This window comes from Massilia sp. BKSP1R2A-1 (assembly GCF_050586525.1).
Classification (GTDB): Bacteria; Pseudomonadota; Gammaproteobacteria; order Burkholderiales; family Burkholderiaceae_D; genus Telluria.
On record NZ_JBOBRE010000013.1, the window covers coordinates 115,344 to 172,682 of the forward strand.

Here is a 57,339-nt window from a genome sequence, read left to right on the forward strand (position 1 = left end):
CTACCACAAGCCCCGGGCCACCGATCGGAGAAAACGGTGGCGCCGGCGTGCCGGGCCAGCACATACTCTACCAACCCGACGCGGCGACCTGAGAACAGGCTGACCGCCCGCATGCGGGAATCGGCCGTGATACCGGAACCGGCATCGCGCGCCAACATAATTTCATCGGTAAGCCGGTGCGTGTTTACATATGCTGGCCGCGCAGCATACGACAACAACACACCGGAGACGACACCATGAACAAACTTCTGGCCGCCTGCAGCCTGGTCCTGGGCATTGCGTCGGGCCTTGGCACGCTTCCCTGCGCCCGCGCCGTTGAACTCGCGGGCCTGAAGAACGCGCACGACCCTGGCACGATCACGAAGGACGGCGATACCTACTTCAATTTTACGACCGGGACCGGCATCTGGTATTCCACCTCGAAGGACCTGATTACCTGGACCGGCGGCCCCGCGCCGGTCTTCACCACCTACCCGGCCTGGATCAAGAACAAGATCCCGAACTTCGCCGGCTCTTTCTGGGCGCCGGACGTGATCCAGATGAACGGCCAGTACTACCTGTACTACTCGGTATCGACCTTCGGCACCTCGTCCTCGGCGATCGGGGTGGCGCGTTCGCCCTCATTGAAGAACCCCGCCTGGACCGACCTCGGCATCGTGGTCGAGTCCTTCGGCGGCGCGGCCGACATCAACGCGATCGATCCGGCCCTGTTCCGTGACCATGACGGCAAGGTGTATATGTCCTGGGGCTCCTTCTTTGGCGGCATCGGGCTGGCGGAGATCAACCAGTCGACCGGCAAGCTGGCCGGCAGCGTCAGCACCATCTGGGGCGGCGGCCACAGGGACATCGAGGCGCCCTATATCACCCGCAACGGCAATGACTACTACCTGTTCGTCAACCGCGGCAGCTGCTGCAAGGGCAGCGACAGCACGTACTACGTCGAGGTGCAGCGGGCCACGAATATCCGCGGCCCCTATTCCGGCACCCGGACCGTGCTGCCCGTCACCGACGGGAAGTACCGCGGCCCCGGCCACATCGGGCTGCTGAAGCAGGACGGCTGCAACTTCGTCTCCACGCACTATTACGACCTGCAGGACAATGGCAACGCCAAGCTCGACATCCTGCGCATGAGCTACAGCAATGGTTGGCCTGCGTTGACGCGCAATTTCACCAGCTTCGCCGCTTGCGGCGGCATCAGCGACGGCGTCTACAGCTTCCGCTCGCGACTGAGCGGCAAGGACCTGACGGTGGCGAATGCCTCCACCGCGGACGGCGCGCCCGTGCAGCAGTTCACCGGCACCAATGCCCGGCACCAGCAGTGGTACGTGATCGGCCAGGGAGACGGCTACTACAGCATCATCAACGCCCACAGCCTGCGCAGCCTGGACAACTACGGCAATTCGACGACGGCCGGCACGAACATCGCGCAGTGGGCTTACTGGGCGGGCGCCGGTCAGCGCTGGCGCTTCGCCAGCCCGGCCGTCGGCTACCACACCGTGGCGAACCAGCTGAGCGGCATGGTGCTGGACGTGAACGCGCGCAGCACGGCGGATGGCGCGCAGATCATCCAGTGGCCGGCAAGCGGTGCCAGCAATCAGCAGTGGTCGCTGATTCGCCGATGAGGCGTCGGCGCCCCTCCTAGCGCCGGTGGTCGGCCAGGAACTGCTGCGCGCGCGGCGTCTGGGGATGGGTAAAGAAGTCTTCCGGCTTGCCGCGTTCGAGGATCTTCCCTTCGCTCATGAAGACGATGCGGTCGGCGACTTCGCGCGCGAAGCCCATCTCATGGGTCACGCAAACCATGGTCATGCCGTGGTGCGCCAGCGAGCGCATCACCTGCAGCACCTCGCCCACCATTTCCGGGTCGAGGGCGCTGGTCGGCTCGTCGAACAGCATGATCGGCGGACGCATCGCCAGGGCGCGCGCGATGGCGACGCGCTGCTGCTGGCCGCCCGACAGCGCATTCGGATAGGCATCGCGCTTGTGTGCGAGGCCCACCTGCTCCAGCAGCGTCATGGCGTACTCGCGCGCTTCCTTCGGGGTGGCGCGTTTGAGGTTGACGGGCGCCAGCGTGCAGTTCTCCAGCACGGTCAGGTGCGGGAACAGGTTGAAGTGCTGGAAGACGAAGCCGATGCCGGCGCGCAGCCGGTCGACGTCGGTGCCCCTGGCGTGGATGTCGCGGCCGTCGATGGCGATGGACCCGCCGTCGATTTCTTCCAGGCGGTTGAGGGTGCGGATCAGGGTCGACTTGCCCGAGCCGGAGGGGCCGCACACGACCACCACCTCGTTCTTTTCCACCCGTTCGCTGACGTCCACCAGCGCGTGGTAGTCGCCGTAGAACTTGTTGACTTTATCGAGAACGATCATCGTTAGACTTACCGTAAAGTTGATTTTCCTATACCCGCGCCAGGCGGCGCTCGAGCAGGAAGGCCAGGCGGGACAGGCCGAAACAGAGGATGAAATAGCTCAGGGCCAGGATCAGGTAGACCTCGACGGCGTGGGTGAACACCAGGGTGTTGACCTGGGTGGCGATGAAGGACACTTCCGACAGGCCGATGATGTAGCCGAGCGAGGTCGCCTTGATGGTCGAGACCAGCTGGCTGACGATCGAGGGCAGGCCGTTGCGCAAGGTCTGCGGCAGCACCACCAGGCGCAGCGCCTGCGGATAGGACAGGCCCAGCGAACGGGCGCTTTCCAGCTGCCCTTTCGGCAGCGCGCGGATGCCGCTTGCGACGATCTCGGCCAGGTAGACGCCGTCGAACAGCACCAGCACCATCAGCATGGTCGTGGCCTGCCCAGTCTTCACGCCGGTCACGGCCGGCAGGAAGAAGTAGACCCAGAACACCACCAGCAGCAGCGGCACGGCGCGCACCAGCTGCACCAGGGTCGCCACCGGCCAGCGGACCGCGCGATGGCTGCTGACCCGCGCCACGCCGAGCAGGAGGCCCAGCGGCATCGCCAGCAGCAGCGCCCCGAAGGACAGCAGCACGGTCAGCGCCAGGCCGCCCAGCGGCCCCTCGGGATACTGGCCGACGAGGAAGTAGAGCCAGTAAGTATCGATCAGTTCGAGCATGTGAACCGCCTTATGCCGGACGGACCGGGTAGCGCCGCTGGTACAGGTAGGCGGCGAAGGAAATCAGGAGCGAGACCGTGAGGTAAGCGAGGGTGGCGAAGGTAAACGCTTCGACGCTGCGGAAGCTCGCGGTCTCCACGCGCGCGGCCTGGTACATCATCTCGGCCGCGCCGATGACGGTGGCCACGCTGGTGTCCTTCCACAGGTTGACGGTCTGCGACAGCAGCGGCGGCACCGAGGCGCGGAAGGCCTGCGGCAGCAGCACCAGGCGCACGGCGGCAAATCGACCCAGGCCGAGCGAGCGGGCCGCTTCCAGCTGGGAGGCCGGCACCGCGCGGATGCCGCTGCGGATGTCCTCGGCCATGTGCACGCCGCTGTACAGCGACAGGGCAATCACGGCGCAGACGGCTTCCGGATTGTGCGCATACAGGAATTCGCGCGCGCCTTCAGGCAGCAGCTCGGGGAAGGCGAAGTACCAGAACAGCAGGTGCGCCAGCAGCGGCACGTTGCGGATGCCTTCCACGATGGTGGCGCCGATCGCACGCAGCGGCGCAAACGACGACGTGCGCATCAGCGCCACGGCCGCGCCAAACGGCAACGCGACGACGAAGCTGGCAGCGGTCAGCTGCAGGGACAGGACAAGGCCCTGCACCAGCCAGTCATGGTACTGGCCGGATTGCAGGATGCTGGGATCGAAAAACTGCAAAGCACTACCTTAGAAATGCGATCAGATCTTGTCGGTACTGATCTTGAAGCTGCGCTTGGCGATGTTGGCGCGGGTGCCCGGGCCGTACCACTTGTTGAACAGCTGCTCGGCGGCGCCGCTGGCTTCCAGCTCGCGCAGGGTCTGGTCGACCACGGCCTTCAGGCTCTTCTCGCCCTTGCGCAGGCCGAGGGCGATCGACTCGTTGCCGATCGAGGTCGGCAGGATGGTGAAGCCCTTGGCGGCCGGGCCCAGCTTGCCGTAGTCGGCCAGCAGCGAGGATTCGTCGTTGACGTAGGCGACGCCCTTGCCCTGGCGCAGCGCCTGGAAGGCCTGCTGGGTGTTCTCGAAGGTCACCACTTCCGCGGTCGGCACGGCGGCGCGGATATTGGTTTCCTGGGTGCCGCCGCGCACGGTGACGACCTTCTTGCCGGCCAGCTGGGGCAGCGCGGTGATGCCGCTGCCGGCGCGGACCATGACCTTGGAGCCGGTCACGAAGTGGGTCAGCGCGAAGTCGACCTGGGCTTCCCGCTCCTTGTTGTGGGTGAGCGTGGCGGCGAGCGCATCGACGTGGCCCTGCTGCAGCTCCGGGATGCGGGCCGAGACCGACATCTGCTTGAACACCGGCTTGACACCGATCTTCCTGGCCACCGCGGTGGCGATGTCGATTTCGTAACCGACCAGCTGGCGGGTCTTCGGGTCGATGAAGCTGTTCGGCTCGTCCGTGCCCAGCACGCCGAAGACGATCGTGCCCTTCTTCTTGACGTCGGCGAGCTGGTCGGCCTGCGCGGCAGTAGCCAGCAGGCTGGCGGACAGGGCGAACGTGCCGAGGATGAGGGAACGACGGGTGAACATATTCTTCTCCAGGCTACAAAAATTCAATCGGAACAGTATACGGCATGATCTTGCAAGGCCGAACGAACAATTAGCCATAAGAAAATGCGCTCTGGACTATAAAGGCCGCAAAATCTTCGGCCCGTCTCTTGGCATTCCGGCATGCTAGAGTAGGGGGCAATCATGAACGCAAGCGGAGACACTATGCTGCTCGTAACCTACAACGTCAACGGCATCGGCGCACGCATCGGCGCCCTGCTCGAATACCTCGACGAACGCAAGCCGGACGTCGTCTGCCTGCAGGAACTCAAGGCGCCACAGGAAAAATTCCCGGAAAACGCCATCCGCGACGCCGGCTACCACGCGATCTGGCACGGCCAGAAGAGCTGGAACGGCGTCGCCATCCTCACCCGCGACGGTCCGGCGCAAGAGCTGCAGCGCGGGCTGCCGGGCGACCCGACCGACGAGCAAAGCCGCTATATCGAGGCGGTCTACCAGGGCCTGGTGGTGTGCGGCCTCTACCTGCCGAACGGGAATCCGGCGCCCGGTCCGAAATTCGACTACAAGCTGGCCTGGATGGAGCGCCTGATCCAGCGCGGTGCCGAGCTGCTCGCGGCCAAGGCGCCGGTCGTCATGTGCGGCGACTTCAATGTGATCCCGACGGATCTCGACGTCTACAAGCCGGAGCGCTGGGTCGACGACGCCCTGTTCCGCCCCGAAAGCCGGGCCGCCTTCGAGCGCCTGATGTCGCAGGGCTGGACCGACTCCATCCGCGCCCTGTACCCGGACCAGGTGGTGTATACCTTCTGGGACTACTTCCGCAACGCCTTCGGGCGCGACGCGGGAATCCGCATCGACCACCTGCTGCTCAGCCCTGCCCTGGCGCCCGCCCTGCGCGGCGCCGGCGTCGACAAGTTCCAGCGCGCCAAGGAAAAGCCGAGCGACCACGCGCCGACCTGGGTCGAACTGGACATGAGCGCGGCGCTGTAGCCCAGGGCTTGAAGGTGCACGCTTTGCGGTAACATGCCGGTCCGTCCCTAGCCAGCCAGCGCCATGCTCACGCCCGAACAGTTCCTTGGATTCCTGACCGCCGCCATCCTGATCACCCTCTCGCCCGGCCCCGACAACATGATGGTGCTGGGCGCCGGCATCGCCAAGGGACGCGCACGCGGAATCGCCTTCGGACTGGGCTGCGCGCTGGGCTGCCTGAACCACACCCTGCTCGCCGTGATCGGCGTGAGTGCGCTGATTGCCGCCTCGCCGGTGGCCTTCACGGCGCTGAAGGTCGTGGGTGGCCTCTACCTGGTCTGGATGGGCCTCCAGGCCCTGCGCAGCCGCGGCGGCGCAAAGGTCGCGGCGGGCGTGCCGGACGAATCGGCGCGCCAGCTCTTCTTCAAGGGCCTGGTGGCGAATGCGATCAACCCGAAGGTGGTGCTGTTCTTCCTGTCCTTCCTGCCGCAGTTCGTGGTCGCCTCGCGCGGGGATGCGAACTGGCAGATCGCCTGGCTGGGCCTGATCTTCACCGCGCAGGCGGCGCTGCTGTTCGGTTTGCTCGGCTACTTTTCGGGAACCATCGGGCAGTGGCTGAATCGCACGCCGCGCGCGGGGATGTGGCTGGATCGCGTTGCCGGTGCGATCTTCGTAGGCCTCGGCCTGCGCCTGATCGTGGCGCGGTAGGGTGTTCGGCTCTGCCGAACGCGCGTTCAATCCGTACGTGAACAGTCGATGCGCGACGATTCACCGTGTAGTTGAACGCGCGGTCGGCGAAGCCGACCACCCTACAAGGTAACGACCACGGAGCTCGATGGCTGCTTGCGCGCCGCCACCGGCACTTCGAGCAGCTTGTGCTTGTCGTTCCAGACAAAGCGCACCGCCTTCCCGTCGACCGTCACGGCGCGCGGCCTGGCCCCCACATTGTGCACCTTCAGCCCGAAGCCGCGTTCCTGCGGCGCCTGCGCCTTGCCGGTCTCGGTGCTGAAGCGGATCTCCAGCCTGCCGTCCGCATGGCGGCTGGCGAAGCGCACGATCTCGTACTTGCCCTTGCCATACGCGTCGGCGGTCTCGCCGTCATCGTCGTACATCTTGCCCTCGCTGCTGGCCACGCCGGCATCGTGGTAGTAGTGCAGGTCGATGTGGCGGGTCGAATAGTCGCGGGTGCTCTGCACCACCTTCGCCATCGGCACGAAGGCGCCGGCGCGCACGTAGACCGGGATGTTGGCCTCTTCCGGCTTCACGATCTCGGTGATGCCGCCCAGGTGCTTCTCGCCCGTGTGGAAATCGAACCAGCTCGATCCCTTGCCCGGGAAGTGCACTTCCTTGCGCGTGGCGCCCGGCTCCACGATCGGGGCGACCAGGAAGTCGCGGCCCCACAGGTAAGTCGAGGACATCGCGGTCGCTTCCTCTTCCTCGAACAGCACGGGGCGCATCAGCGGCATGCCGGTCGTGCTGTTGTCGAAAGCGAGCGTGTAGTTATACGGCAGCATGGCATAGCGCAGCCACACCGCTTCGCGCGCCAGCACCTTGGTGCGCTCGGCGCGGAACACCGGCTCCGGCGCTACATCGTCCTGGGCGTGCGGGCGGAACACCGGCTGGAACACGCCGTACTGCAGCCAGCGCACGTACAGCTCGTCGTCCAGCACCGCGCCCGCGAAGCCGCCCAGGTCCGAGTGCATATAGGCCAGGCCCTGCATGCCCATCTGGAGCGAGATCTCCATCTGCGACTGCAGTCCGCCCCAGCCGCGGCTGACGTCGCCCGACCAGGGGATCATGCCGAAGCGCTGCGAGCCCGAGTAACCGGCGCGCATCAGGATGAACGGCCGCTCATTGGGGTAATCCTTCCTGTAGCCCTCGGCGATCAGGCGCGCCCAGTCGTGGCCATAGACATTGTGGACCTGGTCGGCGCTCTTGTTCCCGCCGTGGCGCACCCAGAAGGGATGCACCTCCGGCTCGCCCAGGTCGCCCCACCAGCCGCTCACGCCGCCCTGCTTCAGGCCCTTGTAGATGTTCCAGAACCAGTCGCGGCCCTGCTGGGTGTAGAGGTCGACGAGGCCCGTGTTCCCGAAATAGAAATCGTAGGTGGCCGGCTTGCCGTCCTTGTCCGTCGCCAGCACGCCCGGCTGCTGCGACGCTTCCTGCCAGCGCCCCGAGGTGGTCAGGACGAAGGGTTCGGTGATGACGATGGTCTTCACCCCCTTCGCCTTCAGGTCCGCCATCATCTTCTCGGCGTTCGGGAAGGTGTCGCGGTCCCAGGCCAGGTTGCCCATCGTGTCCTTGACGGTCTTGCCAAACCAGTACAGGTCGAGCACCACCGCATCCAGCGGGATCTTCTCGGCGATGAAGCGGTCGACCACCTCGCGCGTCTGGGCTGCGCTCTTGTAGCCGAAGCGGCTCGCGAAGTTGCCGAAGGCCCAGCGCGGCGGCAGCGGCTGGCGGCCGGTCAACGCCGTGTAGTTCGCCATCACGCCGTCCCAGCTGTCGCCGGCCACCACCTGGTAGGTCTTGCGCCCGCCGATCACTTCGTAGCGCAGGGTGCCGTCCCCGCGGCTGTCGAAATCGAGCCAGCCGGTCTGCGGATTGTCGAAGTGGATCGCGTACTTTTTCGACGACAGGGCGAGCGGCATCGTGTAGTTCAACAACGTTGAGGTCGCGCCATAGCCGTAGTCGGCCTTGTTATAGAGCTGGAAGCGCTTGCCGCGGCGGTTCATGCCGGCCGCGCGCGCACCGGCGCCGTACAGCGCCTCGCCATTCTCGAGCGCGAACTCGATGGTTTCCAGGTCGGCGCTGCGGCCATAGCCGCGCTTCTCCGCCACCAGGGGCTTGCCCTTGTAGAGGTAGCTGATGCGGAAGGGCTGCTTCTCGACCACCACCGAGATGCCGCTCGTGGCGTACACCAGGCGCGCGCCCTCGTCCTTGAGCGTCGCGCCCACGCTGACCGGCGCCAGCACCACGGCGTGCGACGCTTCGTCATGCGATTCGCCCTTCGGGATGAAGGTGGTCTCGACCACGTCCGCCGAATAGGGCTTGATCAGGTAGCGGCCGTCGCTGGTCGCGAGTTCCAGCGTGTTCTGGTTCCTGGTGGCGCCCTGCAGCTGGCGGTCAGCGTTCTGGGCAAAGGCGAGCGGGCTGGCCAGCAGGCACAGCACGAGGCGGGCAATCGTCGTATGCGTCATGGAATCCGGTTGTCGTTTTAGCCAAGCGAGAGCATGACAGAAATCGCGCCGGCGAGACAGTATTCTTGTAAGAAAATTACACGGGCTGCCGGGTCAGCGCAAATACGGCATCACATTGTTGGCCACGCGCGCGGCTTCCGCATCGGTCAGCGGCAGGCTGCGGAAGGCGGCCCAGGCGTCGCGCGGCGGCACCTCGAGGCCGACGGCGGTCTCGGAACCGTAGAGCACGCGCTCCATGCCGACCTGGCGCAGGCGCCGCACGACGCGGCGCGCATCGGCCGGCGACAGGCCCGGACGGGCGAAGGAGGAAGCGTCGAGCCAGACCTGGCGCATGCGCGGGTCCTGGCGCGCGGCGGCTTCCGCCAGCACGGCCAGGGCGGCCAGCGGCGTGGCGCCCTCGCCCGCCCTGGCGCCGGCCGGCGGCGGCTCGGCATACGCCACCTGCACCGGCACGTCGGGCGCGAACGGCAGCAGCTGGTCGATCAGGAGGTGCGCGCCCTCGGCGCTGGTGCCGCGCAGCTGCAGCACGATCGCCATGCCGCGCGCGTTCGCCGAGCGGAACACGCGCTGCACGCGCGCCATCTGGGCCGGATCGTCGAGGCGCACGCCGGCGGCCGGGTGCAGCTTGATGCCGCGGCCGAATTCCGGACTTGCCGCGCAGCGCGCCAGTTCGGCCAGGGCGTAGTCCTTCAGCGGATCGACGCTGCACAGCGCCACCAGGCGTCCCGGATATTCGCCGGCCTGGCGCGCCGCCCAGTCGTTCTCGGCGCGCACCCGGTCGTATTCGTCGTCCGGCAGCTGGGCGGGGCGGCCATAGACCCAGGCCACCGACAGCACCGCCGCGCGCTCGATGCCGGCGGCATCGAGCTGGGCGATCAGGTCCTGCGCCGTCACCGGCTGCAAGGGGGCGCTCGACGACAGGAAGGCCGCCACGGCGGGGCTGTAGACGTACTGGTGATGATCGGCGACCGGGGCGCGCATCGGCGTCGAGGGCGCGGCAGGCGCCGCCTGGGCCAGGTTTGACAAGGCCAGCATCACGGCAGCGGACAGCAGGACAGGAACACGCCTCATACATACACCTCGCACTAGAAACCACCCGGCCTGCATGGCCGGGGAACGGTATGTTATCGCATTGGCAGCAACGGCTGTCAAGATTGCACGTTGCATGCTCCTCGCGTAGCATCGCCGGATTGCCGCCTGGGCACACCGACCGTACTGACAAGGGAGACAAATGAAGAACGAGATTCCGCCTGGCGCCGCCCAGGGGGCGAACGACAAGGTGAGCAAAAACCGCTCCTTCCTCACGGTGGCGCTGATCGAGCTGTGGGAACGCTTCGGCTACTACGGCATGCAGGCGCTGATCGTCTACTTCATGGTGCAGCGCCTCGGCTTCGAAGACAGCCGCGCCAACCTGGTATGGGGCGCGGCCGCGGCCCTGATCTACGTGGCCCCGGCCATCGGCGGCTGGATCGGCGACCAGGTGCTGGGCACCCGCCGCTGCATGGTCCTCGGCGGGATCATCCTCTCCCTCGGCTACGCCCTGATGGCGGTGCCCACCACGAATACCTGGATGACCTTCTCGGCGTTGGGCGTGATCGTGGTCGGCAATGGCCTGTTCAAGCCGAATACCGCCAACCTGGTGCGCAAGATCTACGAAGGCGACGATTCCAAGATCGACTCGGCCTTCACCCTGTATTACATGGCGGTGAACGTCGGCTCGACCTTCTCGATGCTGGCCACGCCGTGGATCAAGGACTACGTCAACGCCAGCTACGGCGGTGAGCTGGGCTGGCACGTCGCTTTTGCCGTGTGCAGCGTGGGCCTGTTCGTCGGCCTGCTCACGGTGGGCGTGCTGCGCGCGACCGTGTCGCACGTGGGTTCGCCGCCGGACGCGCGGCCGCTCGAGATGTCCAAGCTCCTGGCCGTGCTGGGCGGCGGCCTGGTGGCAGTCGCCGCCTCGGCCGTCATCCTCGAATACCAAAGCCTGGCGCGTGCCTTCGTCTACGTGGCCGGCTTCGTCGTGCTCGGCATCTTCTTCCACCTGATCCGTTCCAGCGCGCCGAGCGAGCGCGCCGGCCTGATCGCGGCCCTCGTATTGACCTTGCAGACGGTGTTCTTTTTCATCTTCTACCAGCAGATGTCGACCTCGCTGTCCCTGTTCGCGCTGCGTAATGTCGACCTCGGCTTCTACGTCTTCGGCAACCGCCTGTGGACCTGGTCGCCGGCCCAGTTCCAGGCCCTGAACGCGATCTGGATCATGGTGCTGAGCCCGGTGCTGGCCTTCATCTACACCCGCGCCGGGGCGAGCGGACGAGACATCTCGATCGCCGCCAAGTTCGCCCTCGGCTTCGCCGTGGTGGCGGCCGGCTTCTTCACCTACGGCGTGGCCGGCGCCTTCGCCGTCGACGGCCTGACCTCGTCCTGGATCATGATCGCGGGCTACGGCCTGTATTCGCTGGGCGAACTGCTGGTGAGCGGCCTGGGCCTGGCGATGATCGCGCGCTACGTGCCGGCCCGCATGGGCGGCTTCATGATGGGCGCCTATTATGTGGGCGTGGGCATCTCGCAGTACCTGGGCGGCGTGGTGGCGAACCTGGCCAGCGTGCCGCGCGACGTGGTGGACCCGGTGCAGACGCTGCCGATCTATACGAGCCTGTTCAACAAGCTGGGCCTGGCCGCGATCGCCTGCACCTTGATCGCGCTGGCGGCGCTGCCGCTGATGCGCAGGCTCACGGCGACCCACCACGCGCATCAATGATTCCTACGGTGGGCGGCCACGCGGCCGCCCACCGTACGGTAAGATGGCGGATCGGTTTCTTTGGATTCGGCATGAGCATCGATCTTCCCCACAACCTCGCGGTCGCCCAGCGCGTCCACGCCATCGAACCTTTCCGCGTCATGGAAATGGTGAAGGCCGCCGGCGAAATGCGCCGCAACGGCATCGACGTCATCAGCATGAGCGTCGGCGAGCCCGACTTCACCGCGCCCGACGTCGTCGCCCATGCGGCGATGGAAGCCATCAAGGGCGGCATCACCCAGTACACCGATTCGCTCGGCCTGCGCGAGCTGCGCGAGGCGATCTCCGGCCACTATGCGAGCGTGCACGGCCTCGACATCGACCCGCGCCGCATCGTGGTCACCGCCGGCGCCTCGGCCGGCCTGCTGCTGGCCTGCGCGGCCCTGGTGGCCGAGGGCGACGAAGTCCTGATGCCCGACCCCTGCTATCCCTGCAACCGGCATTTCGTATCGAGCTTCGGGGGCAAGCCGGTGCTGGTGCCGGCGCCCGCCGAAGACCGCTACCAGCTGAGCAGCGCCCATGTGGCCGCCAACTGGAACGAGCGCACCCGCGGCGTGCTGGTCGCATCGCCCTCGAACCCGACCGGCACCTCGATGACGCCGGAGCAGCTGCGCGCCATGCTGGCAGCCGTACGCGAGCGCGGCGGCTTCGCCATCATCGACGAGATCTACCAGGGCCTGTCCTATGACCACCAGCCGGTCAGCGCGCTGGCCATCGACGACCAGGTCATCACCGTCAACAGCTTCTCGAAGTATTTCAGCATGACCGGCTGGCGCCTCGGCTGGCTGGTGGTGCCGGAGCTGCTCGCGCCGACCTTCGAGAAGCTGGCCCAGAACCTCTTCATCTGCGCGCCCACCGTGGCCCAGCAGGCGGCGCTTGCCTGCTTCACGCCGGAAGCACTCGGCATCTACGAGGAACGCCGGCGCGAATTCCAGCGCCGCCGCGACTATCTCGTCCCTGCCCTGCGCGAGCTGGGCTTCGGGGTGCCGGTGATGCCGGACGGCGCGTTCTACGTGTACGCCGACATCTCGGCCCTGCCGCACCACCAGGCGAAGGACAGTACGGCCTTCTGCTGGTCGGTGTTGAAGGAAGCCCGCGTGGCGATCGTGCCGGGCGACGATTTCGGTTTCGCGGCGCCCAGCCGGCACGTGCGCTTTTCGTATGCGACGAAGCTGGAGCGGATCGAGGAGGCGCTCGGGCGCCTGCGGCGTTTCCTGGGCCGTTGACGGATCAGGCGAGCAGGCGCAGCTCGCGCGCCTCGCCCACCAGGGCCAGGAGCGCGTCCGGCGCGGCCGGCTTGACCAGGTAGCGGTCGAAGCCGGCGAGAAGTGCGCGTTCGCGGTCTTCATGCTGGCCATAGCCCGACAGCGCGATCGCGAAGGGACGCGCCGCGGCGCCCTCGGAAGCGGCGCGCAGGCGCGCCAGCACTTCCAGCCCGTCGATGCCGGGCAGGCCGATGTCGCAGACGACGATGTCGTAATGGCGCGCCTGCGCTTCGGCCAGGCCCGCATGCCCGTCGTAGGCGACGGTGACTTCGTGGCCCGCCAGTTCGAGCAGGGTGCACAGGGTATCGCAGGCGTCCACATTGTCTTCGATGAGCAGGATGCGACTGGCGCCTTCGGCCGCACTGGGGCCGTGCGGCATCTCTGCCGCCGGCGCCTGCGCCACGGACAGCGGCAGGCGCACCGTGAAGGTGCTGCCCCGTCCTTCCCCGGGGCTGTCGGCCGTCACGGTCCCGCCATGCATGCCGACCAGGTTGCGCACCACGTTCAGGCCGATGCCCAGGCCGCCTTCGGAGCGCGCCAGCGAGCGCGGTCCCTGGATGAAGAGATCGAAGACCTGCGGCAGGATCTCGGCCGTGATGCCGCTGCCGTTGTCGGAAATCTCGACCACCAGCTCTTCCTGCGAGCGCCAGGCACGCAGGGCGATGCGGCCGCCGTTGCCGGTGTACTTGGACGCGTTGCCGAGCAGGTTGGCGAAAACCTGGGTCAGGCGCACCGGGTCGCCCTCGATGTTCAGCGGCTCGTCGGGAAGCGATACCTGGAGCTGCTGCTGGCGCTCGCGGATGCGCGGCGCCACGGTCTCGATGGCCTGGTCGAGCGCGCCGTTCAGGGCCAGCGGGCGCACCGACAGCGTGATCTTGCCGCTGCTGATGCGGGCCGCGTCCAGCAGGTCGTCGAGCAGGTGGGCCATGTGGTCGACCTGGCGCCGCACCACACCGGCCACGTGGGCAAGCTGCGGGTTGCTTCCGCCCAGGCTCTGGAGCAAGCTGGACGACATGCTCAGCGGGGCGAGCGGGTTGCGCAGCTCGTGCGCCAGCATGGCCAGGAATTCGGTCTGGCGGCGGTTGGTGGCTTCGGCCAGGTCGCGCAGCGACTGGGCGCTGACGGTGGCCATCACCAGGTGTTCGTTGGCCTCGCGCAGCTGCTCGACCTGCTCGACGAGGCGGGCGTGGTCATGGGCCAGGACGCGGCTTTCCGACAGCTCCGCCTCCAGCGCGAGGATGCGCTGCTGCAGCTGCTGTTCGCGCAGCAGGCCGGATGGGAGCGCGTCGTCGTCCATCAGGGAACGTTGCTCCGAGCCGCCAGCCGATTCGTCGTACGTTCCCATGCCATCCTCATTTCCCCGAGTTGACGCTGTCGACGCGCCCGTACAGGACGCCGTTCACCTGCGCTGGCAAGGGGTCGACCTCGATCCCGTCGTCGGTGATCACGAATTCGCGCAGGTCGTGGCTGTGGCTGGTGCCGCGTACCTTGACGATCGACATATAGCGTTTCACCACGCCGTCGACCTCGGCGTAGCGCATGGCGACGATGGCGTCGGTGAGGTAGGCCAGGTCCGCGCGCGCGAAGTTCATGTCGATGCTGCGGTCGTCCAGGCCGACCGTGACCAGCACCGTGACGCCCTTCTTTGCCAGGCTGGTCAGGATGCGGAACACGCCCTCGCGCAGGTCGCGCCGGCATTCGGGCGCGAGATACAGGCTGAACTCCGAGAGCGAGTCGATTACCACGCGGCGCGCGCCGGTGCGCTCGATGGCGACCAGCAGGTCGTCCTCGAATTCCTCGGCCGTCATGTCGATGTGGCGCGTCTCGACGACGGCAACGTGGCCGGACTGCACCATTCGAGCCAGCTCGGCGTTCCGCAGCCGCGCCGTACCCTTCTCGAAGCACATGATGACCCCGTTCTCGCCGAGCTCGATCCCGGCGCGCAGGAAAGCCGAGCCCAGGACGGTCTTACCGCAGCCGGTCGGGCCGACCGCCAGCAGGGAGTGACCCTGCGGCAGGCCGCCGTGCAGCAGTTCGTCGAGGCCCGGCACGCCGGTCGGGATGCGCCGCGCTTCGGTATCGACCGAGATGCCCGGCTGGCGGTCTGCCGCCAGCGGCGGCAGCAGGCGTGGGTAGATGCGCAGGCCGGCATCGGTGATGCGGAAGGTGTGCGAGCCGGACAGGTGGGCCTGGCCGCGCATCTTGACCACGCGGATCTTGCGCACCACCGCGTTCTGCTCGTGGTTCTGCGAGAGGGCCAGCATGCCGTCGGCCACCGTCATGATCGGATTGGCCTCGATCTCGTTGTTCTGGTATTCGCCGATCAGGAAGGTGGTGGCAAGCCAGCTGGTCATGCGCGTGCCGAGTTCCTGGACGAAGTACTGCAGGTCGCTCATGCCCTCGATGCCCGGCTTGCCGGTCTGGATGACGGAGCGGAAGGAATCGACGAACACCAGGCTGGGGGCGAAGTCCTCGACCTCTTTAGTGATCCGTTCCAGCACCCCGCTGAAGTCGCCCGCGCGCAGGTCGGTCGCCAGGTTCACGTAGCGCACCGAGCTGCCGACCTTGTCCATCTCGAAGAAGCTGTACTGCTGCTGGTAGCGCAGCATCTTCAGCGGCGGCTCGCCCAGCACGGTGAAGAACAGCGCGCGCCGCTCGGGACCGGCGAGCGCGAACATGATCTGGTGGGCCAGGGTGGTCTTGCCGCTGCCAGGAGCGCCGGTGATCAGGTTGAACGAGAATTCACTCAATCCTCCACCCAGGAGAACATCGAGCCCCGGCACGCCGGTGGCCAGTTTTCCCAAGCTTACTTTGTCGCTCATTTATTTCTGCTCCTGTACATTCGTCTGCTGGCCTGGTGCGGGTTCCGCGGTGGCCGTGGCCGACGCCAGCAGGCGCTGGGTCAGTTTTTCACCGATGAGTGCGGAAAGTAGCTGGGTAAAGGTCCGCAGCAAGGCTTCGTTGGCGGCGGCGGCGCGCGCCGCGTCGACGCTGGCCAGGCGCTCTTCCAGGGAAGCGAACAGCTGTTCTGGCGAGCGGCAGGGCTGCTGCGGCGCCAGCCATCCGTGCTCGGGGGCGACCACGTGGGTGGTCCGTCCGAACAATGCGCAGAAGCCGCTTTCCCCGATCAGCGGGCACAGCTGCTGTGCGATGCGCCGCCACGGCTGCAACAAGTTGCCGCCCCCGGCCGCGGAATCCGGCGCGCCCGTACTTTTGGTCATGTCTTCGTCGTTGAGCAATGAATGCCGCTGATGGGTTTCTGGATCAACTGGGCTGGCGCCAGCACGCGGCAATGGATGCCGAGGCGGCCCCCCAGTGCAGGCAGCATTATAACGTGTCATTCCGGCAAACTGACTACACCGCCTACGTTGTCCCTGAAACATTTTGGTAGATGTCAAACAAGCACGAGCCCGCTAATATGACGATCGCCGAGTGATTTGCTCGATGACCGCGGGAAGAATATGAAACTGAGACTGAGCATTGCCGTTCCTGTCGCCTCGCTCCTGCTGGGTATTGCGCTTTCTCCAGCCCAGGCCGCGACAGGCGCCGATGCGCGCTTCAAGACAATCTACACGAAAGAATGGAAGTGGCGCGTCGCGGAGCAGCTCGCCCGCGGCGAAGGCGAACGCGGCGTCAGTCCCTCCTTCGCACGCGTCGACGCGCCGGCCCAGGAGGCGCGCCGGGTCTACTGGGAAGGCATCCTGAGGGAGCTCGACGGCGTCAAGCCGGCCGAGCTGTCCCCGCGCGAGCGCATCAACTACGCCGTCTACCGCGCCCAGATCGCCGCCCTGCTGGATGCCCAGCGCTTCCGCGAGTACGAGCAGCCGGTGAATGCCGACAGCGCCTTCTGGACCGACGTCACCTTCGGCGCCCGCCGTCCCTTCGCGCGGATAGAGGATTACCGCAACTACCTGGAGCAGCTGGCCGCCCTGCCCGGCTACTTCGCCCAGGAGACCGACAATATGCGGGCCGGCCTGGCGCGCGGCTTTACCCCGCCGCGCGTCACCCTGGGCGGACGCGACGTGGCCCTGGCCTCGATCGCCGAGGCGAAGACGCCGCAGGAAGTGGTGTTCTTTACGCCCTTCAAGAGCATGCCGGCCTCGATTCCGGCGAGCGAGCAGGAAACCCTGCGCAGCCAGGCCGCCGCCGTCATCCGCGACCGGGTGCAGCCGGCCTACGCGAAGGTACTGGCCTTCTTCCGTCACGAGTACGTGCCGAAGGCGCGGGCCTCCCTGGCCGCCGAGAGCATGCCGGGCGGGAAAGCCTACTACCAGTCGAAGATCGTCGAGTACACCACCACCCGCCTCACGGCCGAGCAGATCCACGCGATCGGCCTGGCCGAGATGGCGAAGATCCGCGCCGAGATGCTGGACACCATGAAGAAGGCCGGCTTCCAGGGCGACCTGCCGGCCTTCCTGCAGTTCCTGCGCACCGATCCACAGTTCTACGCCAAGACACCGGAGGAGCTCCTGATGCGCGCGGCCTGGATCGCCAAGAAGTTCGACGCCAAGGCCGACCAGTACTTCGGCTACCTGCCGCGCCGCCGCTTCGCCATCCTGCCGGTGCCCGACGACCAGGCGCCCTTCTACACCGCGGGCCGCGGCGGACCGGGCGCCTACTGGGTCAACACGTACAACCTGCCGGCGCGCGCGCTCTACAGCCTGCCGGCGCTGACCCTGCACGAGTCGGCGCCGGGCCACGCCTTCCAGATGCCGGTGGCGCAGGAGCAGAAAGGGGTGCCGCACTTCCGCCGCGCCTATATCTCGGCCTTCGGCGAAGGCTGGGCGCTGTACTCGGAACGGCTCGGCACGGAGATGGGGATCTACGAGACGCCCTACGAACACTTCGGGATGCTGAGCTTCCAGGCCTGGCGGGCTTCAAGGCTGGTGGTCGATACCGGCATCCACGCGAAAGGCTGGACGCGCGAGCAGGCGCAGGCCTACCTGATGGAGAACACGGCGCTGGCCAGGCATGAAGTGGAGACGGAGGTCGACCGTTATATCTCGTGGCCGGGGCAGGCGCTGTCTTACTACCTCGGACAGATGGCGATCCAGGAGGCGCGCGCGAAGGCGGAGAAGGCGCTGGGGGCGAAGTTCGATATCCGGAACTTCCACGATACGGTGCTGCAGCTGGGATCGGTGCCGCTGCCGGTGCTGCAGCAGCGGATCGACCGGTTCATCGCGGAGGGCGGGAAGTCGCCGTATTTGTAGGGTGGACGGCTATGCCGTCCGCGCGTTCACATCACGCGAGCGGGCCTGCGGGCCATGTCTGGACGCGCGGCCGGCGAAGCCGACCACCCTACTGGAACAGCTTCAGTTTGAGCTGCACCGAAATCCCGCCATACAAGCGGTCCTTGTACGACGGGATGATCCCGACGTTCACGCCTACCCGCTGGTATTCGTAGGTCAGCGTCGGAATCGCCGCCGGAAACCAGCCGCCATCGCGCATCTTCGGGTAGCCGTCGAAGGCCGCCAGCGCCACGCCCACCCTCACCTGGCCGATCGCATACGGCTGCCAGATCACGCCGGCATAGTTCGACCATTGCCGGTCGCTGTTGTAGAAGCGTCCGATCGTCGCCGACGTGGTGCCGTTGAAGCGGTACTCGGCGCCCAGACCCTTGTTGGCGCCGTTCAGGTCCTTGTCGCTGTCGAAGTGGTACGTCGCGAAGCCGCTGTCGAGCCAGAATTCGCTTTTCGGATCCGATTCGATCTTGCTGAACCAGTCCCCGTCCTGCGCCATCGCGGAAACGGGAAGCAGCACTGCCGCTGCCAGGAAGAGTGCACGCATCAGTCGTCGGCCTTGGGGTCGAGATGGGGGAACATCACTTCGGTGAAGCCGAAGCGGGAAAAATCGCGGATTCGCATCGGATAGAGGATGCCGAGCAGGTGGTCGACCTCGTGCTGCACGACGCGGGCGTGGAAGCCCTCGGCATCGCGCCTGATGGCGTTTCCGTACTGGTCGTAGCCTTCGTAGCGCAGCTTCGTATACCGGGGCACGCTGCCGCGCAGGCCCGGCACCGAGAGGCAGCCCTCGAAGCCCTCTTCCATGTCTTCCGATAGTGGCGTGAGCACGGGGTTGATCAATACCGTCTCCGGCACCGGCGGCGCATCAGGGTAGCGCTCGTTCTTCGCGAAGCCGAATATCACGAGCTGCAAGTTGACGCCGATCTGCGGCGCGGCCAGGCCGGCTCCGTTGGCTGCATGCATGGTCTCGAACATGTCCGCGATCAGCGCGTGCAGCTCGGGCGTATCGAAGGCCTCGACCTTGTCGGCCACGCGCAGCAGGCGCGGGTCGCCCATGCGCAGGATCTCGCGGACGGTCATGATGCCTTGCCCTCCTCGAGCAGGCTGGCCAGGCAGGCGCGGAAGCCTTCGGCGGTTTCAGGATGCTTCAGGCCGATGGCCGCCGTGGCCTTCAGGTAGCCGAGCTTGGAGCCGCAGTCGTAGCGCTGGCCCGCGTAGCGGTAGGCCAGCACCCGTTCGTGCTGCATCAGGGCGGCGATGCCGTCGGTGAGCTGGATCTCGCCGCCGGCGCCGGTGCCGAGGTTTTCCAGGTAGCCGAAGATGGAGCCGGACAGCACGTAGCGCCCCACCACCGCCAGGGTCGACGGCGCCACTTCGGGCGCGGGCTTTTCGACGATGTTCGAGACCAGTTCCAGGCCCGGACGGTAAGGCGAGGCGCTGACGATGCCGTACTGGCGCGTGTTCTCGCGCGGGACGTCCTGCACCGCGAGGATGCTGGACCGCTCGTAGGCATACAGCTCGGTCATCTGGGCCAGTACCGGCTTGGTGCCGCTCGGCGTGTCCATGAAGTCGTCGGCCAGCAGCACGGCGAAGGGCTCGTTGCCCACCACCGGCCGGGCGCACAGCACCGCGTGCCCCAGGCCCAGCGGCGCCGACTGGCGGATGTAGATGCAGTTGACGTGCTTCGGGATCACGCCGCGCACTACGTCGAGCAGGGCCTGCTTGCCATGCGCTTCCAGCTCGGCTTCCAGCTCGTAGGCCTTGTCGAAATGGTCCTCGATGGCGCGCTTGTTGCGGCCGGTGATGAAGACCAGCTCGGTGACGCCGGCGGCGACCGCCTCCTCGACCGCGTATTGGATCAGCGGCTTGTCGACGATCGGCAACATCTCCTTCGGCTGCGCCTTGGTGGCCGGCAGGAAGCGGCTGCCGAGGCCGGCCACGGGGAATACGGCTTTGCGGATCAGGGTCATGCGCCCTCCATGGTCATTTTATTGTCCCAACAGCGCCATCAGGCCCGCTTCGTCGAGGACGGTGACGCCGAGTTCTTCGGCTTTCGCGAGCTTGCTGCCCGCCTCGGCACCGGCGACCACGTAGGAGGTCTTCTTCGACACCGAACCGGACACCTTGCCGCCGGCCGCCTCGATCAGGGCGCCGGCAGCGTCGCGGCTCATGGTCGGCAGTGTACCGGTCAGGACAAAAGTCTTGCCACTCAAATGGCCTTCCGGAGCGGCGGCCGCTTCCGGCAGCTGGGCCAGCAACTCTGCGCGCAGCTTCGCCAGGGCCGCCACCTTCCCGCGGTTCGCGGGCACGGCCATCCACTCTTCCAGCGCGCCGGACACGGTCGCAGGCAGGCCGAATACGCCGAAGACGTTCAGGTGGGCCAGCGACTCCAGGGTCTGGCCAGACCCGATCAACTGGCGCGCGCGCGGCTCGGTCAGCTTTGGGATACCCAGTGCGGCCAGCAGGTTCACCTCGTCGAGCTTTTCACGCAGCTGGGCCTTGGGCGCATGCTCGCCCTGCGGCGCGACGCCGGCCGCCAGCAGCGCATTGATCGCCTGCTGGTTCTTCTCTTCCGCGAAGAATTCGGCGATCGCTTCCGCCACGATGCCGCCGATATCGGGCAGCACGCGCAGCAGCGCTTCCGGGGCCTGGCGGATCAGCTCGAAGCGTCCCAGCCACTCGGCCAGGGTCTTGGCGGTCGACTCACCCACGTGGCGGATGCCGAGCGCGAACAGCAGGCGCTCCAGCGGCGGATTCTTGCTGGCCTCGATGGCGGCGAGCAGGTTGTCCGCCCACTTGGTGGCGACTTTTCCCTGCTTGACTGTCTCCGGCGTCGTGCCCTCGCGCTCGTCGGCGAGGCGCTTCATGGTAAGCAGGTCCTCGAGTCTTAGCGTGTACAGGTCCGCCACGCGCTCGATCAGATTGCACTCGACCAGGCTGTCGATGTAGCGGTCGCCCAGGCCCTCGATGTCCATCATGCGGCGGCCCGCGAAGTGGCGCACCGCTTCCTTGCGCTGGGCGGCGCAGCTCAAGCCCCCGGAGCAGCGCGCCACGGCCTCGCCCTCTTCGCGCACGACGTGCGAACCGCACACCGGGCAGGTCTTCGGCAGTTCGTAGCGCACCGGCGCCGGATCGGGACGGCGCTCCAGCACCACCGACAGCACCTCGGGAATCACGTCGCCGGCGCGGCGCACGATCACGGTATCGCCCACGCGCACGTCCTTGCGCAGGACTTCGTCCTCGTTGTGCAGGGTCGCATTGGTGACGGTCACGCCGCCCACCGCTACCGGCACGAGGCGCGCCACCGGGGTGATCGCGCCGGTGCGGCCGACCTGCACGTCGATGGCGGACACCACCGTCAGCGCCTCCTCGGCCGGGAATTTATGGGCCAGCGCAAAGCGCGGCGCGCGCGAGACGAAGCCGAGCGCCGCCTGGTCGGCCACGCGGTCGACCTTGTAAACCACGCCGTCGATCTCGTAGGGAAGCGTGCCGCGTTTCTGTCCGATATCGCGGTAGTAGTCGAGCAGGCCCTGGCAGCCCCTCACCACGGCGCGTTCTTTCGAGACCGGCAGGCCGAGGCGGTCGAACCAGTCCAGCACGCCGGAGTGGGTCTCGGGCAGTTCGGCGCCCTCGAGCAGGCCGATGCCGTAGGCGAAGAAGCGCAGCTTGCGCTGGGCCGTGATGCGCGCATCGAGCTGGCGCAGGCTGCCGGCCGCCGCATTGCGCGGGTTGGCGAATTCCTTCTGGCCCGCGTCGCGCTGGCGCCCGTTCAGGCGCGCGAAGTCTTCCTTGAACATCAGGACTTCGCCGCGCACTTCCAGCACATCCGGAACGGCATCGCCATGCAGGCGCAGCGGGATCACCTTCACGGTGCGGATATTGGCGGTGACGTCCTCGCCCGTGTAGCCGTCGCCGCGGGTGGCGGCCTGCACGAAGACGCCGTTCTCGTAGCGCAGGGTGATGGCCAGGCCGTCGAACTTCAGCTCGGCCGAGTAATCGACGCTGTGCACATCCAGGCCGTCGCGCACGCGGCGGTCGAAGTTGTCCACGTCCTCGTCGGCAAAGCCGTTGTTCAGCGAGAGCATCGGCACCGAGTGCGTGACCTGCTTGAACTCGGGGATCGGCGCCGCGCCCACGCGCGAGGTCGGCGAATCGTTCTTGACCGCCTGCGGGTGCGCCGACTCGAGGTCCTGCAGTTCCTTGAACAGGCGGTCGTACTCGGCGTCCGGAATGGTCGGCGCGTCGAGCACGTGGTAATTGTAGATGTGGCGGTTCAGTTCCTCGACCAGCCACGCCATGCGCTGCTGTACCTCCTGCGGGACCGACACGTGCCCCCCTTATACGAACAGGCGCAGCGCGCGCGTGGAACCGGCCGGGATGTCGGAGGCGTCCATCTCCTGGTAGAACTCGGCCACCTGGCCCTTGATCTCCTCCAGGGCCGGATCAAGCAGGGGCTGCTCGAAATCGTCGACGATGGTCGCGTCCAGGCGCTGGGTCAGCTCTTTCGCGCACTTGACCATGGCGCCGAAGCCGTCGCGGCCTGGCGCAACGCAGGGCACGTCCAGCAGCAGGGTCAGGCGATTGGTCGTGTCGGCGCCCAGGGTCACGTTGGTCGACAGGGTGAACAGCACGCCGCCCTCCTTGTCAGGCATCGAGAAGCGGCCGTCCGGACGCACGTCGAAGCCCTGGTTTTCCAGCGCCTGGATCAGGGTGGCGATGGCCCAGGGGGCGCCATTGGCGGCCAGGTTCACGCCCAGCTGGGCGTCGTGGCCGGCCACGAAACGGTGCAGGGTGCGCGCTTCGCTCATCACTTCGATCATGTCCGGCACTTCCGTCACGGCGCCGATCTCGTCGGCGACCGCGTGCAGGCGGGTGACCAGTTCCGAGTATTCGATCTCGTTCAGGGCCGTGGTGCGGGTGGCCAGCTGCACGCCTGCCTGCAGCTTGGTGTACACGCCGCCGTGGACGATCGGCTCCCAGTCGCCGCTGACGGCGAAGCCGATGTAGTGGATCGGCTTGTTGCCGACGCGGCGCAGCCTCGAGAGGGCCGGCAGCAGCTTGTTGCCGCGCACCGCGCCTTCCACGTTCAAGGGGATGATGCAGTCGATCAGCGGGTCGACCAGGCTTTCGGCCAGTTCCGAAGGCGGGGTGTCCGGCCTGGCGCCGGGCAGAGCGGCAGCGGGCGCCAGAGAAGCCACCTTGGTCGGCGCGCGCGGCGCGGCGGGCGCGCTCGGGGCGCTTGGCGCCGGTGCATCGATGGGCGGGGCAGTGTCGAACTTCGACGCGCCCGGCTCGACGTCCAGCGGCGACAGCGGCGTCTCGGCGCCGAGGTCGAGCACCGGCTCCTGACGCTCGACCGGGGCCTGCTCGAGCTCCGGCTCGCCACTGCGCATCAGGACATCGTCATGGTCCGAGGCAAACGCGCGTTCGACGCTCTTGCGGGCGCGATACTCCTGCCACTTGTTGTAAACGACGACGCCGACGACGAATACGCCGCCCGCCGCGATCATGCTCATTTGGAGATCTGTCATGCTGCTTGTGCCTCAGTTGCGAAATTCGCGGCGGACTCCATGTCCACCGCCACGATGCGCGATACGCCCTGCTCCTGCATCGTCACACCGATCAGTTGATTGGCCATCTCCATCGCGATCTTGTTGTGCGAGATGAAGAGGAATTGGGTATGGTCCGACATCCGCTTGACCATGCGGCAGAAGCGCTCGGTATTGGCGTCGTCGAGCGGCGCGTCCACCTCGTCCAGCAGGCAGAACGGCGCCGGGTTCAGGCGGAACATCGAGAACACGAGGGCCGTCGCCGTGAGCGCCTTTTCGCCGCCCGACAGCAGGTGGATGGTCGCGTTCTTCTTGCCCGGCGGCTGGGCCATCACCTGCACGCCGGAGTCGAGGATCTCGTCGCCCGTCATCACCAGCTTGGCATTGCCGCCGCCGAAAAGGATGGGGAAGAGTTCCGAGAAATGGGTGTTGACCCGGTCGAAGGTGTCCTGCAGCAGGTCGCGGGTCTCGCGGTCGATGCGGTGGATCGCGTCTTCGAGGGTGTTGATGGCCTCCTGCAGGTCGTTGTTCTGCGAGTCGAGGTAGCGCTTGCGCTCGGTGGCCTGGGCCAGTTCCTCGACCGCCGCCAGGTTCACCGCGCCGAGGGCGCTGATGGCATTGGTCAGGCGCGTCACCTCGCCCTGCAGGTATTGCGGCTTCATGTCCGGGGTCAGCTTTTCCTCGAGCTCGGCTTCGACGGCGCCCGTGGTCGCCAGCGCTTCGGCGAACTGCTCCTGGTTCAGGCGTGCGGCCTGTTCCTTGAGCTGCATTTCCGTGATGCGGTCGCGCTGGGGCTGCAGGCTGCGCTCGTTGCCCATGCGCGCCTCTTCCATCTGGCGCAGCTGCTGGGTGATCTGGTCGAGTTCGTGGCGGGCGTCGGCCAGGGCGCGCTCTTGCGTGCTGCGGCGGTCCAGCAGTTCCTGCAAGCCTTCGTGGGCAGTGCCGGCTTCCAGCGCTTCCAGTTCCAGCCGGCCCGCACCCAGGCTGGCAGCGACCTGCTCGGCTTGGCTGGAAGCGGTCGCGATGGAGCGGCGCAGTTCCTCGATGCGGGCGCGCTGGGCGCGTTCCGCGAACTGGGCTTCCTGGGCGCCCCGTTCGAGCTCGCGCAGCTTCTGGCGCGCGTCATTGAGAAGCTGCTCCTTTTCCAGGAAGGCGGTCTGGCCGTCTTCATGGGAACCCTGCAGCTCGGCCAGCTCCATGTCGAGCTGTTCGAATTCCATCTCGGCTTCCGCGGCCAGCTGGCGCTGCTCGGCTTCCTGGGCCGCGATTTCGGAGAGGTCGGCCGCGATCTGGCCGCTCCGCTGGTTGAAGCGCGCCTCGATCTCGCTTTGCTTGAGCACCTCGATCTGCAGGGCATGCACTTCACGCGTCAGCGTGGCGACGCGCTGGCGCGCATCCTGCAGGCGCCGGGTCAGGTCGCTCACCGCGGCGTCGGCGCGGGTGGCGCGGCTGCGCGCTTCATCGAGCAGCAGGGCCTGGGCGCGCAGCTGTTTGCCGATATTGTCGATCTCGTGCTGGCGCGCCAGCATGCCGTCCTGCTCGGCGTCCGGCGCGTGGAAGCGCACGCTCGAAGCCGTGACGAGGTGACCCTGGCGGGTGACGAAGGCGCCGCCCTGCGGCAGGCGGCCGCGGTTGGCAAAGGCTTCGGCAGCGTCCTGGGCCGCGTAGATGTGGTGCAGCCAGTCGTTCAGCACGCCGCGCAGGCCCGGGTCGTTCAGTCGCAGCAGGCTGGCGAAGGGCTTCAGGCCCGGGGTATCGGGCGCCGCGGCAGCGGCGGGAGCAGGCGAATACAGCGACAGGCGCGCGGGCGGCGCGTCGCTGAAGAAGGCCTTGGCCCAATCCAGGTTGGACAGTTCCAGCGCGGCCGAGCGCTCGCGCAGCACGGCTTCCAGCGCCGTCTCCCAGCCCTCTTCGACGTCGAGCTTCTGCCACAGGCGGGGCAGTCCGGCCAGCTCGTGCTTTTCCAGCCAGGGCTGGACCTTGCCCTGGGTCTGGACGCGGTCCTGCATCTGGCGCAGCGCGCCCAGGCGTGCCTCGAGCTGGGCGCTCGCCGCGCTCTCCTGCTGGACCTGGGCGTGGGCATCCTTGCGTTCCTGCTCGACCGCCTCCTGGCGCGACGCCGCCTCGTCCAGCAGCATGGTCTGTTCTTCCAGCGCCATCTGCTTTTCCTCGAGCTGCCGGCGCAGGTTGTCGAGGGTCGCGCTGTCGGGCAGGTTCAGGCCATTCCTCTCCTGCTGCAGGCGCTCGCGCCGGCTGGCCAGGTTGGTCAGGATGTTCGCGGCATTGCGCTGGTGGGCGCTGGCCAGTTCGATGCGCTGCTGCACCTGCATGATGCGTTCGCGCGAGGCATTGGACTGCTCCTGCGCCTGGCGCCAGGCGCTCTCCAGTTCCGGCACGCGTTCGCCGGCCGCTTCCACGGCGATCTGGACGCCTTCCGCGCGCGCGCCCAGCTCTTCCAGGGTCATCTCGGCTTCCCCGATCTGTTCCTCCAACTCCTGGCGCTGGGAGAGCCATTGGTCGCGCTGGGCGGCCAGGGTGCCGAGCTGGGTCTGCAGCCGGGTGCGCGACTCGACCACGAACTTGATCTGCGCTTCCAGGCTGCCGATCTCGGAATTGGTCTGGTACAGCGCGCCTTGCGCCGTGTGCAGGCGGTCGCCGATCGAGAAGTGGGCCTGGCGCATGTGCTCGAGTTCGAGCTCGACGTTGCGCAGCTTGGCGGTCTGGGCCTCCAGCGCGGTCTGGGCCTCCTCGACCTCGCGGAAGTAGCGGACCTGCTCGGCCTTGGCCTCGTTCTTGCGCAGCAGCCAGAGCAGCTTCTGCTTTTCTTCCTGGTCGGCCTGCAATTGGTGGAAGCGGTTCGCCACCGCCGCCTGGGCTTCGAGCTTTTCCAGGTTGGCGTTCAGCTCGCGCAGGATGTCCTCGACCCGCAGCAGGTTCTCGCGCGTATCGGACAGGCGGTTCTCGGTCTCGCGGCGGCGTTCCTTGTACTTCGAGACGCCGGCCGCCTCTTCGAGGAAGACGCGCAGCTCTTCCGGGCGCGATTCGATGATGCGGGCGATCATGCCCTGGCCGATGATGGCGTAGGCGCGCGGGCCGAGGCCGGTGCCGAGGAAGATATCCTGGATGTCGCGCCGGCGCACCGGCTGGCCGTTGATGTAGTAGGTCGAGGTGCCGTCGCGCGTCAGGGTGCGCTTGACCGCGATCTCGGCATACTGCCCCCACTGCCCGGCCGCCTTGCCGTCGCTGTTGTCGAACACCAGTTCGACCGACGCGCGGCCCGAGGGCTTGCGGTAGGTGGAGCCGTTGAAGATGACGTCCTGCATCGACTCGCCGCGCAGCTCGGAGGCCTTGGATTCGCCCAGCACCCAGCGTACGGCGTCGATGATGTTCGACTTGCCGCAGCCGTTCGGGCCGACCACGCCCACGAGCTGGCCAGGCACCTGGAAATTGGTGGGATCGACGAAAGACTTAAATCCCGACAATTTAATGGAGGAGAGGCGCACGTGCTTCTGGCTGGAATGGAGTCGTTAAAGGCCCCATCATACCATCTGTTGCGTAGCTATAAGCCAAGAAGCAAGCTTGCGAACTCGACAATTCTAGCCGGCGGCGTGCAAGGCGTCGTGGTGGGCGTCGTTCATGGCGGCCTCCCCCGCCGCCTGGGTCAGCACGCGGCCGACCACGCCTTCCGGCGCCAGCACCCGGATGCTGCCGGTACGGAAGGCGTCCAGCAGGCGCTCGGCCGGCAGCGAGAAGGCCTCTTTCCTGCCGGCGCCGGAGAAGATGAACAGGGTGCGGAGGGGGCTGACCCAGGCCAGCTTGAGCTTGCGGATGCCTTCCTTGCCATTGAATTCGACGCGCATGCCGCGTACGAGCGTCGCCAGCGAGGCTGCGGCCGGGTCCTTCTGCACGTCCGCTTCCTCTTCCCGGGCCGCCGCCTGTTCCTGGGCGATGCGGCGCATGGCGTCCTGCTGGGCCGCCTCCACCGCCAGTTCCAGCTGGCGCTCGGGCGAGAGCTCGATCGGGGCGCGCACGATGGCGGCGTGGCACTCGGCCAGCTCGGCGAAGAACTGCAGGCGCTCGGCATCCTGCCACTTGACGGCGTCGAGCCACTTGTTGAGGGTGGTGAGCAGTCCCGGCAAGCGCGCGATCAGGGCCTTGCGCTCTTCCTGGGTGGCCTTGGGCTTGACGCTCCAGATCAGGTCGTCCATGGCGCGGGTGGCGTTGTCGATCGCGCCCGGCTTGCTGTCCTCGATCACGTAGGCAAGCGTAAGCACCGGGGTCCAGCGCTGTTCGAGGAAGGTGCCGACGAGAAGCACCACCTGCTCGCCCGCCAGGCGGGTCGCAATCGCCTTCTTTGCCGAACGGGTCGCGGCCTGCTGCTTTTCCTGGCGCGTGGCCTGGGCGATCGGGCCGGCGATCGCCTGCGCCTCGATGCTCTCGCGTTCGAGGATGCTCGCTTCCAGGTCGGCCACTGCAGCGGCGAACGCTTCCGGCTGCGCTTCGTCGCGCACCTTCTCGACGCCGCGCCGCATGGCGCGGTAGACCGGATCGTCCTGGCCGCCCGGCTGCTCCCAGCCGACATTGGACAGCAGGTCGAGCATGCGCCGCGCCGGATGCGCTTCTTCGAAGAAGAAGCTGCGGTCCTTCAGGGCGGCCTTCAGCACCGGCACCTGCAGGAAGGCGATCAGCTCGCGGGTCTCCTGGGGGATCGACTCGTCCAGGAGCACGGTTTCGAAGATCCGCGACAGCAGGTCGAGCGTGGTCTCGTCGCCGCGCGACAGGCTGCCCTGGGGCAGGCTTTGCTTCAGGCGCGGCAGGTAGAACACGTCCTGGGACGGAGTGCCTGCCGGCATGGCGCCGGCCGCGACGCCGCCGGCACTCAGCTTCTCCAGCATCTCGATCAATGGCGCGGGAATCGCGGCCATGGAGACGCCCTGCCCTGCAGGCGCCATGACGTGGGAGCCCGCCGGATGGCCCGGCACAGCGTGCGGCGCAGGCGCGGCTGGCAACCCGGCCACCGGCGCGGCCACGGCAAAGCCGGCCGCCGCGCTCGGACGCCAGCCGCCGCTGCCCTGGGGCAGGTTGGCGATCAGCGGAATGTCGAGGTCGGCCCCGAGCGCAGGTTCGGCGACGCCGAAGAGCTGTTTCAGTCCCTCGGTGACGGCCGCATCGCGGCGTGCTTTCGCGGCCCTGGTGGCGGCGCTGTCGTCGGTCTTGGCGAAACGCTCGCCGCGCGCCGGCTTGAGCCTGTCGTTCAAGGCATCGAGCAAGGGCCCGAATTCGAACACGATCCCGGTGCGCAGCAGCGCCAGGACCAGCTCGTGCGAGGCGGTGTCGGGCTCGAACTCGCGCCAGGCGTCCTGGAGGGCGCGCAGGAAGACCTCGGGACGGAAGGGGTTGTGCGAGGCGCGCACCAGTTCGCGTCCCAGCAGCATGCCGAGCCGCACACCCAGGCTGGCGAGGCGCTCGGAGCAGGCGATGTCAAAGGGACGGCTGATGCTGGCGAAGGCCAGCTGGTCGTCCATCTCTTCCATCGGGACCAGGCTCAGGGTGAGCGGCGCGCCTGTGGCGGGTTTGTCTCGTGACGGCGCGAGGCGCGCGACTTCCTTGCGCAGGGCCAGCTCGATGCCGGTCGAGGCCAGATGCACGAAGGCGTAGGAATTGTCCTTGAGGAGGTTGCCGGAGCGGATGCGACGCGCGGCCTGCTGGGGGTCGGGTCCGGCGGCGGTCATGTCGAGCAGCGCGACGGCCATCCGCTGGGCCACGCCGGGCATGGCGTCCTGCGCGTGTGCGGCCGCCATGGCGACAAGCTCGTCCAGCGCTGCCTGCTGCGCAGCGGCGGCCTTGCGGACTGCGGGTGTCTGGGCGATGGTGCTGGCCATGGGCGTGATCGAAGGGGGTTTCGCCTATTGTGCCATATTATTTCCACATGGCAATAGGGATCATGCATACCGTGGCGTTTTCGCCTACGCAGGTCAGGATCGCGTCAGAAGATTTGCCTTGAGATTGTCGGTGTCCGTCCTACACTGGTTCACGCCGTGATCCGATAGCGAGGGATCAGGCCGGGCAGCATGATGGATCGACCGGTAAGGCTGCGCCAACGGTCGCAGCCCGGCAAGCAGGACATTTCTCCCACTTTGAAAGGAAATGCAGATGGCCTCGAATCAAGGTAAGTCGAAGCAGGGCGGCAGCTCGCAGCAGCAGTCCGACGCCGGCCGCCAGGGCGGCAACAAGCAGTCGGGCTCGGGCTCGGGTTCGCGCTCGGGCGGCAGCGGCGGCACCCGCGGCGGCACGCCGGAACAGCATGCCGAAGCCGGCCGCCAGAGCCACAAGAACGACAAGAACCGCTGACAGGCCAGTAGCGGCAGTCGCGGGCCCACCGGCATCGATGCGGTGGGCCTTTCTTATTGGTTCAGATATTGCGCAGCATGCCGCCCTTCGGCGGGCGGAAATCGCGCACGTCGTTGACCAGGCCCGCGGTCTTCGCATCGCGCGAATTCAGGTGCAGGTCGGAATACTGGTGGATGGCCCACTGCTCGGGGCTCAACTCGACGCAGCGGCGAAGAATCGATTCGGTGCGGGCGTCGTCCGCACGCAAGCCCTCGACGATGATGTTCAGGGCGTCGGGGCGCGAGCCAGGGGACGCCGTCGCATGCGACTTGTGCACCATGAAGCGCGCGGTCTCGCTGCAGTATCGCTCGGTGCCGGACAGGTAGAGGATGACGGCGATCGAGGCCACCGCCCCACCGTTGTACATCACGAACTTGATCGGTGAGTTCGACAGGAAGTTAAACAGGCACAGGCCGTCGCTGACATAGCCGCCATTCGACTGCACCAGCACGTGCGCGGTCTCGATGCCGTCCTCGGTCATCATCGACACGGCCTCGAACACACGGTGCACCATGTCGCTGTTGACGTCTCCGGACAGCGTGAACCAGGCTTCCTTTACTCCTTGCGCTTTGTCTTCGCTCATAGTCGTCTTTTCCCACTGCAAAGTGTGTGGGTTAAGTGTAGCAAAACGCGCGGAAAGGCTTTGCCCGAGGCAGGCCAATAGTGTGCGGCAATGCTTTCAGGCAACCTTCAACATGACCCGCTCTTGCCTCCGGCTGCCCTTCCCTTTGGTTGACATGGAACCAATGCTGGCATATCCTCCGCAGTCTTGACCGGGAGAGCGCAGGAACACCTGCCGCCGAAGGGGCACTACCCACAAACTCTCAGGCAAAAAGGACTGGTCAAGGGGCATGTCGCGCACCGCGCGCAGGCTCACACTCTGGAGAGCGGCCCCGCCGACACGGGGCCCACCGAAGGGGCAGGCGGCGCATGCCGCTATCTCTCAGGTACCAAGGACAGAGGGGATACAGGCGCCCGCAAGGGTGCGCGCACCCCTATTCACTGCCCGAGGATTCCATGACGCTCAAAGCGACCCCGCTCAATTCCGCACACCGCTCCCTCGGAGCCAAGATGGTCGACTTCGGCGGTTGGGACATGCCGGTCAACTACGGTTCCCAGATCGAAGAACACAATGCCGTGCGCACCGACGCCGGCATGTTCGACGTCTCCCACATGTGCGTCGTCGACATCAAGGGAGAGGACGTGCGCGGCTTCCTGCGCAAGGTCCTGGCCAATAACGTCGACAAGCTGCAGGTGCCCGGCAAGGCCCTGTACTCGGCCATGCTGAATCCTGAAGGCGGCGTGATCGACGACCTGATCGTCTACTATTTCAGCGAAGACTGGTTCCGCCTTGTCGTCAACGCCGGCACCGCCGAGAAGGATGTCAAGTGGCTGGGCGACCACAAGGGCAGCGGCATCACCATCACCCAGCGCCGCGACGGCAACGATCCGATCGCCCTGATCGCCGTCCAGGGTCCGAACGCCCGCGCCAAGGTCTGGCAGGTACTGCCGACCACGCAGGCCGCTTCCGAGCCGCTGAAACCCTTCAACGTCGTCATCGTCCCGGATACGCAGTTCGGCGAAGTGATGGTGGCGCGCACCGGCTACACCGGTGAAGACGGCTTCGAAGTCGGCGTGTCCGCTTCCCAGGTCGAAGCGCTGTGGAATGCCTTCGCCGCGGCCGGCATCAAGCCCGCCGGCCTGGGCGCGCGCGACACCCTGCGCCTCGAAGCCGGCATGAACCTCTACGGCCAGGACATGGACGACAGCGTCAATCCGCTGGACGCGGGCCTGGCCTGGACCGTCGACCTGGTCTCCGAGCGCGATTTCATCGGCAAGGCTGCCCTGCAGGCCAAGGGCCAGCAGGCCAACTTCGTCGGCCTGATCCTGCGCGAGAAAGGCGGCATCCTGCGCGCCCACCAGAAGGTCATCGCGGCATCCGGCAACGTCGGCGAAATCACCAGCGGCACCTTCAGCCCGAGCATGCAGCAGGCGATCGCCCTGGCGCGCGTCCCGATGGACGTCGCGATCGGCGATACCGTGCACGTGGAAATCCGCGACAAGAAGCTGGCCGCCAGCGTGGTCAAACTGCCGTTCGTGCGCAACGGCAAGGTCCTCGCTGCCTGATACAGAATAACCAGAACAACCGTTTATACTACCCGCCTCACCCAACCCGGAGCCTTTACATGAACATCCCAACCGACCTGAAATACACCGAGTCCCACGAGTGGGTCCGCCGCGAGGCTGACGGCACCCTGACCGTCGGCATCACCGAGTACGCGCAGGACGCGCTCGGCGACATCGTGTTCGTCGAACTGCCGCAGGTCGGCAAGGCATTCACGGCCGGCGACGACGCCGCCGTGGTCGAGTCGGTCAAGGCCGCCAGCGACATCTACGCACCGGTCTCGGGCACCGTCGCCGCCGTCAACCAGCCGGTCGCCGACGCACCGGACTCGATCAACAGCGACGCCTACGGCGCCTGGCTGTTCAAGCTGGCTCCGAGCGACGCAGCCGCATACGACAAGCTGCTCGACGCTGACGCCTACGGCAAGACCACCGGCAACTGATTTTCGTAGGGTGGACGGCTTCGCCGTCCGCGCGTCCAACTCACGGACGCACTGTGGCGACACATTTTTTCGTTGAACGCGTGGGCGGAATACCCGCCCACCCTACCACTGCAACACCTCTCTTCCAGCTCTCCTTCTTGGCCTCTACCATGACCCGCTCCAGCCTTACCCAACTCGAAGCGCGCGACTCCTTCATCCCGCGCCACATCGGCCCGTCCGAATCCGAACAGGCAGCCATGCTGTCGACCCTGGGCTACGCCTCGCGCGCCGCCCTGATCGACGCCGTCGTGCCTGCGAACATCCGCCGCAAGGACACGATGGACCTCGGCCAGTTCGTCGAACCGCGCAGCGAGGAAGATGCGCTGGCAACTTTGAAGGCGCTGGCATCGAAGAACAAGGTCATGAAGTCGATGATCGGCCAGGGCTACTACGGCACCCACACCCCGAAGGTCATCCTGCGCAACATCTTCGAGAACCCGGCCTGGTACACCGCCTACACGCCTTACCAGCCAGAGATTTCGCAGGGCCGCCTGGAAGCGATCCTGAACTTCCAGCAGATGATCACGGATCTCACCGGCATGGGCATCGCCAACTCCTCGATGCTGGACGAAGGCACCGCCGCCGCCGAAGCCATGACGCTGCTGCAGCGCGTCGGCAAGTCGGCGTCCAAGGTGTTCTACGTGGCCGACGACGTGCTGCCGCAGACCCTGGAAGTGGTGCGCACCCGCGCCGAGCCGATCGGCGTCGAAGTGCGCGTGATCGCCGCGGGCGAGATCGAGAAACTGGAAGAGACCTGCTTCGGCGTGCTGCTGCAGTACCCGGGCGTGAACGGCGAAGTGCGCGACTACCGCGCCGCCGTGGAACACCTGCATGCCGCCGGCGCCATGGTCGTCGTCGCCGCCGACCTGCTGGCCCTGACCGTCCTGGAAGCACCGGGCACCTGGGGCGCCGACGTGGTCGTCGGTAACAGCCAGCGTTTCGGCGTACCGCTCGGTTTCGGCGGCCCGCACGCCGGCTACCTGGCCACCCGCGACGAATACAAGCGCAGCATGGCCGGCCGCCTGGTCGGCGTGACGGTCGACGCGCAGGGCAACCAGGCCTACCGCCTGGCGCTGCAGACCCGCGAACAGCACATCCGCCGCGAAAAAGCGACTTCGAACATCTGTACCGCCCAGGTGCTGCTGGCCGTGATGGCCGGCATGTACGCGGTCTACCACGGCCCGCAAGGCCTGAAGCAGATCGCCACCCGCGTGCACCGCCAGACCGCCATCCTGGCGCGCGGCCTGCAGCAGCTCGGCGCCGACGTGCTGAACACCACCTACTTCGACACCCTGACCGTCAAGGGCGACGCAGCAGCATTGCACGCGGCCGCCGCCAACGCCGGCATCAACCTGCGCCGCATCGACGACCAGCACGTTGGCGTGTCGCTGGACGAAACCACCACCCGCGAAGACCTGGCCGCCCTGTTCGCCGTCTTCGGCAACGGCAAGGCTGTCGACATCGACGCCCTGGACGAAGACGTCTCGGACGCCTTCCCTGCCGCGCTGGCCCGCACCACCGCCTACCTGAGCCACCCGACCTTCAACCGCTACCACGCCGAGCACGAGATGCTGCGCTACCTGCGTGGCCTGGCGGACAAGGACCTGGCGCTGGACCGCACCATGATCCCGCTGGGCTCGTGCACCATGAAGCTGAACGCGACCTCGGAAATGATCCCGGTCACCTGGCCCGAGTTCTCGAACATCCACCCGTTCGCGCCGAACGACCAGACCGTCGGCTACCGCGAGATGATCGACCAGCTGGAAGCCATGCTGTGCGCCGCCACCGGCTACGCCGCCATTTCTCTGCAGCCGAACGCCGGTTCCCAGGGCGAATACGCGGGCCTGCTGGTGATCCAGAAGTACCATCAGTCGCGCGGCGAAGGCCACCGCAACATCTGCCTGATTCCCTCGTCGGCCCACGGCACCAACCCGGCATCGGCCAGCATGGTCGGCATGAAGGTCGTGGTCACGGCCTGCGACGAGAACGGCAACGTGGATCTCGCCGACCTGAAAGCCAAGGCCGAGCAGTACTCGAAGGACCTGGCCTGCGTCATGGTCACCTACCCGTCGACCCACGGCGTGTTCGAGGAAGGCATCCGCGAACTGTGCGAGATCGTGCACCAGCACGGCGGCCAGGTCTACGTGGACGGCGCCAACATGAACGCGATGGTCGGCGTGGCGGCGCCTGGCGCCTTCGGCGGCGACGTCAGCCACCTGAACCTGCACAAGACTTTCTGCATCCCGCACGGCGGCGGCGGCCCGGGCGTCGGCCCGATCGGCGTGGGCGCCCACCTGGCTCCCTTCCTGCCGAACCAGCTGTCGACCGGCTACGTGCGTGACGAACAGGGCATCGGCGCGGTCAGCGCGGCCGCCTACGGCTCGGCCTCGATCCTGCCGATCTCGTGGATGTACATCGCGATGATGGGCGCGGCAGGCCTCACCGCGGCGACCGAAGTGGCGATCCTGAACGCCAACTACATCGCCCGCCGTCTGGCGCCGCACTACCCGGTGCTGTACACCGGCCACGACGGCCTGGTCGCCCACGAGTGCATCATCGACCTGCGCCCGCTGCAGGACAAGACCGGCATCAGCAACGAAGACGTGGCCAAGCGCCTGATGGACTTCGGCTTCCACGCCCCGACCATGAGCTTCCCGGTGCCGGGCACCCTCATGATCGAGCCCACCGAGTCGGAGTCGAAGGCCGAGCTGGACCGCTTCATCGAAGCGATGATCACCATCCATGCCGAGATCGTGAAGGTCGAGCGCGGCGAGTACGACAAGATGGACAACCCGCTCAAGGGCGCCCCACACACCGCGGAAGTGGTGACCGCCGACGACTGGCAGCACACCTATACCCGTGAAGTGGCGGCCTTCCCGGTGGCTTCGCTGCGCAAGAAGAAGTACTGGCCGCCGGTCGGCCGTGCGGACAACGTCTACGGCGACCGCAACCTGTTCTGCGGCTGCGCGCCGATCAGCGACTACGAGTAATCCACCGGATCATTTGCGGCTCGAGGCGAGCCGCAAGTGCGAACGCTCGTGACGGCGGCGTTCCCTGGGCAAATCCCGGGGGACGCCGCTTTCTTTTTGCACCTCCGGCGCCGCCGGCGCTTCCGCCTCATCCAGGCGGAAGGATGCGACCGTGCGCGACAGCGCCAGCGCATGCGTCTGCAGGGTGCGGGCCGCGGCGGCCGCTTCCTCCACCAGCGCGCAGTTGCGCCGGGTGACCTCGTCCATCCGCACGATGGCCTGGTCGACGTCGCGCAGGCGCTTGCCCTGCCCCAGGCTGTCGCTGCGCAGGCGGCCGACGATGTCCTCCACGGCGCGCACCGAGCCGGCCACCTGGGCCAGGCTGCCGCCCGCTGCGCTTGCCGAGGCGGCGCAGCCGTCGATCTCGCGTACCGAACGCGCCGCCAGTTCGCGCACCTCACGCGCGGCCCCGGCTGCGCGCCGGGCCAACTGGCGCACCTGGGCGGCGGCGTCGGCGAACGCCTTGCCCTCCTCGCCGCCGCGCGACGCTTCCAGGGCCGCATTCAGCGCCAGGGCGCCGGCCTCGCAGGCGATGGCGTCGATGGCTGTCGCCACCTCGGCCGCGCGCAACACATCTTCCTTGACCGCGGCCATGGTCGCAGCGACGCGTTCGACGCGGCTTCTTCCGAAATGCGCGCTGCTTGCCGCCGTGCGCGCCAGGCCATCGGCGGTGTGCGCGCCGTCCAGGGTGGACTGCGCAGCCTCGCAGAGCGCGCGCATCGAAGCCGCCGTCTCGCGCAGCTCGCGCTGCCGGTACAGGGTGCGGCCCTGCATGCTGAGATTTCCGAGGGTGATGTCGCGCGAGGCGCTGCCGATGGTGCGCGCCGATTCCAGCACCGTGCGCAGGGTGCCGCTCAGGTTGCGGATGCCGGCGTCCAGCGCCCGCGAGGTCTCGCCGATCTCGTCCTTGCCGTAATCGCGCTCGCGGATCGTCAGGTCGCCGCTGGCCAGGCCCAGGGCGGCGGCGCCGATTCCCTGGATCTCGCTCAGCAGCACGCGCCGCACCGCCATCGTGATCGCCAGCGAGACGGCAACCGCCAGCAGGATCACGGCCGGCATCAGCACGGCGCTGAGGCGGAAGTCGGCGGCGGCGCTGTTTGAAGCCTGCTCGGACAGTGCGCGTTCCAGCGCCGCCAGCATCGCCATGCGCTGGGTCATCAGGGCGAATGCGGCCTCGGGCTTGATCATGGCGTTCGCGCCGATGGTCTGGTCGGAATGCGCCAGCTCGACCACCTCGCGCGCCGCCGCGACGTAGGCGCGGTGGGCCGCTGCCGCCTGGTCGACATAGCGGCGTTCCTGGCTGCCCGGCGGGGTCAGGCGCGCCAGCCCGGCGAAGGAACGCTCGATCGTCTCGTGCTGGCGCTTCACCCCGGCGACCAGGGCCTCGATGCGCGGACGCGAGAAGCTGCTGCCGAGCCAGGTCAGGAGTTTGTAGGTGTCGGCATGGACGCGCTGGGCCTGCTCCGCGAGCCCGGCCGCGCTGCGCATCTGGTCGGCGCGCGGGCCGACGATGTCCTGCAGCGAGGCGTGCTGGCGCACCATCGCGTAATAGGCGCCGCTCGACAGCAGGACCAGGAGCAGCAGGACGACGCCAGGCGCAAGCAGGAGCTTGGGACCGATCTTCAGGCGCGACAGCATGATGCCTCCCCAATGTTAGACGCGCTCTATTTCCGCAGCGCATTCAAACAATCTACGCGGTTCAATTGCGGGAGGATTTGCGGTGGCGCAGATCGCTGCCAGCATGAGGACCTTCGACAAGCCCCGCGCCATGTCGCGTGCCGGGAAGCCGCGGGACAGTGCCGGCGTCGGCTCCCCAGCCACTTCTGATCCGGGCTCCGCCCGGTTACACTGGCGATATGAGAATCGGGAACACTGCAGCCACCCTGTTTGGCCGCCACGCTCGCCTGCTGGCCCTGTGCGGCCTGTCCCTGTTGCTGCACCTGATCGTCATCGCCTGGCTCGATACGCGCATCCTGGCGCCGCTGCCCCTCATCGGCAACCCGGCGCTGGCCGTGCGCCTGGCCGACGTGGCGCCTGCGGCGCCGACACCTGCCGCCCCTGCGGCCGCCACCGCACTCCCCTCCCCCATGCCGGCCCTGCCGGCTCCCGCACCGGTGCAGGCCAGCGCCGAGGCGGCGCCTGGCCCTGCTGCGGCGCCGGCTGCGCAGCCGGCAGGCGGCGTCGCCGCGGTCGAGATGCCGAGCCGCTACCGTGTGACGGTGCCGCCGAGCGCCTCGCTGCGCTACGAGGTGCGCAGCACCGGCGGCGGCGGCGGCGAAGCCCTGCTCGACTGGCAGACCGACGGCGTGAACTACCGCCTCGCCCTCGACGGCATCACGGGTGCGATCGAGAGCGAAGGCGGCACCGACGACGCCGGCATCGCGCCCCTGCGGGCCCGCTACCGCCTGGGCGCGGGCAGCGCCGCCATCTCCTTCGACCGAGAGCGTGGCGCCATCGTGCTGGAGAGCCTGGGGCGCAGCGTGCAGGACACGCCGGGCAGCCAGGACGGCGCCAGCGTCCTGGTGCAGCTGGCCGGCATCGGCCTGGCCGACCCCGACCAGCTGCAGGACATGGTCGACATCTACGTGGGAAGGCTGAACGGCGCCATGGTGGAGCGCTTTCAGGTGCTGGGAAAGGAGACGGTGGAGACGCCGCTGGGCGCGATGGAGACGCTGCACCTGGCGCGCGCGGGCGCGGCGCGCCTGGAAGTGTGGCTGGCCCCGGAACAGGGCTGGCTGCCGGTGCAGCTGCGCGCGACCGCGCCGGACGGCAGCGTGCGCACGCAGGTGGTGAAGGAGATCAGGCGGGCGCCGGCGCCCTGAGGCGCCGGCGCGCCGGCATCAGGCCAGCTTGGCCGCGTGCTCGCGGGTGGCGTGGAAGGTCAGCTTCGGCCAGCGTTCCTGGGTCAGGCGCAGGTTGACGCCCGAGGTGGCCAGGAAGGCCAGGTTGCCGGCCGCATCGTAGGCGACCTGGTGGCCGAGCTGGTTCTCGAAGTCCGACAGCGATTTCTTGTCGTCGCTCGACACCCAGCGCGCGCTGCTGATGCTGCTGCTCTCGAACACCGCATCGACGCCATACTCGTTGAGCAGGCGGCTCGCCACGACTTCGAACTGCAGCACGCCGACCGCGCCCAGGATCAGGTCCGAGCCCAGCACCGGCTTGAAGACCTGCACCGCGCCCTCTTCGCCCAGCTGCTGCAGGCCCTTGTGGAGCTGCTTGACCTTCAGCGGGTTGCGGATGCGCACGGTGCGGAACAGGTCCGGGGCAAAGTACGGGATGCCGGTGAAAGTCAGCAGCTCGCCTTCCGAGAAGGAGTCGCCGATCTGCATATTGCCGTGGTTCGGCAGGCCGATGATGTCGCCCGCGTAGGCTTCCTCGACCTGTTCGCGGCTCGAGGCCATGAAGGTCACGACGGACGAGAGCTTCACTTCGCGCCCCAGGCGCAGGTGCTTGACCTTCATGCCCTTCTCGAAGCGGCCCGAGCACACGCGCAGGAAGGCGATGCGGTCGCGGTGGGCCGGGTCCATATTCGCCTGGATTTTAAACACGAAGCCCGAGAACTTCGGCTCGGTCGGCTCGACCGCGCGCACGGTGGCGTCCCTGCTGCGCGGGGCCGGGGCCCAGTCGACCAGGGCCGACAGGATCTCGCGCACGCCGAAGTTATTGATCGCCGAACCGAAGAAGACCGGGGTCTGCACGCCCGACAGGAAGCGCTCGAGGTCGAACACGTGCGACGCCCCGTGCACCAGCTCCACTTCCATCTTGAGCTGCTCGATCTCGAGCGGGAACATCTCGGCCAGCTTCGGGTTGTCGATGCCCTTGACGATCTCGAAGGCGCCGTCGGCCTTCTCTTCGCCGGCCTTGAACAGCATGATCTCGTCCTTCAGCAGGTGGTAGACACCGCGGAAGTTCTTGCCCATGCCGATCGGCCAGGTGACGGGCGCGCATTCGATCTTCAGCACCGACTCGACTTCGTCGAGCAGCTCGAGCGGATCGCGGGTCTCGCGGTCCAGCTTGTTCATGAAGGTGACGATCGGGGTGTCGCGCATGCGGCAGACGTCGAGCAGCTTGATGGTCTGCTCTTCCACGCCCTTGGCCGCGTCGATCACCATCAGGGCCGAGTCGACCGCGGTCAGCACCCGGTAGGTGTCTTCCGAGAAGTCCTGGTGGCCCGGGGTGTCGAGCAGGTTGATGACGTGGTCGCGGAACTCGAACTGCATCACCGAGGACGCGACCGAGATCCCGCGCTGCTTCTCGATGTCCATCCAGTCGGAGGTCGCGTGGCGGCCGCTCTTGCGGCCCTTGACGGTGCCGGCGAGCTGGATCGCGCCCGAGAACAGCAGCAGCTTCTCGGTCAGCGTGGTTTTACCCGCGTCGGGGTGGGAAATGATGCCGAAGGTACGGCGGCGCTGCACTTCGCGCCCAATCTGGCCGGCCTGGCGGCTGGCGGTGCTGTTTGCGCTATCGGCGCCAGCTGCGCTGTCGTCGGCGGTGAAATCGGTGTCGTTGGCCATAGTCGAGCCTTGCAAAGCGGCCCTGGTAAGAAAACCCTCGATTTTACCGATTCCGGCGTCTGCCGTGTGAAGATTCGCGCCCCGGCCGTTCGGCCCGGAGCGCAAAACCTTGTCAATGCATCATTCGTGGACCCGGCGCACGCCCGAACGGCGTGTTGGGACTTGCTTCGGCGGCGGCGGCGGATCGCTGATAAAGCCGCCGGTCGCCGGCGTGGCGATCGTGCGCGTGCTGCCGTCCGACAGGCCGATGGTGATGAAACCCACCACCCCCGCATTGTTCGACAACGTCTTGCCGGCGTAGTCGCCGACCGCCTTGCCCGAGCACAGGTCGAGGTAGTAGATATTGGCCGTGCCGCCCACCGAGCAGGACGAGGACGAGCTCGGGATGTTGGTGACCACCGTGAGCGTGCCCCGCACGATGGCGGGATCCAGGTTGACACGCTCGCCCGCATTGCGGTCGAAGTCCACGTACCAGCCAGCGTGCCTGCTCAGGTCGACGTCGCCGCCGCTGATCCCGTACACGTCCCCGGCCGCACCGCTTGTCTTGCTCAGGGTCTGCTTGACCATGCTCGAGGAAACGCGCCACTGGGATGCGCCGATCGGCACTCCCGTGTCGCTCAGCACATAAGCCGACTGCACAGCAGTGTTGGCAATATCGCCGATATCGAGCAGACGGCCGGTGCCGAACGCCACCACGCGCTGGGTCTCCGCTGACGTGGAACCGTCGCTGTTTTCCCGATCGATACGGCACAGGGCCACATCCGGACGAGTGGTAATTGGCTGGTTGGTGCCGGCGTCACCCATCTTCACCAGGCGCACCGTACCGGGGCTGGTGAAATCGAAACGCCACATTTGCCCCTGATTGTCACCACCGTATACATAGGTCACGAGTGGGTCGATGAGCGGGTTCTCGGTGATCGCGGTGATCTTGGCAAAGCCCGACGGCGTGGCAATGGTGCCGGAACCGGTGGTGATCCGGTCCAGCACCTCCCCGGTGGCGACGTCGACGATCATAAGGAAGCCCTTCCCGGTACCGACATTCAGGCCGTCGCTTGCCGGAATGTTGTTGTAGCCCGAGGTCAGGAACACCACCCAGCGCTCTGCGCCGCTGGCGTTTTTCCAGGTACCGAATTGCGCATTGCCGAAGGACAAGCCAATTTCCGCCTCGTAGTTGATACCGCTGCAGACGCTGGCATCAGCGCACAGTTCCCACAGCGCACGCGGGTGTTCCGGATCAGTGATGTCGATCGCATAGTAGCCACGCCCGCCTGCGTTCAGGCCGCCGACCAGCACGGTACGCCAGGCGCCGTTGATCTGCACGTCCGCCGCCTCCGGCGAACCGTCCACCGTGTACTGGTGGTTGACGCCGTAGTTGACGCTGGCTTGCAGGTGCAGTTTCTTCATCGTGATACGCGGCACGTAGGCCCACAGCTCCTCGCCGCTTTCGGCGGCGAAGGCGTGCAGCATGCCGTCATTGGCTGCAACGTAGACCATGCCCGGACGGTCCGCGTGGTCCACCTTGTAGGCCTCGTAGCCGGCGCGCGGGTAGAGCTTGCGCGGGTCGCGCACAAAAGCAGGCTTGGCTGACGCGATATCGCCCAGCACAACCGGTACCGTCGTGCTCATGCCCTGCGGGATGGTCTCCGAGCGCGCATATGCGCGCAGGATGGTGTCGTCGGCATACTGCTGCTGGCCACGCAGCCAGTTGACGATGGTGGCGCCGCTGTTAACAATTGTCCTATTGCCGCTCGACAGATTGGCGCACTGCGACAGCGCCGCGCACTTGTTGTCGAACCAGGACTTCTCGGTCGAGTTCATGCCGCCGTAGTCGAAGTCCTTCAGGGTCTTGCTGCCGACGTCGAGCATCAGGATACGGCGCGTATCAGTGTTCTCCCCTACCTTGCGGCCGACGATCGTCGAGGAATTCCAATTTTCGGTCGCACCGACCACGCCCGTGACTGGGTTGATCTTGCGCTTGGCCAGCTCGCCGAACCATTTCACCGTGGTGAAGGTCGCCGAGTAGATGTCGTTGTCGTACTGCGAGACGTTCGGGGTCGAGGTCGCCGAGGCGGCCGCGGCGCCCGACTTCACCTCGATGTTCTCCAGCGCCGAGCGCAGCCCGCTGACCACCTGAAGTGGGTCGGAAGCCGAAAAATATTTGCCATGGCCATTGATGGCGGCGTGCCACAGGTCGTCCACGCGCGACTGGTAGGCGGCCGAGCCGCTGTTGTCGCCAGTCTTCGGATCGGGCCAGACATAGGGGCCGCCACCGTTCCAAGGGCAGCCGCTGGCGACACCCGTGATCAGCTTGTGGAAGTCGCCGCCGGGCGTGGCCGCGGTGTCGTAGTTCGGCTCGTAGTTCATGATGCCGTCCACGCCCAGCCCGAGCGTGTAGGTCTTCATGTGGAGGCGCGTGTTTTCTCCCGGCGCGGCCGGCACCAGTCCGGGCTTGGACCAGTCTTCCATGGCCGGGCGCAGCGAGGTCGTGCCGTCGTTGGAGCCGCCGTTGTACCAGTACAGGGCGACATCGGCCAGGGAGTTGGCGGTCTGGGAGGCGGCGTCCACGCAGCCCTTCGAGCGCAGGCAGAAGCGGCTGGCGCTTTCCTCTTCGTCGTTACTGACAACCGTGGCTGCGGCATTGCCGTTCCAGTAGCCGTCGGTGGTGACGATGGTGAAGTTCTGCTGACAGGGGAACTTTACGACCTGGTTAGCTGCATCGAAATTGTAGGGCGCTTGGTTGGCGTACAGCTTGCCGATCGCGTGCAGGGCCTGGCGGATCGGAGTCGACTGGTTGCCGTTCATCGCATACAGGGTGTCGTACCAGTTGCCGCGGTGGGTGCCGGAGAAGCGGTTCGGCTTCATCATCGTGCCTTCGGCCGCCGCGCTCGATAGCGACACCAGGCCGACGTTGTAATTGTCGCCGATCGGCTGGAATGCCTGGCCCACCGTGGTCTTCATCATCTGGTTGCGCGTCTTGTAGTAGGCATACCAGTTGGCGAAGTTGGTCATCTCCTCGTCATAGGTGCATGTCGCGCCCGAGCAGTCCGTGCGATTGACGCTTTTCGGATAGCTGTCGCGGGTCGGGACGATGTCGGTGCGCACGAAGACCGAAGCGCCCAGCTGGGTTTCGCTGGTCGGGATGCCGTCGTTGATGGCGGCAGTGACGGAGAAGTTCAAGTAGCGAGGACTGTTGCCGTTGTTGGTCGGCAGGTTGACGGCGATGTTCTTGCCTTCCGCGTCAGCTCCCGTGTCAACTAGGCACACCACGGTATTGGTCTTCGTTTCGCAGACCACGCCGCTGCCGGGGGTTCCGCCCACATAAGCGGTCACCGTGCCCTGGGTGCCGATCTTGTTGCGGATTGCGGTCGCCACCTGGGCCGCACTAATGCCACGGCCGAAGGTCAGGCTGGTGGCGAACATGTTCCTGCCGCCGTAGCTCAGCTGGGCCAGAACTTGGTCGCGGCTGGGATTGGTGCTGCCGCTGATCTCGAGCGTCGCCGTTGACCTGGTGCCCGACGACACGGTCAGGCTTGTGCCGGCGCGACTGCCATCCTTCACCAGCGTACAGTTGTTCAGCGACTTGTCGGTGCTGCCCGTTGTGCAGCTGATCGGCACCACTGCCACGATATTGGTATTCTGCAGGGTAATGCCGAAGCTCGAACAGGCCGGTACGCCGCCGGACGGGGTCTTCACACAGGCTGTAAATGGCTGGGCAAGGCCGGATTTCGCGATGATCGAAGCGGCTAGGGCGTTCGCCACGGCCTGCTGCTTGGTGGCGGTATTGGTGCCGCTCGAGGCGGTGACGCCCGTATTTGTGATCACCACGGAGCCGCTGGCGCCGGTGGCGGTGGCGGTGACGCTGTTCAGGGTCATCGAGGCGGTGCCGCTGGAGGCGCCGATGGTGATGGTGCCGTACCACTCGGCGGGCCGGTTCGGGTCGGAGTAGCGCGGATACTTGAAATTGCCGACGTACTTGGCCTGGCAGTTGGTGAGGGCGCGGCTGTCGCACCAGCGCACCCGCGCCGGGTAAGGAAAACCGCTCGGTGCGGCCGCGTTCACCGCGGTGACGCGGCAGTTGGTCAGGCCCTGATCGCTGCAGTATTCGGCGACATTGATCAGGTAGTAATAGGGATTGGCGGTGAAGCTCTGGGCGGTATAGCGCTCGTCGGTCGGAAAAGTGTAGCCGCTGGTATTTGCGCTGCAGTTGTTGTCGGCATCGCACCAGCGCAGGTCGGGAAAGCCGGTCACCAAGTTGGTGCTGTTGACGCCGGCGCCGGTCAGGTCGGTCCGGTTGACGCCGAAGCCGTCGGTGGTGACCGCAGTCCAGCCATTGGTGGCGCTGCGGTTCTGGCTCTGGTAGCTGCTGCCGTCGGCGCGCACCGGCGGCGCGAAGCGCACGCGCGGGTCGTAGTACTGGCGATTGAAATCAGGGCTGGCGAAAGGCGGGTCGCCGATGCGGCAGCCGCGGGTGCCGCCGGCCATGGTCTCGCGCGAGCGGCAGGTGGTGCTATCGTCGACGTAGTCGGGCGTGAAGGCGCTGCTCATCGAGCCCGAGTTATCGTAGAGGAGCATAAGGTTGGGCTTGACCGTGCCGCTGCCGGTCATGTTCAGCAGTGGAAGGTTGGCGATCTCGGTCGGCCCGGCGCTTGCAGGTGCGCCGGGGCCGGCAAGCGCCAGGAATGCCGCCAACGCGGACAGGATGCGGGAAGAGATGCGGTTCATGCGCGCTCCATTCGTGATGTTCTGTAGGCGACCGGCTCTAGATGGCTATCAGGACCACCATCTGGGTGATCACATTCCCGCCACGCGGACCGTCGATGCGTGCCGTGATCACGAAGTGGGTCTGCGGCACCCCGTCGAACAGGGCGCCATCGGTCTTCATGCTGTTGCCGACGCCGACCGCGTTACCCAGCGCGGCCGGATTGGCGGTGGTCCGCACGCAGTAGTTGTTCGGCGCATTGGTGGGCTCCGCCATGGTGCACATGCGATGGATCACGTAGCGGATAGTGTTCCCCCTGCCGTCGGCGACCGAGCGGGAGCCGTCCCAGAATTCGGTGGAACGCACGCTTAGGCGGGTGTTCATGGTGGCGCGATATCCCTGCGCTCCGATATTACTGTTGAGCGCCGCCCGGTTCAGGGTCGCCGTCTGGCTAAGCCAGTTGAAGCCGGCATGCAGTCCAAAATCGTTTGCACGCGCCAGCTGGGCATCGTAGGCGAGGTTGGCGGCCGTGAGCGTGGTCGAGTTACTAGAACGCAGCAAGTAAATGCTCGAGACCAGCAGGATCAGGAGCATGATCAGCATGACCGGCAGCGCGATCCCGAGCTGCCGCACCCTGGGAAGTGGTTGAAAGGGCTTCATGACGAGATTGGCCTCCAGCCCGCGTTGCGCAGCGGGACGATGGTCTCGAAGACACGGTAGCGGTAGCAGCGCCAGTCCACGGTGTCGCCGGTGACCGCAACGTCCACCTGCACAGGCGCGGTGTTGCCGTTGTCGGCGCCCAGCGTCGCAAACACGGTGGGGAGTACAGTGGTCGCGGTGCACTGGCCGGTTGCGGCGTTCGGGCGTTCCGGGTTTTTCGAGCGTGCCACCACCGCAATCCGCAGTGCAGCAATGCGGGCATAGTCACCGGCCCCGCCCGCCAGGCCGTCACTGTCGGCATCCAGCATATCGCTCGACCAGGTGCTCACGCGCATGCCTGTCTCCGGCTGGAATGCCGTGCCGGCGCGGGTATCGAGACCGTATTGCGCCTTGAGCCCCACGATGTTGTCCGCCACCACCTGTGAAGTCTCGCTGGAACCAGGCAGGTCGGTCGCGCGCAGGCGCAGGAATCCACGCTCGACAGACCAGGTACGCAATGCCAGGCTGGTCACCGGACCGAGATTGAAGACGCGCGACTGCCCCAGCTTGTATTGCTCGCCCAGCGCCCCGCTGTTGAAGCGATAGCCGGCGCCGCCGATCATCACGAACTGGTCCGCAGGCGGCGCCGGGACGAGGTCGATGTCGTTGGAGATCTGGGCGATCGAGCATCTGCCGCCTTGCTTTTCCGGCGCCACCAGGATCACGTCGCCTTGCGCAAAGCCGTAGGGCCTGCGGTCGACGACGATCTGCGTGCCGCCGAGGTAATTCTGCAGCAGGCGCATGATCCCGGTTCCCGAAGGTGAACTGCCGGCGTACAGGCTGAGACGGTCGGAGCCGGTCCCGCCGTTTTCAATGACGGCAGCCGCAAGCGGACGTACGGTCACGCCCCCGCGCTGGGCCGGGGCCAGCTGGAAGTTCTCGCTGTCGGTGAGCACCGTATCGCAGCCGACGATCAGCGGTTCGTTGATGCCGAAGCCGGCGTATTCGGCGTCGCCGCTGATCGAGAACATGGCCAACATGCCGTTCTGCATCGAATCCGAGCCGCCCAGCGCGGCTTCCTTGTTCTTCTGCGAATCGGTCATCAGGCGGGTGGCGAAGATCACGGCGAGCAGGCCGATGACGACGCTAACCATCAGCTCGACCAACGAGAATCCGCCTGGTTTGCGCTGGATGCTCATTCGGCCCCCGCCACGTAGGAAACGATTTGGTGCGTATTCTCCGGCGTGTCGGCCTTGCGGCGCCAGCTGATCCTGATGTCGACAACCGTTGGCATGGCCGCGGCGACCGGCACGGCGACGCCGACCGTGATCGAAGCACCCGGAATCAGTCGTGCGGTCTCGGCATGCCAGGCCGCCAGGCGCGCCGGCGGCACCGCGCCGGCGGCGACCCTGTATTCGCCGATGTTGGCGATGTCGGTGTTCATCACGCCGAGCAGCTTGTTGGCGGCGATCGCCGCCTCGGCGCGCAGGCCGGCGTCGGCCAGCGCCGACACCGAGCGCGCCTGCAGGCCCACCGTCCCGATCACGCCGATGGCAAGGATGACGATGGCCAGCAGCGCTTCGAGCATGGCGATGCCCTGCTGGGCGCGGGCGCGCATGGGAAATGGCGGACGTGGACGCATCATTCGGGGCACCTGCGCGAGTCGTTGTCGGCGGCATTCGGTTCGCACTTGGCGGCCACGCCGGCCAGGGTCAGCACCACGCTGGTGGCGCGGAAGTCGTTGCTGCCGGCGTTGGAGGGCGCCGTCAGGTCGATGCGCATCATGCGGCTGGCGGTGCGGGTATCGACCCAGCCCAGCGGCGTGAAGTAGACGGCGGTGTCGCCGTCCGGGCCCGGGGTGACGAGCACGCGGGTCCGGGGAGGCAGCGCATCGGCGTTGCGCGCGATCGATTTCACCCCTGCTCCCGCATCCTGCTCCGCCTTGACGGCGGTGCCCGTGGTGGACCAGTTGCCGGTTGCCTCGCCGCAGGGCGCTTCCGGCGTGGGGAAGCAGACGTCGACCTGCCAGTCGTACTGGCCGCTCGCCGCGTTCGGGCTCAGGACCAGGCGGCTGGCGCTGTTGTTGGCCAGGGCCTGGGCGCGCGCCAGGGTGAAGCCTTCGGCATAGAAGCCGCCGGCGGCATTGGCCTTGGTGGCGGCCAGCCAGTCGCTCATGCGCGGCACGCCGATCGCCAGCATGATCGCCATGATGGCGAGCACCACCATCGCCTCCACCAGCGTGAAGCCGGCGGCGCGCATGGCCTGGGCCCGCGTCACTGCGCGCATCGGCCTTCCTTGCGGTCGACCCAGCACGCGGCGTTGGAGGACCAGCCGCTCGGCACGGCGGTGGTCACGCGGTTGCCGTTCTGGTCGATGGTGAAGGTGAAGCCGGCGGCGCCGTTGCGGCCGTTCGCGGTGAGCAGGTAGGCGCTGGCGGTGGCCGTCGTCAGGGTGAAGGTGAAGTTCTGGGACGCCTGCGGCATCTGCCCGGCGGCGGTGTCGAAACCGGCATAGCTGCGGTTATTCGACCAGTGCTGCTCGAGCTTCGGCTGGGCGCCGGACAGGCCGGTGAAGGCCTCGGACAGGCGCGCGCGCATCATGTAGCCGTTGTAGGATGGCAGGGCAATGGCCGTCAGGATGCCGATCACGGCCACCGCGATCATGATCTCGATGAGGGTAAAGCCGGCCTGGCGCTTGTGCATGCTGTTCTCCTGAGGGAGTGTTTCCATGCGGCATCATACCGCAGGAAGCTTGCATTTCCCTGAGGAAAAGCTGACAAATTCCTGACAGGCGCACAGCGTCCTGTCTTGTCAAGCCGGCGGGAAGCGCACCGTGAAGCGGGCGCCCCGCCCGTCGGACCCGCTCTCGAGCAGAACGGCGCCGCCATGCAGGGCGGCGATGTCGCGCACGATGGCCAGGCCCAGCCCGCTGCCGCTGCTGTGCTCGTCCAGGCGGACGAAGCGCTGGAATACCCGAGCCCGTTTTTCCGGCGCGATGCCGGGTCCGGAATCCTCGACCACGAACTGCGCGCCTTCGAGGGTGGCGCCGCAGCGCACGGTGACGACCCCGCCCTCCGGCGTGTAGCGCAGCGCATTGTCGACCAGGTTGTCGACCAGGTCGCGCAGCATGTGACGGTCGCCTGCCAGCGGGCACGGAGCCAGTTCGAAACCCAGGTCGATGTCCTTGCACGCGGCCTGTTCGACGAAAGGCTGGACGGCCTCGGCGACGATGTCGGCCAGGTCGAGCGGGGCGAGCCGGGCGCGCGCCAGGCGGTCCGGCCCCGCACGCTCGAGCGAAAGGAGCTGGTTGGCCTGGCGGATCATGCGTTCGTTGGCGGCCAGCAGCAGTTCGACCACCTTGATCGATTCCGGATCCGAACGGTGGCGGCCGGCCAGCCATTCGAGCTGCAGGCGCAGGCCGGCGAGCGGTGTGCGCAGCTGGTGGGCGACGTTGGCGCGGAAGTCGTCCTGGGCGCGGCTGCCGGCGGCGATCCGTTCGAGCAGGGCATTGAAGGCGCTGACCAGGGGCGCCAGTTCGCGCGGCATGCCGGCATCGTCGAGGGGCGCCAGGTCGCCGCTGCCGCGCGCATCGAGGCGGGCGCGCAGGCGCGCCAGCGGCGCCAGGCCATTGCCGACCGAGAACCACACCAGGCCGACCAGAGCCAGGCTGAACAGCACTTCGAGCAGCACCAGGGCGCGCAGGATGGCCGCGCGCACCTGTTGCCGCTGCACCAGGGTCCGGGCGACCCCGACCTCGACCGGGCCTTGCGGACTGGCCACCAGCACCGTGGCCGCGCGCACCGGCTGGCCGGCGATGCGGGCATCACGCACCAGGCCGGCCGCGCCCATCTGCGGAAAGCCCGGATCGCCGGCGAGCACGCGGCCGCCCTTCAGGCGCACCACGAACCAGCTGGCGTCCGGTGCGCCCGCGCCCAGCAGGCGCCCGGCCGAGGCCGGCGCGTCGACCTCTACCCTGCCGCCGTCGACGCGCACGCGGGTGGCCAGGCCGGTGGCGGCGTCGAGCAGGCCCTGGTCGAAGGCCAGCTGGGCCGGGGTCCAGGCCAGCAGGTAGGTCAGGCTGGCGGCGAGGAGGTTGAACACCAGGATCGGAAGCACCAGCCACTTGAGCAGGCGTAGGCGGATGCTGCCCATCGCCTAGGGATTCGCCGCTTCGAGCAGGTAACCGAAGCCGCGAACGGTGCGGATCGCGACCCCGGCGCCTTCCAGCTTGAGGCGCAGGCGCGAGACGTAGACCTCGACCGCGTTCAGGGTCAGGTCTTCGCCCCAGGGGGCAATGGTGTCGATGATCTGCTGTTTGGAGACCACCCGCCCGGCCTGCTGCAACAGGTATTCGAGCACGGCCCACTCGCGCGCCGACAGTTCCAGGGCACGCTCGCCAATGCGCGCGCGCCGGGTGGCGCTGTCGAGCACCAGCTGGCCGAGCCCGTGCTGCGCCGGTGGCGGAGCGTGGCGCCGCGCCAGGGCGCGGATGCGCGCGACCAGCTCGACAGTGGCGAAGGGCTTGACCAGGTAGTCGTCGGCGCCGGACTCGAGTCCCCTGACCCGGTCCTCGACGGCGTCGCGGGCGGTCAGCAGGAGGACCGGCAGCTGGCTGCCGCGGGCACGCAGGCGGCGCAGCACCTCGAAGCCGTCGATGCCGGGCAGGCCGATGTCGAGCACGAGGACGGCACTGGTGCTTGCGGCCTGCAGGCGGACATCGGCGGCAAGGCCGTCGCGCAGCAATTCGACCTGCATGTCCTGCGCTTGCAGGGCACGGACCAGCCCATCGGCCAGCACGGCATCGTCTTCGACCAGCAGGAGCGGCAGGGGCATCGGCGCAAGAGCGAAAGTGAAAGTCCTATTATCCGCGATTTAATTGCCTCAGCAAAACAAAAAGAGATATCAGAACGACATTTCTCCAGTAGGACTGGACTGACAAAAGACCATGGGGCAAGCCTACACAGGGGCGACTGCCAGTCTTATGTTCGGCAACAGACGATAGCTTTAATGTACACACATCGCGATGAGGCAAAGAAAAACAGCCGAAGAGATCGCCCCCGATGCACGTTAGAGATAAAGAGGACAACAAATGAACAACACTCAACTTGGTGGTACGCAGAAGCTGCAACACAAGATCCCAGCCACGAGTGAGACTGTGAAATCCGCGTCCCGCCCCGTTGTCAGCTACAGCGGCACCCAGCAGAACGAACTGCTCGGCGCCCTGCCCCGCCAAGACCTGGAAAGCCTGTTCGAGCACCTGGAACTCGTCCCTCTGCCCTTCGGCAAGGAGTTGTTCGAGTATGGCAGCAAATTGGAATACGTGTATTTCCCGACCACGGCAATCGTGTCGCTGCTGTATGTGATGGAAGACGGCGCCACCACCGAAATCGCGGTGGTCGGCCATGAAGGCGCGGTCGGCGTGTCGCTGTTCATGGGCGAACGCGCCACCTGCAGCGCCGTGGTGCAGAGCGCCGGCTACGGCTACCGCCTGAAAACCCAGTTCCTGCGTGACGCATTCAACAAGGGCGGCGCCCTGCCCCAGCTCTTGATGCGCTACACCAACGCCCTGTTCGCCCAGATGGCCCAGAACGCCGTCGGCGGCCGCCACAGCTCGATCGAGCAGAAACTGTGCCGCTGGCTGCTGGACCGCCTGGACCGCTCGGCCAGCATGGAACTGAAAGTGACCCAGGAACTCATCTCGATCATGCTGGGCGTGCGCCGCGAAAGCATCACCGCCGCCGCCGGCAAGCTGCAGGATGAAGGCCTGATCCAGTACCGCCGCGGCAATATCACCGTGCTGGACCGTGCCGGCCTCGAAGAATACGCCGGCGAATGCTACAAGGTCGCCAAGTCGGAATACGACCGCCTGCTCATGGATGTGGCGCGTTAATCGGGAGTTCGCCGGCCACGACCGAGTTGGCCGGCTGCTTCACGGATAGACCGCTCGACGCCGTCCCCGGCAAATCCGGTGGCGGCGTCGTCGTTTCCAGGCCTGGCGTGATCAAGGCAGGCCCCTCGCCTCCCGGCGCCGCCTTCGGCAACCAGGCGCGCACGCAGGTGCCGACATTGTTCACACCGCGCTCCACGCTGAGCGTGCCGCCCAGCAGCAGCGCACGTTCGCGCATGCCCAGCAGGCCATGCGATTTCGACTTGGCCATGGCGTCGGGCGGGATGCCGATGCCGTCGTCCGTGATTTCCAGGTCCCAGCCGTCCGGCTCGCGCGTCAGGTTGACGATCACGGTGCGCGCCTTCGCGTACTTGGCGATATTGTTCAGGGCTTCCTGGGTGATACGGAACAGCGCGATCGCCTGCATGGGGCCGGCCGCATCGGCCTCGTGGTCGATCAGGGCGTCGCAGTCGAGGGCGGTGACGCGCGCATAATCGGCGCAATAACTCTGCAGCGCGGCCGACAGGCCCATATTGTCGAGCAGGCTCGGACGCAGGTTCTCGATGATGCGGCGCTTGAGCTGGACGGTGTCGACCAGGGTCCTGCGGGCGCGCCCCAGCATCGTGACCAGTTCCGGGTGGCTGCCCTTGAGCTGTTCGCTCACCGAGGTCATGTCCATGCCGATCGCGGTGAGGTTCGCCCCCATCTCGTCGTGCAGCTCGCGCGCCAGGCGCGACTTCTCTTCTTCCGACACGCGGATCAGGTGGCGCGACAGCACCGACAGCTGCTCGGTACGCTCGGCCACGATGGCTTCCAGGCTGTCGTTGGTCAGCTGCAGCGCCCGCTCGGCTTCGAGGCGCAGGCCGAAACTGCGCTGTACGAGGTTGTAGAAGAGCAGGATGACAAGGATGGCGGCGGCATTGATGCCCACGCCCGAGAGCACCGTGCGGCGCGACTGTTCATAGAAGGCGGCAGTGCGCGCGGCCAGCAGTTCGTTCTGCTCGCGCGTCATGATCACGACCTGCAGCCGGATCTCGTCCATCTCGCCGCGCGCATCGGCCGCCGCCGAGATGGCGACGATGTCGACCAGGCCGCCCTGGCGATACACTTCGAGCGACTGGTGCATGAGCGCCAGCTTCTTCTGCACGAGCGAGCGCAGCTGCGTCAGGTTGCGGGTCTGCGAGGGGCTGTCGGCCAGCAGCACGCTCAGTGCGCGCAGCTGGTTGTCGATCTGCTGGGGCGCTTCGCGCAGGGCCCCGAGATTGACTTCCGAACCCGACAGAAAATAGCCGCGCAAGCCGCTTTCGGCATCGGTCACGAGCAGGTTCAGGTACTGGAGTTCGTCGGAGACGCGCGCGGTCTGGGCCTGCAGCGCGTTCGCCGAGCGCAGGTCGTCGAGATTCCGGATGAGGAAGACGCCGTTGATGACGAGGATGACCACGCACGCCACGCACAACAAGGTCTTGGAGAGCGGCAAACCGCGCAGCCGCTTGCCGTCGAAGGCAGTGGAAAAGTACATGGGCTTCCTTTCGCGCAACTTATGCCGTCCCGGGGATTATAGTCGCGTTAGCGAAATGTTGCACCGCCGCGAAAGGAAGATGTCACGGTTGGTTGCATACAGGTCACAGCGCTTTCCCTGAGAAAAGCAAGAGCGTGGCACTGGCGCCTCGCCTGCACAGCAGGCATCGACGGCAGTATGCGCCTGCAGCGCCGTCAATACAAGCACTGGCAGAGCGTCTTGGCGAAAGGAAGAGGAATTGCGTTCGCGCGCCGCGGCGGAACCGCGGGCGCGATGGGACAGCTCAGTCGAGCAGGTTGTTCTTCATGGCGTAATAGGTCAGGTCGCTGTTCGACTGCAGGCCCATTTTTTCCATGATGCGGGTACGGTAGGTGGACACCGTCTTGATCGACAGCGAGAGCGCATTGCCGATGTCGGACACGGTCGCGCCCTTGGCCAGGCGCAGGAAGACCTGGAATTCGCGGTCCGACAGCTCGGTGTGCAGCGCGGTATTCGGATCGCGGTCGAAGCTCTGGGCGAGCAGTTCGCCCACGGTCGAGCTCACGTAACGGCGGCCCTGGTACACGGTACGCACGGCGGTCTTGAGCTCATCCGCTTCGCATTCCTTGTTGAGGTAGCCGTTCGCGCCCATCTTGAACAGATTGAGCGCGTACTGCTGCGCCGGATAACCGGACAGGATCAGCACCGGCAGATTGGGCTGGCCCTGGCGGATGGTGCGCAGGATGTCGATGCCGCTCTGGTCCGGCATCGCGATGTCGAGCAGGAGCACGTCGCAGATCTCGCGACGCGCGATGTCGAGGGCTTCCCGCCCGGTGGCGCCTTCGGCGACGACTTCGAAATCGCCCGACGACGAGAAAATCTGCTTGAATCCTGCTCGAACTATTTGGTGATCGTCACAAATGGCAACGCGTATCATTGTCTTCCCTTAAATTTTCCCTGTTCAGGAAAGTGCCAAGTCCGTCTCCACGCCCCGGCTTGCATGCGTTGATATCAGCATGACCGCAGGTGACATTCTAACACTACGGCGCAGCGCATCAAGGCGCACACTTGCTGAGTTTGCATTACATGCAGCGAACCTATCGTGCGACGCATGAAGCGCCGCATGAGGGACCTGGACCAACGGAGGTGATGAAGCTGCGAGTGCTGGTCGGCCCGGGCCGACCGCTGCTCAGGCGAGGCTGGCGCCCTGCCGCAGCAACGCCAGGATGTCCTGCAGTTCGGCCCGCACCTGTTCGATGTCGACGCTCGGTGCGACCGGCGCCGGCGCCGGGATGTGCGCGAGCTCGTCCGGCTCCGGGATCGCGTGGCCGCGGCCGTCGAGACGATTGCGGGCGCCGCTGATGGTGAAGCCCTGTTCGTACAGCAGCTCGCGGATGCGCCGGATCAGCAGCACTTCGTGGTGCTGGTAGTAGCGGCGGTTGCCACGGCGCTTGACCGGCTTAAGCTGGGTAAACTCCTGCTCCCAATAGCGCAGCACGTGCGGTTTCACACCGCACAGCTCGCTCACTTCGCCGATCGTGAAATAACGCTTGGCCGGGATCGGCGGCAGCACGGCCGGTTCAGGTTTGTGAGGTCGATCAGTCATCTAGCACTCAGGCAGCACGTGCCAGCGAGTTACCTGGTGGATTGGTTTCCTCAACCATTCCCTTGAGTTTCTGGCTGGCGTGGAAAGTCACGACGCGGCGCGCCGTGATGGGGATCTCTTCCCCGGTTTTCGGATTGCGTCCCGGCCGCTGCGGCTTGTCGCGCAACTGGAAGTTGCCGAAGCCCGACAGCTTGACCGCTTCGCCGCGTTCGAGCGCGTTGCGGATCTCGTCGAAGAAGGTTTCGACCATGTCCTTGGCTTCGCGCTTGTTCAGGCCGACCTGCTCGAACAGCAGCTCGGCCAGCTCGGCCTTGGTCAGGGTCGGCAGTTCCTTTTCCGCTTCCTTCCGCACCCGCGCGACTTGCATCGCGCGATGCAGATCGGCCGCCAGCGCTTCCTGGAACACGGCCGAATCAACGTCGTTGTTATTAATTTTGAAGCCCTACCTTCAAGTGAAACGATGTTTTGGAACGCGATGCCGAGGCATCGCTATGCACGCAGCTTGGCGCCGACTTTTTGTTCCGCCGCACTGGCGATCGCGGCCATGATGGCGTCGACCGCTTCGTCCTGCAGCGTCGATTGAGTATCTTGCAAGGTGAAGCGGAAAGCAAGGCTTTTTTCATCCGTCTCCAGCCCTTTGCCGCGATATTCATCAAACAAAACAACGGCTTGCACGATCTTGCCTGCAGGATTCGAAGCGATCTCGGCATGGAAGGTGTCCAGCACTTCCTGGGCGGCGACGCCCTGCTTCACCACCAGCGCCAGGTCGCGCGTGGCGCCCGGGAACTTCGAAATCTCGGCATAGCTCGGCACGGCGCGCTGGCGCAGGGCCTCGGCGTCGACTTCGAACAGCACCGGCGCCTGCGGCAGGTCGTACTTCTGCAGCCAGCGCGGATGCAGTTCGCCGATGAAGCCGATGCGCTTGCCATCGAGCTCGACGAAGGCGCTGCGGCCCGGGTGCAGTGCCGGATGTTCGCCCTTCACGAAGCGCAGGGTCGCTGGGGCGAACAGCGCCTCCAGGTCGGCCTTGACGTCGAAGAAGTCGACTGCGCGGGTCTTCTCGCCCCACTGCTCGTCGACGAGCGGGCCGTAGGCGATGGCGGCGACGCGTTTCGGCTGGTCGTAGCCGGCGATGGCCAGCGGACCGTCCTGGGCGTCCGGGTTGCGGTGGAAGACCGCGCCGATCTCGAACACGCGCACGCGGCCTGCCTTGCGGTTGACGTTGTAGCGCACGTTGGCCAGCAGGCTGCCGGCCAGGTTCGAACGCATCACGCTCAGCTGGCTGGCGATCGGATTCTGCAGGCGGATCGGCTCGGCGTTGGCAGCAAAATCCTGCTCCCAGGCGGCTTCCACGAAGCTCATGTTGACCACTTCCTGGTAGCCGATGTCGGCCAGCTGGTGGCGGATCGCGAACAGGGAGCGGGTGTTTTCCGGCGCGATCAGCATCGCGCTCGGGGCGACCGGCGGGTTGGCCGGGATGTTCTCGAAACCGTAGACGCGGGCGACTTCCTCGATCAGGTCTTCCTCGATCTCGATGTCGAAGCGGTACGATGGCGAGGTCACGTGGAAGACGCCCGGTCCGTCGCTACCGGCTTCGTGCGTGAACGGCAGCTGCAGGCGGGTGAAGATATCGGCCACGACTTCATCGGTCAGCGGCACGCCGATCACCTTGGCGGCGCGGGCGGTGCGCATGGCAACCGGTTTCGGCTGCGGCAGGTTGACGGACTGGTCGTCCACCGGGCCCACTTTCGTCTCGGGCGTGCCGCAGATCTCGACGATCAGTGCGGTGATGCGCTCGATGTGTTCCACGGTGGTGGCGTAGTCCACGCCGCGCTCGAAGCGGTGCGCCGCGTCGGTCGAGAAGTTGTACTTGCGGGCGCGGCCCTGAATGGCGTTCGGCCACCAGAATGCGGCTTCCAGGTAGATGTCGGTGGTGTCGAGTGTCACGGCGGTCGAGTCGCCGCCCATGATGCCGGCCAGCGATTCGATTTCCTTGTCGTCGGCGATCACGCCGACCCATTCGTCGACCTCGATGGTGTTGCCGTTCAGTAGTTTCAGGGTTTCGCCCTTCCGGCCCCAGCGGACATCCAGGCCGCCGTGGATCTTGGCCAGGTCGAAGACGTGCGAAGGACGGCCGACTTCGAGCATCACGTAGTTCGAGATGTCGACCAGGGCCGAGACCGAACGCTGGCCGCTGCGCTCGAGGCGGCGCACCATCCAGTCAGGCGTTGCGGCGCGCGCGTTCAGGCCGCGGATGACGCGGCCCGAGAAGCGGCCGCACAGGTCCGGCGCGGAGATCTTCACCGGCAGGATTTCGTCCGTGGTCACCGGCACGAGGCGGGTGGTCGGCACGTGCAGCGGCGTGCCGGTCAGGGCCGACACTTCGCGCGCCACGCCCAGCAGCGACAGGCAGTCCGCCTTGTTCGGGGTCAGCTTGATGGTGAACTTCAGGTCGTTCAGGCCCAGGTAGTCACGGATGTTCGCGCCGACCGGCGCGTCTTCCGGCAGCTCCATCAGGCCGCTGCTCTCTTCCGAGATTTTCAGTTCCTTGGCCGAGCACATCATGCCCTGCGACTCGACGCCGCGCAGCTTGCCGACCTTGATTTCGAACGGCTTGCCATCGGCGCCAGGCGGCAGCACGGCGCCGGCCTTGGCGCAGATCGCCTTCATGCCCGCGCGCACGTTCGGCGCGCCGCAGACGATGTTCAACAGCGTGCCGGTGCCCACGTCCACCTGGCAGACGTTGAGGCGGTCGGCATTCGGGTGCTTGGCCACTTCCTTGACTTCGGCGACCACCACGTTCGAGAACGGGGGCGCGACCGCTTCGACTTCCTCGACTTCG

Annotated in this window: 44 protein-coding genes and 2 riboswitches (1 of these 46 cut by a window edge); of the genes, 12 read left to right on the forward strand and 32 right to left on the reverse strand. The window is 66.7% G+C overall.

All coding sequences use genetic code 11. The features are described 5' to 3' along the window. Positions 1-236 precede the first annotated feature (236 nt). A complete protein-coding gene (locus ACQ7JA_RS19125) occupies positions 237-1,622 on the forward strand; it encodes a family 43 glycosylhydrolase (protein WP_430900617.1) in 1,386 nt (461 codons plus the stop codon). A gap of 16 nt (positions 1,623-1,638) precedes the next feature. Here the strand turns inward: ACQ7JA_RS19125 and ACQ7JA_RS19130 are convergent, their stop codons facing one another. The 4 genes from ACQ7JA_RS19130 to ACQ7JA_RS19145 are packed head-to-tail and all read right to left on the reverse strand — an operon-like array spanning position 1,639 to position 4,628. Further along, positions 1,639-2,364, reverse strand: coding sequence for an amino acid ABC transporter ATP-binding protein (locus ACQ7JA_RS19130; protein WP_430900619.1), 726 nt, complete (start codon positions 2,362-2,364; stop codon positions 1,639-1,641). Positions 2,365-2,392: 28 nt separating this feature from the next. After that, positions 2,393-3,070, reverse strand: coding sequence for an amino acid ABC transporter permease (locus tag ACQ7JA_RS19135; protein WP_430900621.1), 678 nt, complete (start codon positions 3,068-3,070; stop codon positions 2,393-2,395). 10 nt (positions 3,071-3,080) lie between these two features. Beyond that, the gene (locus tag ACQ7JA_RS19140) at positions 3,081-3,776 is read right to left on the reverse strand and encodes an amino acid ABC transporter permease (RefSeq protein WP_430900623.1); all 696 of its coding nucleotides are present in this window, start codon (positions 3,774-3,776) and stop codon (positions 3,081-3,083) included. 21 nt (positions 3,777-3,797) lie between these two features. Then, entirely contained in the window at positions 3,798-4,628 is an 831-nt protein-coding gene (locus tag ACQ7JA_RS19145; RefSeq protein ID WP_430900625.1) for an ABC transporter substrate-binding protein, read from the reverse strand. A 183-nt stretch (positions 4,629-4,811) separates the two neighbouring features. Between ACQ7JA_RS19145 and xth the strand changes: the two genes are divergently transcribed. Both xth and ACQ7JA_RS19155 read left to right on the forward strand, forming a co-directional pair. After that, complete coding sequence (gene xth, locus ACQ7JA_RS19150) at positions 4,812-5,597, forward strand: exodeoxyribonuclease III (RefSeq protein ID WP_430900627.1); 786 nt, start codon at positions 4,812-4,814, stop codon at positions 5,595-5,597. Between the two features lie 63 nt (positions 5,598-5,660). Next, entirely contained in the window at positions 5,661-6,284 is a 624-nt protein-coding gene (locus ACQ7JA_RS19155; RefSeq protein ID WP_430900629.1) for a LysE family translocator, read from the forward strand. A 101-nt stretch (positions 6,285-6,385) separates the two neighbouring features. Here ACQ7JA_RS19155 and ACQ7JA_RS19160 read toward each other — a convergent pair whose 3' ends face one another. Together ACQ7JA_RS19160 and ACQ7JA_RS19165 are read right to left on the reverse strand one after the other, a co-directional pair. Then, entirely contained in the window at positions 6,386-8,776 is a 2,391-nt protein-coding gene (locus ACQ7JA_RS19160; protein ID WP_430900631.1) for a TIM-barrel domain-containing protein, read from the reverse strand. Between the two features lie 93 nt (positions 8,777-8,869). After that, positions 8,870-9,847 (reverse strand): amidohydrolase family protein, encoded by a 978-nt coding sequence (locus ACQ7JA_RS19165; protein WP_430900633.1) that lies wholly within the window; start codon positions 9,845-9,847, stop codon positions 8,870-8,872. A gap of 160 nt (positions 9,848-10,007) precedes the next feature. On the opposite strand from ACQ7JA_RS19165, the gene ACQ7JA_RS19170 reads away from it, so the two are divergent. Next, positions 10,008-11,534, forward strand: a complete 1,527-nt coding sequence (locus tag ACQ7JA_RS19170) for a peptide MFS transporter (protein WP_430900635.1) — start codon at positions 10,008-10,010, stop codon at positions 11,532-11,534. A gap of 71 nt (positions 11,535-11,605) precedes the next feature. After that, a complete protein-coding gene (locus tag ACQ7JA_RS19175; RefSeq protein WP_430900637.1) occupies positions 11,606-12,799 on the forward strand; it encodes a pyridoxal phosphate-dependent aminotransferase in 1,194 nt (397 codons plus the stop codon). 4 nt (positions 12,800-12,803) lie between these two features. On the opposite strand, the gene ACQ7JA_RS19180 is transcribed toward ACQ7JA_RS19175, so the two are convergent. The 3 genes from ACQ7JA_RS19180 to ACQ7JA_RS19190 are packed head-to-tail and all read right to left on the reverse strand — an operon-like array spanning position 12,804 to position 16,059. Further along, positions 12,804-14,183, reverse strand: coding sequence for a hybrid sensor histidine kinase/response regulator (locus ACQ7JA_RS19180; RefSeq protein WP_430900639.1), 1,380 nt, complete (start codon positions 14,181-14,183; stop codon positions 12,804-12,806). A 7-nt stretch (positions 14,184-14,190) separates the two neighbouring features. Next, positions 14,191-15,660, reverse strand: coding sequence for an RAD55 family ATPase (locus ACQ7JA_RS19185; protein WP_430900641.1), 1,470 nt, complete (start codon positions 15,658-15,660; stop codon positions 14,191-14,193). Beyond that, the gene (locus ACQ7JA_RS19190) at positions 15,661-16,059 is read right to left on the reverse strand and encodes a hypothetical protein (RefSeq protein WP_430900643.1); all 399 of its coding nucleotides are present in this window, start codon (positions 16,057-16,059) and stop codon (positions 15,661-15,663) included. 240 nt (positions 16,060-16,299) lie between these two features. On the opposite strand from ACQ7JA_RS19190, the gene ACQ7JA_RS19195 reads away from it, so the two are divergent. Then, a complete protein-coding gene (locus ACQ7JA_RS19195; RefSeq protein ID WP_430900645.1) occupies positions 16,300-18,048 on the forward strand; it encodes a DUF885 domain-containing protein in 1,749 nt (582 codons plus the stop codon). Positions 18,049-18,136: 88 nt separating this feature from the next. Here ACQ7JA_RS19195 and ACQ7JA_RS19200 read toward each other — a convergent pair whose 3' ends face one another. The 7 genes from ACQ7JA_RS19200 to ACQ7JA_RS19230 form a co-directional block, all read right to left on the reverse strand. Then, a complete protein-coding gene (locus tag ACQ7JA_RS19200) occupies positions 18,137-18,628 on the reverse strand; it encodes a hypothetical protein (RefSeq protein ID WP_430900734.1) in 492 nt (163 codons plus the stop codon). Further along, positions 18,625-19,161, reverse strand: a complete 537-nt coding sequence (def, locus tag ACQ7JA_RS19205; protein WP_430900647.1) for a peptide deformylase — start codon at positions 19,159-19,161, stop codon at positions 18,625-18,627. The genes ACQ7JA_RS19200 and def overlap by 4 nt, the downstream gene beginning before the upstream one ends. Next, positions 19,158-20,051: a UTP--glucose-1-phosphate uridylyltransferase GalU gene (gene galU / locus ACQ7JA_RS19210; RefSeq protein WP_430900649.1), complete on the reverse strand. Its 894-nt coding sequence runs from the start codon at positions 20,049-20,051 to the stop codon at positions 19,158-19,160. Before galU ends, def begins: the two co-directional genes overlap by 4 nt. Before the next feature lie 18 nt (positions 20,052-20,069). Continuing rightward, positions 20,070-22,379 carry an NAD-dependent DNA ligase LigA gene (ligA, locus tag ACQ7JA_RS19215; protein WP_430900736.1) on the reverse strand — a complete coding sequence of 770 codons (2,310 nt, stop codon included), beginning with the start codon at positions 22,377-22,379 and terminating at the stop codon, positions 20,070-20,072. Between the two features lie 39 nt (positions 22,380-22,418). After that, positions 22,419-23,612, reverse strand: a complete 1,194-nt coding sequence (locus ACQ7JA_RS19220) for a cell division protein ZipA C-terminal FtsZ-binding domain-containing protein (RefSeq protein WP_430900651.1) — start codon at positions 23,610-23,612, stop codon at positions 22,419-22,421. After that, a complete protein-coding gene (gene smc / locus ACQ7JA_RS19225) occupies positions 23,609-27,133 on the reverse strand; it encodes a chromosome segregation protein SMC (RefSeq protein WP_430900653.1) in 3,525 nt (1,174 codons plus the stop codon). Before smc ends, ACQ7JA_RS19220 begins: the two co-directional genes overlap by 4 nt. A 93-nt stretch (positions 27,134-27,226) precedes the next feature. Beyond that, positions 27,227-29,512: a DUF1631 family protein gene (locus tag ACQ7JA_RS19230; protein WP_430900655.1), complete on the reverse strand. Its 2,286-nt coding sequence runs from the start codon at positions 29,510-29,512 to the stop codon at positions 27,227-27,229. Between the two features lie 271 nt (positions 29,513-29,783). On the opposite strand from ACQ7JA_RS19230, the gene ACQ7JA_RS19235 reads away from it, so the two are divergent. Next, positions 29,784-29,981: a hypothetical protein gene (locus ACQ7JA_RS19235; RefSeq protein ID WP_430900656.1), complete on the forward strand. Its 198-nt coding sequence runs from the start codon at positions 29,784-29,786 to the stop codon at positions 29,979-29,981. A 61-nt stretch (positions 29,982-30,042) separates the two neighbouring features. On the opposite strand, the gene ACQ7JA_RS19240 is transcribed toward ACQ7JA_RS19235, so the two are convergent. Next, positions 30,043-30,603, reverse strand: a complete 561-nt coding sequence (locus ACQ7JA_RS19240; protein ID WP_430900658.1) for an ATP-dependent Clp protease proteolytic subunit — start codon at positions 30,601-30,603, stop codon at positions 30,043-30,045. A 181-nt stretch (positions 30,604-30,784) separates the two neighbouring features. After that, positions 30,785-30,871, forward strand: a riboswitch (glycine riboswitch). A 19-nt stretch (positions 30,872-30,890) separates the two neighbouring features. After that, a riboswitch (glycine riboswitch) is annotated at positions 30,891-30,990 on the forward strand. Positions 30,991-31,037: 47 nt separating this feature from the next. On the opposite strand from ACQ7JA_RS19240, the gene gcvT reads away from it, so the two are divergent. From gcvT to gcvP, 3 genes are all read left to right on the forward strand, one after another. Then, the gene (gcvT, locus tag ACQ7JA_RS19245) at positions 31,038-32,147 is read left to right on the forward strand and encodes a glycine cleavage system aminomethyltransferase GcvT (protein WP_430900660.1); all 1,110 of its coding nucleotides are present in this window, start codon (positions 31,038-31,040) and stop codon (positions 32,145-32,147) included. A 59-nt stretch (positions 32,148-32,206) separates the two neighbouring features. Next, positions 32,207-32,587: a glycine cleavage system protein GcvH gene (gene gcvH, locus ACQ7JA_RS19250; RefSeq protein WP_430900662.1), complete on the forward strand. Its 381-nt coding sequence runs from the start codon at positions 32,207-32,209 to the stop codon at positions 32,585-32,587. A 149-nt stretch (positions 32,588-32,736) separates the two neighbouring features. Then, positions 32,737-35,616 carry an aminomethyl-transferring glycine dehydrogenase gene (gene gcvP / locus ACQ7JA_RS19255; protein ID WP_430900664.1) on the forward strand — a complete coding sequence of 960 codons (2,880 nt, stop codon included), beginning with the start codon at positions 32,737-32,739 and terminating at the stop codon, positions 35,614-35,616. A 9-nt stretch (positions 35,617-35,625) separates the two neighbouring features. Here the strand turns inward: gcvP and ACQ7JA_RS19260 are convergent, their stop codons facing one another. Beyond that, positions 35,626-37,293 (reverse strand): methyl-accepting chemotaxis protein, encoded by a 1,668-nt coding sequence (locus tag ACQ7JA_RS19260; RefSeq protein WP_430900666.1) that lies wholly within the window; start codon positions 37,291-37,293, stop codon positions 35,626-35,628. Between the two features lie 218 nt (positions 37,294-37,511). Here ACQ7JA_RS19260 and ACQ7JA_RS19265 point away from each other — a divergent pair, with 218 nt between their 5' ends. Next, a complete protein-coding gene (locus ACQ7JA_RS19265) occupies positions 37,512-38,477 on the forward strand; it encodes a DUF3108 domain-containing protein (RefSeq protein WP_430900668.1) in 966 nt (321 codons plus the stop codon). Positions 38,478-38,495: 18 nt separating this feature from the next. On the opposite strand, the gene ACQ7JA_RS19270 is transcribed toward ACQ7JA_RS19265, so the two are convergent. The 9 genes from ACQ7JA_RS19270 to ACQ7JA_RS19310 form a co-directional block, all read right to left on the reverse strand. Then, positions 38,496-40,169: a peptide chain release factor 3 gene (locus ACQ7JA_RS19270; RefSeq protein WP_430900670.1), complete on the reverse strand. Its 1,674-nt coding sequence runs from the start codon at positions 40,167-40,169 to the stop codon at positions 38,496-38,498. Positions 40,170-40,289: 120 nt separating this feature from the next. Then, a complete protein-coding gene (locus tag ACQ7JA_RS19275; protein WP_430900672.1) occupies positions 40,290-44,891 on the reverse strand; it encodes a pilus assembly protein in 4,602 nt (1,533 codons plus the stop codon). A 37-nt stretch (positions 44,892-44,928) separates the two neighbouring features. Then, complete coding sequence (locus ACQ7JA_RS19280) at positions 44,929-45,528, reverse strand: hypothetical protein (RefSeq protein WP_430900674.1); 600 nt, start codon at positions 45,526-45,528, stop codon at positions 44,929-44,931. Beyond that, positions 45,525-46,706, reverse strand: coding sequence for a PilW family protein (locus tag ACQ7JA_RS19285; RefSeq protein ID WP_430900676.1), 1,182 nt, complete (start codon positions 46,704-46,706; stop codon positions 45,525-45,527). The genes ACQ7JA_RS19280 and ACQ7JA_RS19285 overlap by 4 nt, the downstream gene beginning before the upstream one ends. Beyond that, positions 46,703-47,152, reverse strand: a complete 450-nt coding sequence (locus tag ACQ7JA_RS19290) for a type IV pilus modification PilV family protein (RefSeq protein WP_430900678.1) — start codon at positions 47,150-47,152, stop codon at positions 46,703-46,705. Before ACQ7JA_RS19290 ends, ACQ7JA_RS19285 begins: the two co-directional genes overlap by 4 nt. Further along, positions 47,149-47,793 carry a pilus assembly FimT family protein gene (locus ACQ7JA_RS19295; protein ID WP_430900680.1) on the reverse strand — a complete coding sequence of 215 codons (645 nt, stop codon included), beginning with the start codon at positions 47,791-47,793 and terminating at the stop codon, positions 47,149-47,151. Before ACQ7JA_RS19295 ends, ACQ7JA_RS19290 begins: the two co-directional genes overlap by 4 nt. Continuing rightward, a complete protein-coding gene (locus ACQ7JA_RS19300) occupies positions 47,781-48,209 on the reverse strand; it encodes a type IV pilin protein (RefSeq protein ID WP_430900682.1) in 429 nt (142 codons plus the stop codon). The genes ACQ7JA_RS19295 and ACQ7JA_RS19300 overlap by 13 nt, the downstream gene beginning before the upstream one ends. Positions 48,210-48,317: 108 nt before the next feature. After that, complete coding sequence (locus ACQ7JA_RS19305; protein WP_430900684.1) at positions 48,318-49,658, reverse strand: sensor histidine kinase; 1,341 nt, start codon at positions 49,656-49,658, stop codon at positions 48,318-48,320. A gap of 3 nt (positions 49,659-49,661) precedes the next feature. Further along, positions 49,662-50,339 carry a response regulator transcription factor gene (locus ACQ7JA_RS19310; protein ID WP_430900686.1) on the reverse strand — a complete coding sequence of 226 codons (678 nt, stop codon included), beginning with the start codon at positions 50,337-50,339 and terminating at the stop codon, positions 49,662-49,664. Positions 50,340-50,595: 256 nt separating this feature from the next. Here ACQ7JA_RS19310 and ACQ7JA_RS19315 point away from each other — a divergent pair, with 256 nt between their 5' ends. After that, positions 50,596-51,396, forward strand: a complete 801-nt coding sequence (locus ACQ7JA_RS19315; protein ID WP_430900688.1) for a Crp/Fnr family transcriptional regulator — start codon at positions 50,596-50,598, stop codon at positions 51,394-51,396. Here ACQ7JA_RS19315 and ACQ7JA_RS19320 read toward each other — a convergent pair. From ACQ7JA_RS19320 to pheT, 5 genes are all read right to left on the reverse strand, one after another. Continuing rightward, entirely contained in the window at positions 51,377-52,912 is a 1,536-nt protein-coding gene (locus ACQ7JA_RS19320) for a sensor histidine kinase (RefSeq protein ID WP_430900690.1), read from the reverse strand. The genes ACQ7JA_RS19315 and ACQ7JA_RS19320 overlap by 20 nt on opposite strands. 283 nt (positions 52,913-53,195) lie before the next feature. Next, complete coding sequence (locus ACQ7JA_RS19325) at positions 53,196-53,828, reverse strand: response regulator (protein WP_005667428.1); 633 nt, start codon at positions 53,826-53,828, stop codon at positions 53,196-53,198. Positions 53,829-54,080: 252 nt separating this feature from the next. Next, positions 54,081-54,497, reverse strand: a complete 417-nt coding sequence (locus tag ACQ7JA_RS19330) for a MerR family transcriptional regulator (RefSeq protein WP_430900693.1) — start codon at positions 54,495-54,497, stop codon at positions 54,081-54,083. A 7-nt stretch (positions 54,498-54,504) separates the two neighbouring features. Beyond that, entirely contained in the window at positions 54,505-54,864 is a 360-nt protein-coding gene (locus ACQ7JA_RS19335; protein WP_258828962.1) for an integration host factor subunit alpha, read from the reverse strand. A gap of 122 nt (positions 54,865-54,986) precedes the next feature. After that, a protein-coding gene (gene pheT / locus ACQ7JA_RS19340; RefSeq protein WP_430900695.1) for a phenylalanine--tRNA ligase subunit beta crosses the window boundary here: on the reverse strand, positions 54,987-57,339 show its 3' portion. 89 nt of this gene lie beyond the right edge of the window; the window shows 2,353 of its 2,442 coding nt (coding positions 90-2,442); the start codon falls outside the window, past its right edge; its stop codon occupies positions 54,987-54,989.

Excerpts from the sequence above, each read along its gene's own strand:
- ACQ7JA_RS19280 (WP_430900674.1), bottom strand. The coding sequence starts at position 45,528 with ATGAAGCCCTTTCAACCACTTCCCAGGGTGCGGCAGCTCGGGATCGCG.
- ACQ7JA_RS19170 (WP_430900635.1), top strand. The coding sequence starts at position 10,008 with ATGAAGAACGAGATTCCGCCTGGCGCCGCCCAGGGGGCGAACGACAAG.
- ligA (WP_430900736.1), bottom strand. The coding sequence starts at position 22,379 with ATGGCGTGGCTGGTCGAGGAACTGAACCGCCACATCTACAATTACCAC.
- ACQ7JA_RS19145 (WP_430900625.1), bottom strand. The coding sequence starts at position 4,628 with ATGTTCACCCGTCGTTCCCTCATCCTCGGCACGTTCGCCCTGTCCGCC.
- ACQ7JA_RS19265 (WP_430900668.1), top strand. The coding sequence starts at position 37,512 with ATGAGAATCGGGAACACTGCAGCCACCCTGTTTGGCCGCCACGCTCGC.
- ACQ7JA_RS19240 (WP_430900658.1), bottom strand. The coding sequence starts at position 30,603 with ATGAGCGAAGACAAAGCGCAAGGAGTAAAGGAAGCCTGGTTCACGCTG.
- ACQ7JA_RS19185 (WP_430900641.1), bottom strand. The coding sequence starts at position 15,660 with ATGAGCGACAAAGTAAGCTTGGGAAAACTGGCCACCGGCGTGCCGGGG.
- ACQ7JA_RS19330 (WP_430900693.1), bottom strand. The coding sequence starts at position 54,497 with ATGACTGATCGACCTCACAAACCTGAACCGGCCGTGCTGCCGCCGATC.
- ACQ7JA_RS19300 (WP_430900682.1), bottom strand. The coding sequence starts at position 48,209 with ATGCACAAGCGCCAGGCCGGCTTTACCCTCATCGAGATCATGATCGCG.
- ACQ7JA_RS19285 (WP_430900676.1), bottom strand. The coding sequence starts at position 46,706 with ATGAGCATCCAGCGCAAACCAGGCGGATTCTCGTTGGTCGAGCTGATG.
- ACQ7JA_RS19230 (WP_430900655.1), bottom strand. The coding sequence starts at position 29,512 with ATGGCCAGCACCATCGCCCAGACACCCGCAGTCCGCAAGGCCGCCGCT.
- gcvP (WP_430900664.1), top strand. The coding sequence starts at position 32,737 with ATGACCCGCTCCAGCCTTACCCAACTCGAAGCGCGCGACTCCTTCATC.
- ACQ7JA_RS19335 (WP_258828962.1), bottom strand. The coding sequence starts at position 54,864 with ATGCAAGTCGCGCGGGTGCGGAAGGAAGCGGAAAAGGAACTGCCGACC.
- galU (WP_430900649.1), bottom strand. The coding sequence starts at position 20,051 with ATGACCCTGATCCGCAAAGCCGTATTCCCCGTGGCCGGCCTCGGCAGC.
- def (WP_430900647.1), bottom strand. The coding sequence starts at position 19,161 with ATGACCGTCCGCGAGATCCTGCGCATGGGCGACCCGCGCCTGCTGCGC.
- ACQ7JA_RS19130 (WP_430900619.1), bottom strand. The coding sequence starts at position 2,364 with ATGATCGTTCTCGATAAAGTCAACAAGTTCTACGGCGACTACCACGCG.
- ACQ7JA_RS19235 (WP_430900656.1), top strand. The coding sequence starts at position 29,784 with ATGGCCTCGAATCAAGGTAAGTCGAAGCAGGGCGGCAGCTCGCAGCAG.
- ACQ7JA_RS19190 (WP_430900643.1), bottom strand. The coding sequence starts at position 16,059 with ATGACCAAAAGTACGGGCGCGCCGGATTCCGCGGCCGGGGGCGGCAAC.
- ACQ7JA_RS19270 (WP_430900670.1), bottom strand. The coding sequence starts at position 40,169 with ATGGCCAACGACACCGATTTCACCGCCGACGACAGCGCAGCTGGCGCC.
- ACQ7JA_RS19175 (WP_430900637.1), top strand. The coding sequence starts at position 11,606 with ATGAGCATCGATCTTCCCCACAACCTCGCGGTCGCCCAGCGCGTCCAC.
- ACQ7JA_RS19260 (WP_430900666.1), bottom strand. The coding sequence starts at position 37,293 with ATGCTGTCGCGCCTGAAGATCGGTCCCAAGCTCCTGCTTGCGCCTGGC.
- gcvT (WP_430900660.1), top strand. The coding sequence starts at position 31,038 with ATGACGCTCAAAGCGACCCCGCTCAATTCCGCACACCGCTCCCTCGGA.
- ACQ7JA_RS19275 (WP_430900672.1), bottom strand. The coding sequence starts at position 44,891 with ATGAACCGCATCTCTTCCCGCATCCTGTCCGCGTTGGCGGCATTCCTG.
- ACQ7JA_RS19290 (WP_430900678.1), bottom strand. The coding sequence starts at position 47,152 with ATGATGCGTCCACGTCCGCCATTTCCCATGCGCGCCCGCGCCCAGCAG.
- ACQ7JA_RS19310 (WP_430900686.1), bottom strand. The coding sequence starts at position 50,339 with ATGCCCCTGCCGCTCCTGCTGGTCGAAGACGATGCCGTGCTGGCCGAT.
- ACQ7JA_RS19305 (WP_430900684.1), bottom strand. The coding sequence starts at position 49,658 with ATGGGCAGCATCCGCCTACGCCTGCTCAAGTGGCTGGTGCTTCCGATC.
- ACQ7JA_RS19165 (WP_430900633.1), bottom strand. The coding sequence starts at position 9,847 with ATGAGGCGTGTTCCTGTCCTGCTGTCCGCTGCCGTGATGCTGGCCTTG.
- ACQ7JA_RS19160 (WP_430900631.1), bottom strand. The coding sequence starts at position 8,776 with ATGACGCATACGACGATTGCCCGCCTCGTGCTGTGCCTGCTGGCCAGC.
- ACQ7JA_RS19155 (WP_430900629.1), top strand. The coding sequence starts at position 5,661 with ATGCTCACGCCCGAACAGTTCCTTGGATTCCTGACCGCCGCCATCCTG.
- ACQ7JA_RS19125 (WP_430900617.1), top strand. The coding sequence starts at position 237 with ATGAACAAACTTCTGGCCGCCTGCAGCCTGGTCCTGGGCATTGCGTCG.
- ACQ7JA_RS19180 (WP_430900639.1), bottom strand. The coding sequence starts at position 14,183 with ATGGGAACGTACGACGAATCGGCTGGCGGCTCGGAGCAACGTTCCCTG.
- ACQ7JA_RS19135 (WP_430900621.1), bottom strand. The coding sequence starts at position 3,070 with ATGCTCGAACTGATCGATACTTACTGGCTCTACTTCCTCGTCGGCCAG.
- ACQ7JA_RS19320 (WP_430900690.1), bottom strand. The coding sequence starts at position 52,912 with ATGTACTTTTCCACTGCCTTCGACGGCAAGCGGCTGCGCGGTTTGCCG.
- gcvH (WP_430900662.1), top strand. The coding sequence starts at position 32,207 with ATGAACATCCCAACCGACCTGAAATACACCGAGTCCCACGAGTGGGTC.
- ACQ7JA_RS19220 (WP_430900651.1), bottom strand. The coding sequence starts at position 23,612 with ATGACAGATCTCCAAATGAGCATGATCGCGGCGGGCGGCGTATTCGTC.
- ACQ7JA_RS19325 (WP_005667428.1), bottom strand. The coding sequence starts at position 53,828 with ATGATACGCGTTGCCATTTGTGACGATCACCAAATAGTTCGAGCAGGA.
- ACQ7JA_RS19315 (WP_430900688.1), top strand. The coding sequence starts at position 50,596 with ATGAACAACACTCAACTTGGTGGTACGCAGAAGCTGCAACACAAGATC.
- ACQ7JA_RS19295 (WP_430900680.1), bottom strand. The coding sequence starts at position 47,793 with ATGCGCGCAGTGACGCGGGCCCAGGCCATGCGCGCCGCCGGCTTCACG.
- ACQ7JA_RS19195 (WP_430900645.1), top strand. The coding sequence starts at position 16,300 with ATGAAACTGAGACTGAGCATTGCCGTTCCTGTCGCCTCGCTCCTGCTG.
- xth (WP_430900627.1), top strand. The coding sequence starts at position 4,812 with ATGCTGCTCGTAACCTACAACGTCAACGGCATCGGCGCACGCATCGGC.